General features: G+C 70.1%; 47 protein-coding genes and 11 pseudogenes (1 of these 58 only partly in view). 27 read left to right on the top strand and 31 right to left on the bottom strand.

The features are described 5' to 3' along the window. The 7 genes from ACP4J3_RS18960 to ACP4J3_RS18930 all read left to right on the top strand — a co-directional run. A protein-coding gene (locus tag ACP4J3_RS18960; RefSeq protein WP_426535825.1) for a GntR family transcriptional regulator crosses the window boundary here: on the top strand, positions 1 to 324 show its end. The gene continues 345 nt to the left of window position 1, outside the view; only the last 324 of its 669 coding nucleotides appear in the window; the start codon falls outside the window, past its left edge; the stop codon is at positions 322 to 324. 243 nt (positions 325 to 567) lie between these two features. Continuing rightward, a complete protein-coding gene (gene glnT, locus ACP4J3_RS18955; protein WP_426535823.1) occupies positions 568 to 1896 on the top strand; it encodes a type III glutamate--ammonia ligase in 1329 nt (442 codons plus the stop codon). Between the two features lie 11 nt (positions 1897 to 1907). Next, on the top strand, positions 1908 to 2783 hold the full coding sequence (locus tag ACP4J3_RS18950) for a class II glutamine amidotransferase (protein WP_426535821.1): 876 nt from the start codon (positions 1908 to 1910) through the stop codon (positions 2781 to 2783). Beyond that, positions 2771 to 3445: a glutamate synthase gene (locus ACP4J3_RS18945; protein ID WP_426535819.1), complete on the top strand. Its 675-nt coding sequence runs from the start codon at positions 2771 to 2773 to the stop codon at positions 3443 to 3445. The genes ACP4J3_RS18950 and ACP4J3_RS18945 overlap by 13 nt, the downstream gene beginning before the upstream one ends. Positions 3446 to 3468: 23 nt before the next feature. Next, positions 3469 to 4788 carry an FMN-binding glutamate synthase family protein gene (locus tag ACP4J3_RS18940; RefSeq protein ID WP_426535817.1) on the top strand — a complete coding sequence of 440 codons (1320 nt, stop codon included), beginning with the start codon at positions 3469 to 3471 and terminating at the stop codon, positions 4786 to 4788. Further along, entirely contained in the window at positions 4785 to 5873 is a 1089-nt protein-coding gene (gene solA, locus ACP4J3_RS18935) for an N-methyl-L-tryptophan oxidase (protein ID WP_426535815.1), read from the top strand. Before ACP4J3_RS18940 ends, solA begins: the two co-directional genes overlap by 4 nt. 9 nt (positions 5874 to 5882) lie before the next feature. Then, entirely contained in the window at positions 5883 to 6497 is a 615-nt protein-coding gene (locus tag ACP4J3_RS18930; RefSeq protein WP_426535813.1) for a helix-turn-helix domain-containing protein, read from the top strand. Between the two features lie 208 nt (positions 6498 to 6705). On the opposite strand, the pseudogene ACP4J3_RS18925 reads toward ACP4J3_RS18930, so the two are convergent. Then, a pseudogene (locus tag ACP4J3_RS18925) lies at positions 6706 to 6931 on the bottom strand (ISAzo13 family transposase); the annotation flags it as partial. Further along, positions 6907 to 7149 (bottom strand): annotated as a pseudogene (locus tag ACP4J3_RS18920) (transposase); the annotation flags it as partial. The pseudogenes ACP4J3_RS18920 and ACP4J3_RS18925, both read right to left, overlap by 25 nt. Before the next feature lie 146 nt (positions 7150 to 7295). Here ACP4J3_RS18920 and ACP4J3_RS18915 point away from each other — a divergent pair. Together ACP4J3_RS18915 and ACP4J3_RS18910 are read left to right on the top strand one after the other, a co-directional pair. After that, positions 7296 to 8102 (top strand): enoyl-CoA hydratase-related protein, encoded by an 807-nt coding sequence (locus tag ACP4J3_RS18915; protein ID WP_426535811.1) that lies wholly within the window; start codon positions 7296 to 7298, stop codon positions 8100 to 8102. Beyond that, positions 8099 to 9169: a CaiB/BaiF CoA transferase family protein gene (locus tag ACP4J3_RS18910; protein ID WP_426535809.1), complete on the top strand. Its 1071-nt coding sequence runs from the start codon at positions 8099 to 8101 to the stop codon at positions 9167 to 9169. Before ACP4J3_RS18915 ends, ACP4J3_RS18910 begins: the two co-directional genes overlap by 4 nt. 222 nt (positions 9170 to 9391) lie before the next feature. Here the strand turns inward: ACP4J3_RS18910 and ACP4J3_RS18905 are convergent, their stop codons facing one another. Then, positions 9392 to 10594 (bottom strand): IS110 family transposase, encoded by a 1203-nt coding sequence (locus ACP4J3_RS18905; protein ID WP_426535807.1) that lies wholly within the window; start codon positions 10592 to 10594, stop codon positions 9392 to 9394. Between the two features lie 344 nt (positions 10595 to 10938). Here ACP4J3_RS18905 and ACP4J3_RS18900 point away from each other — a divergent pair. Both ACP4J3_RS18900 and ACP4J3_RS18895 read left to right on the top strand, forming a co-directional pair. Continuing rightward, a pseudogene (locus ACP4J3_RS18900) lies at positions 10939 to 11393 on the top strand (SpoIIE family protein phosphatase); the annotation flags it as partial. A 125-nt stretch (positions 11394 to 11518) separates the two neighbouring features. Further along, a complete protein-coding gene (locus tag ACP4J3_RS18895) occupies positions 11519 to 12202 on the top strand; it encodes a TetR/AcrR family transcriptional regulator (RefSeq protein WP_426535805.1) in 684 nt (227 codons plus the stop codon). Positions 12203 to 12221: 19 nt separating this feature from the next. Here the strand turns inward: ACP4J3_RS18895 and ACP4J3_RS18890 are convergent, their stop codons facing one another. Next, positions 12222 to 12848 (bottom strand): TetR/AcrR family transcriptional regulator, encoded by a 627-nt coding sequence (locus tag ACP4J3_RS18890; protein WP_426535803.1) that lies wholly within the window; start codon positions 12846 to 12848, stop codon positions 12222 to 12224. A gap of 70 nt (positions 12849 to 12918) precedes the next feature. On the opposite strand from ACP4J3_RS18890, the gene ACP4J3_RS18885 reads away from it, so the two are divergent. Next, a complete protein-coding gene (locus ACP4J3_RS18885) occupies positions 12919 to 13314 on the top strand; it encodes a hypothetical protein (RefSeq protein WP_426535801.1) in 396 nt (131 codons plus the stop codon). Positions 13315 to 13582: 268 nt separating this feature from the next. Here ACP4J3_RS18885 and ACP4J3_RS18880 read toward each other — a convergent pair whose 3' ends face one another. From ACP4J3_RS18880 to ACP4J3_RS18855, 6 genes and pseudogenes are all read right to left on the bottom strand, one after another. Next, positions 13583 to 13774, bottom strand: coding sequence for a hypothetical protein (locus ACP4J3_RS18880; RefSeq protein ID WP_426535799.1), 192 nt, complete (start codon positions 13772 to 13774; stop codon positions 13583 to 13585). Between the two features lie 97 nt (positions 13775 to 13871). Then, positions 13872 to 14912: an NAD(P)-dependent alcohol dehydrogenase gene (locus ACP4J3_RS18875; protein WP_426535797.1), complete on the bottom strand. Its 1041-nt coding sequence runs from the start codon at positions 14910 to 14912 to the stop codon at positions 13872 to 13874. Positions 14913 to 14978: 66 nt separating this feature from the next. Then, positions 14979 to 15720: pseudogene (locus ACP4J3_RS18870) on the bottom strand (SDR family NAD(P)-dependent oxidoreductase). After that, positions 15717 to 16691: a phosphotransferase family protein gene (locus ACP4J3_RS18865; RefSeq protein ID WP_426535795.1), complete on the bottom strand. Its 975-nt coding sequence runs from the start codon at positions 16689 to 16691 to the stop codon at positions 15717 to 15719. Before ACP4J3_RS18865 ends, ACP4J3_RS18870 begins: the two are co-directional and overlap by 4 nt. Before the next feature lie 286 nt (positions 16692 to 16977). Continuing rightward, positions 16978 to 17148: pseudogene (locus ACP4J3_RS18860) on the bottom strand (acyl-CoA dehydrogenase family protein); the annotation flags it as partial. After that, positions 17096 to 17587 carry an acyl-CoA dehydrogenase family protein gene (locus tag ACP4J3_RS18855; RefSeq protein WP_426535793.1) on the bottom strand — a complete coding sequence of 164 codons (492 nt, stop codon included), beginning with the start codon at positions 17585 to 17587 and terminating at the stop codon, positions 17096 to 17098. The gene ACP4J3_RS18855 and the pseudogene ACP4J3_RS18860, both read right to left, overlap by 53 nt. A gap of 257 nt (positions 17588 to 17844) precedes the next feature. Here ACP4J3_RS18855 and ACP4J3_RS18850 point away from each other — a divergent pair, with 257 nt between their 5' ends. The 4 genes and pseudogenes from ACP4J3_RS18850 to ACP4J3_RS18835 all read left to right on the top strand — a co-directional run bounded on the left by ACP4J3_RS18850 (position 17845) and on the right by ACP4J3_RS18835 (position 22158). After that, complete coding sequence (locus tag ACP4J3_RS18850; RefSeq protein ID WP_426535791.1) at positions 17845 to 18606, top strand: enoyl-CoA hydratase-related protein; 762 nt, start codon at positions 17845 to 17847, stop codon at positions 18604 to 18606. 42 nt (positions 18607 to 18648) lie between these two features. Continuing rightward, the gene (locus ACP4J3_RS18845; protein ID WP_426535789.1) at positions 18649 to 19815 is read left to right on the top strand and encodes a thiolase family protein; all 1167 of its coding nucleotides are present in this window, start codon (positions 18649 to 18651) and stop codon (positions 19813 to 19815) included. Between the two features lie 32 nt (positions 19816 to 19847). After that, a pseudogene (locus ACP4J3_RS18840) lies at positions 19848 to 20618 on the top strand (3-hydroxyacyl-CoA dehydrogenase). Positions 20619 to 20682: 64 nt separating this feature from the next. After that, positions 20683 to 22158, top strand: coding sequence for an aldehyde dehydrogenase (locus ACP4J3_RS18835; protein WP_426535787.1), 1476 nt, complete (start codon positions 20683 to 20685; stop codon positions 22156 to 22158). 329 nt (positions 22159 to 22487) lie between these two features. Here ACP4J3_RS18835 and ACP4J3_RS18830 read toward each other — a convergent pair. After that, positions 22488 to 22647, bottom strand: a pseudogene (locus tag ACP4J3_RS18830) (succinyl-CoA--3-ketoacid-CoA transferase); the annotation flags it as partial. Between the two features lie 102 nt (positions 22648 to 22749). Between ACP4J3_RS18830 and ACP4J3_RS18825 the strand changes: the two are divergent. Beyond that, positions 22750 to 23181 (top strand): annotated as a pseudogene (locus ACP4J3_RS18825) (FAD-dependent oxidoreductase); the annotation flags it as partial. Positions 23182 to 23493: 312 nt separating this feature from the next. On the opposite strand, the gene ACP4J3_RS18820 reads toward ACP4J3_RS18825, so the two are convergent. The 10 genes and pseudogenes from ACP4J3_RS18820 to ACP4J3_RS18775 form a co-directional block, all read right to left on the bottom strand. Next, complete coding sequence (locus tag ACP4J3_RS18820; protein WP_426535785.1) at positions 23494 to 24867, bottom strand: DUF6114 domain-containing protein; 1374 nt, start codon at positions 24865 to 24867, stop codon at positions 23494 to 23496. Next, on the bottom strand, positions 24858 to 25547 hold the full coding sequence (locus ACP4J3_RS18815; protein ID WP_426535783.1) for a DUF6230 family protein: 690 nt from the start codon (positions 25545 to 25547) through the stop codon (positions 24858 to 24860). The genes ACP4J3_RS18820 and ACP4J3_RS18815 overlap by 10 nt, the downstream gene beginning before the upstream one ends. A 60-nt stretch (positions 25548 to 25607) precedes the next feature. Continuing rightward, positions 25608 to 26186 (bottom strand): alpha/beta hydrolase, encoded by a 579-nt coding sequence (locus ACP4J3_RS18810; protein ID WP_426535781.1) that lies wholly within the window; start codon positions 26184 to 26186, stop codon positions 25608 to 25610. Between the two features lie 68 nt (positions 26187 to 26254). Further along, a pseudogene (locus tag ACP4J3_RS18805) lies at positions 26255 to 26485 on the bottom strand (hypothetical protein); the annotation flags it as partial. A gap of 20 nt (positions 26486 to 26505) precedes the next feature. Continuing rightward, positions 26506 to 27375, bottom strand: a complete 870-nt coding sequence (locus ACP4J3_RS18800) for an oxygenase MpaB family protein (RefSeq protein ID WP_426535779.1) — start codon at positions 27373 to 27375, stop codon at positions 26506 to 26508. Positions 27376 to 27424: 49 nt separating this feature from the next. Next, the gene (locus tag ACP4J3_RS18795; RefSeq protein ID WP_426535777.1) at positions 27425 to 28261 is read right to left on the bottom strand and encodes an enoyl-CoA hydratase; all 837 of its coding nucleotides are present in this window, start codon (positions 28259 to 28261) and stop codon (positions 27425 to 27427) included. Then, positions 28258 to 29277: an NAD(P)H-dependent flavin oxidoreductase gene (locus tag ACP4J3_RS18790; protein WP_426535775.1), complete on the bottom strand. Its 1020-nt coding sequence runs from the start codon at positions 29275 to 29277 to the stop codon at positions 28258 to 28260. The genes ACP4J3_RS18795 and ACP4J3_RS18790 overlap by 4 nt, the downstream gene beginning before the upstream one ends. A 35-nt stretch (positions 29278 to 29312) precedes the next feature. Continuing rightward, positions 29313 to 30806, bottom strand: a complete 1494-nt coding sequence (locus ACP4J3_RS18785; RefSeq protein ID WP_426535877.1) for an aldehyde dehydrogenase family protein — start codon at positions 30804 to 30806, stop codon at positions 29313 to 29315. A 5-nt stretch (positions 30807 to 30811) separates the two neighbouring features. Continuing rightward, complete coding sequence (locus ACP4J3_RS18780) at positions 30812 to 31957, bottom strand: acyl-CoA dehydrogenase family protein (protein ID WP_426535773.1); 1146 nt, start codon at positions 31955 to 31957, stop codon at positions 30812 to 30814. A 118-nt stretch (positions 31958 to 32075) separates the two neighbouring features. Further along, the gene (locus tag ACP4J3_RS18775) at positions 32076 to 33920 is read right to left on the bottom strand and encodes an AMP-dependent synthetase/ligase (protein WP_426535771.1); all 1845 of its coding nucleotides are present in this window, start codon (positions 33918 to 33920) and stop codon (positions 32076 to 32078) included. Positions 33921 to 34086: 166 nt separating this feature from the next. On the opposite strand from ACP4J3_RS18775, the gene ACP4J3_RS18770 reads away from it, so the two are divergent. After that, positions 34087 to 35268: a TetR/AcrR family transcriptional regulator gene (locus tag ACP4J3_RS18770; RefSeq protein WP_426535769.1), complete on the top strand. Its 1182-nt coding sequence runs from the start codon at positions 34087 to 34089 to the stop codon at positions 35266 to 35268. 52 nt (positions 35269 to 35320) lie between these two features. On the opposite strand, the gene ACP4J3_RS18765 is transcribed toward ACP4J3_RS18770, so the two are convergent. Then, a complete protein-coding gene (locus tag ACP4J3_RS18765) occupies positions 35321 to 36553 on the bottom strand; it encodes an oxygenase MpaB family protein (RefSeq protein ID WP_426535767.1) in 1233 nt (410 codons plus the stop codon). A gap of 191 nt (positions 36554 to 36744) precedes the next feature. Between ACP4J3_RS18765 and ACP4J3_RS18760 the strand changes: the two genes are divergently transcribed. From ACP4J3_RS18760 to ACP4J3_RS18745, 4 genes are all read left to right on the top strand, one after another. Continuing rightward, a complete protein-coding gene (locus ACP4J3_RS18760) occupies positions 36745 to 37308 on the top strand; it encodes a TetR/AcrR family transcriptional regulator (protein WP_426535765.1) in 564 nt (187 codons plus the stop codon). A 99-nt stretch (positions 37309 to 37407) separates the two neighbouring features. Then, the gene (locus ACP4J3_RS18755; protein ID WP_426535763.1) at positions 37408 to 38061 is read left to right on the top strand and encodes a TetR/AcrR family transcriptional regulator; all 654 of its coding nucleotides are present in this window, start codon (positions 37408 to 37410) and stop codon (positions 38059 to 38061) included. A gap of 414 nt (positions 38062 to 38475) precedes the next feature. Beyond that, on the top strand, positions 38476 to 40317 hold the full coding sequence (locus tag ACP4J3_RS18750) for a hydroxysqualene dehydroxylase (RefSeq protein WP_426535761.1): 1842 nt from the start codon (positions 38476 to 38478) through the stop codon (positions 40315 to 40317). A 28-nt stretch (positions 40318 to 40345) separates the two neighbouring features. Continuing rightward, a complete protein-coding gene (locus ACP4J3_RS18745; RefSeq protein ID WP_426535760.1) occupies positions 40346 to 41794 on the top strand; it encodes a flavin-containing monooxygenase in 1449 nt (482 codons plus the stop codon). Positions 41795 to 41797: 3 nt separating this feature from the next. On the opposite strand, the pseudogene ACP4J3_RS18740 reads toward ACP4J3_RS18745, so the two are convergent. The 4 genes and pseudogenes from ACP4J3_RS18740 to ACP4J3_RS18725 all read right to left on the bottom strand — a co-directional run. Then, positions 41798 to 42031, bottom strand: a pseudogene (locus ACP4J3_RS18740) (transposase); the annotation flags it as partial. A 32-nt stretch (positions 42032 to 42063) separates the two neighbouring features. Continuing rightward, positions 42064 to 44403: an alpha-L-fucosidase gene (locus ACP4J3_RS18735; protein WP_426535758.1), complete on the bottom strand. Its 2340-nt coding sequence runs from the start codon at positions 44401 to 44403 to the stop codon at positions 42064 to 42066. Between the two features lie 725 nt (positions 44404 to 45128). Further along, the gene (locus ACP4J3_RS18730) at positions 45129 to 45800 is read right to left on the bottom strand and encodes an SCO6880 family protein (RefSeq protein ID WP_426535875.1); all 672 of its coding nucleotides are present in this window, start codon (positions 45798 to 45800) and stop codon (positions 45129 to 45131) included. A gap of 224 nt (positions 45801 to 46024) precedes the next feature. Beyond that, complete coding sequence (locus tag ACP4J3_RS18725) at positions 46025 to 46675, bottom strand: TetR/AcrR family transcriptional regulator (protein ID WP_426535756.1); 651 nt, start codon at positions 46673 to 46675, stop codon at positions 46025 to 46027. A gap of 138 nt (positions 46676 to 46813) precedes the next feature. On the opposite strand from ACP4J3_RS18725, the gene ACP4J3_RS18720 reads away from it, so the two are divergent. From ACP4J3_RS18720 to ACP4J3_RS18710, 3 genes are all read left to right on the top strand, one after another. After that, positions 46814 to 47752 (top strand): MBL fold metallo-hydrolase, encoded by a 939-nt coding sequence (locus tag ACP4J3_RS18720; protein WP_426535754.1) that lies wholly within the window; start codon positions 46814 to 46816, stop codon positions 47750 to 47752. 78 nt (positions 47753 to 47830) lie between these two features. Beyond that, entirely contained in the window at positions 47831 to 49429 is a 1599-nt protein-coding gene (locus ACP4J3_RS18715) for an MFS transporter (RefSeq protein WP_426535752.1), read from the top strand. Further along, positions 49426 to 50370 (top strand): fumarylacetoacetate hydrolase family protein, encoded by a 945-nt coding sequence (locus ACP4J3_RS18710; protein ID WP_426535750.1) that lies wholly within the window; start codon positions 49426 to 49428, stop codon positions 50368 to 50370. The genes ACP4J3_RS18715 and ACP4J3_RS18710 overlap by 4 nt, the downstream gene beginning before the upstream one ends. Positions 50371 to 51225: 855 nt before the next feature. On the opposite strand, the gene ACP4J3_RS18705 is transcribed toward ACP4J3_RS18710, so the two are convergent. From ACP4J3_RS18705 to ACP4J3_RS18690, 4 genes are all read right to left on the bottom strand, one after another. After that, on the bottom strand, positions 51226 to 51381 hold the full coding sequence (locus ACP4J3_RS18705; RefSeq protein WP_426535748.1) for a hypothetical protein: 156 nt from the start codon (positions 51379 to 51381) through the stop codon (positions 51226 to 51228). Next, positions 51378 to 51698, bottom strand: coding sequence for a carbonic anhydrase (locus tag ACP4J3_RS18700; protein ID WP_426535746.1), 321 nt, complete (start codon positions 51696 to 51698; stop codon positions 51378 to 51380). The genes ACP4J3_RS18705 and ACP4J3_RS18700 overlap by 4 nt, the downstream gene beginning before the upstream one ends. Before the next feature lie 420 nt (positions 51699 to 52118). Then, positions 52119 to 52271, bottom strand: a complete 153-nt coding sequence (locus ACP4J3_RS18695) for a hypothetical protein (protein ID WP_426535744.1) — start codon at positions 52269 to 52271, stop codon at positions 52119 to 52121. Between the two features lie 208 nt (positions 52272 to 52479). After that, the gene (locus ACP4J3_RS18690) at positions 52480 to 53004 is read right to left on the bottom strand and encodes a CGNR zinc finger domain-containing protein (protein ID WP_426535742.1); all 525 of its coding nucleotides are present in this window, start codon (positions 53002 to 53004) and stop codon (positions 52480 to 52482) included. Positions 53005 to 53029: 25 nt separating this feature from the next. Here ACP4J3_RS18690 and ACP4J3_RS18685 point away from each other — a divergent pair, with 25 nt between their 5' ends. Further along, positions 53030 to 53236: a hypothetical protein gene (locus tag ACP4J3_RS18685; RefSeq protein ID WP_426535740.1), complete on the top strand. Its 207-nt coding sequence runs from the start codon at positions 53030 to 53032 to the stop codon at positions 53234 to 53236. Then, positions 53230 to 53868, top strand: coding sequence for a LysE family translocator (locus tag ACP4J3_RS18680; protein ID WP_426535738.1), 639 nt, complete (start codon positions 53230 to 53232; stop codon positions 53866 to 53868). The genes ACP4J3_RS18685 and ACP4J3_RS18680 overlap by 7 nt, the downstream gene beginning before the upstream one ends. A gap of 483 nt (positions 53869 to 54351) precedes the next feature. On the opposite strand, the pseudogene ACP4J3_RS18675 reads toward ACP4J3_RS18680, so the two are convergent. After that, positions 54352 to 55807 (bottom strand): annotated as a pseudogene (locus ACP4J3_RS18675) (ABC transporter substrate-binding protein); the annotation flags it as partial. Positions 55808 to 56215 lie beyond the last annotated feature (408 nt).

The following is a 56215-nucleotide window of genomic DNA, read 5'->3' as shown; positions in this document are numbered from 1 at the left end:
GACCGGGAACGGTACGCGGAGTTGGTCCAGGAGTTCCACGACCTGCTCATCTCCGGTGCCGACAACAACAAGCTGGAGGCCCACTACCGGATGCTGATGAACCAGCTGGCCTACTCCCGGCTGGTGAACACCTCGCTGAGCCAGCCGGGTCGCGCCCTGCAGTCGGACCGCGAGCACCACAACGTCCTGGAGCTGATCCTGGAGAAGGACGGCGACAGCGCCGAGCACGTGATGCGTGAGCACGTCAGGGCCAGCCGGCGTGCGCTGCTGGCGGGGCTGCCCATCGGCAGTTCGCATGAGAGGTCCGGCACGGCGGGATCCTGATACCGCCGTCAACGCGCCGTCCGCCGCCCTCGCCTAACGGCAATTCAGGGCCGATCCCCGCCTCTTCGGAGGAGGTGTCCGGCCCTTCGGCCTGCGCTGCCCCGCCCGCCGGCCGACAGGTGCATTCGGGTCGGCTTACTGGGACCTTCCACCGCTGAAATCCCCCCGTAATCCCAAGGGTGTCTACTCCTATGCAACGAAGGTTCATCGCAGTGAACACTTCATCGTCCTCAGGGAGGCCCCATGAAGACCGACCCAGCAGCGGACGTCCCCGATCTCGCCGAGCTGGTCCGCGCCGACGGCATCGAGTTCGTGCTGGCCGTCTTCGTCGATCTCACCGGCAAGCCGTGCGCCAAACTCGTCCCGGTTCAGTCCGTCGAGGAACTGCGCGACGAGGGCGTCGGCTTCGCCGGATACGCGGTCGGCGCGCTCGGCCAGCAGCCCAGCGACCCCGACGTCATCGCCCGCCCCGACGCCCGCTCCTACACGCCGGTCCCCTTCGTCGAGCCGGGCCTCGCGCTCGTGCACTGCGACCCGTATGTCGAGGGCGCACCGTGGCCGTACGCACCGCGCGTCATCCTCCGTTCCGTCCTCGAGCGGGCCGCGGCCCAGGGCCTGTCGCTCTCCGTCGGCGCCGAGGTCGAGTACTTCCTCGTCAACCGGGACGAGCACGGCGCGCTGACCGTCGCCGACCCCAAGGACACCGCGCCGCAGCCCTGTTACGACGCCCGCGGCCTGACCCGGATGTACGACCACCTCACCGGCGTCTCCAGCGCGATGAACAGCCTCGGCTGGGGCAACTACGCCAACGACCACGAGGACGCCAACGGCCAGTTCGAGCAGAACTTCCACCACGCCGACGCCCTCACCACCGCCGACCGCGTCATCACCCTGCGCTACCTCGTGTCGGTCCTCGCCGAACGGCGCGGCATGACGGCGACCTTCATGCCCAAGCCGTTCACCGACCGCACCGGCACCGGCATGCATCTGCACCTGTCGCTGTGGCGCGGCGACGAACCCACCTTCCCGGCCGCCACCGACGTACGCGGCCTGGGCCTGTCCCCGCTCGCCTACTCCTTCGTCGCCGGGATCGTCGAACACGCCCGCGCACTCCAGGCGGTGATCGCGCCCACCGTCAACTCCTACAAGCGCACCGGCGCCGTCTCGACCCGCTCCGGCGCCACCTGGTCGCCGCGCGTCGCGGGCTACGGAGGCAACGACCGCACCCACTTCGTGCGCGTCCCCGACGGCAACCGCATCGAGCTGCGCGGCGGTGACGGCGCCGCCAACCCCTACCTCGCCGCGGCCGCCACCCTGGCCGCCGGCCTCGACGGCATCGAACGCGGCCTCGACCCGGGCGAGCCCGGCGCCACCGGCAAGGGCCCGGAACTGCCGCCCACCCTGCTGCACGCCGTCGAGGCCCTCCAGGCCGACGACGTGATCAGCGGCGCCCTGGACGCGGCCGGCACTGGCGTGAGCCGCTACTTCGCCGATCTCAAGCGCGAGGAGTTCTTCGACTGGCACTCCACGGTCGGCCCCTGGGAGCTGGACCGCTATCTGACCGCATTCTGAAGGGACTTGAGATGTGCGGAATCGTCGGGCTCCATCTGCGCGAGCCCACCCTCGAACCCAGGCTCGGCGAGCTGCTGACCGGCATGCTCGGCCAGGTCGTCGAGCGCGGACCCGACTCGGCGGGAGTCGCGGTCTACGGCGACCCCGTGCTGTCCCCGCCGGGACGCGCCGTCGTCTCCCTGCTCGGGGTGACACCGGCCGAGGCGGAGGCCGCGCTGCCGGGCGCCGTGGCCGTCGCCGCCGACGCCACGACCGTGCTGCACGCCGATCTGCCGGTCGCCGACCTGCCGGCCGCCGTGCGGGACGCGCTGCCCGCGGCCACCGTGATCGGCTCCGGCGCCGACATGGCCGTACTCAAAGGCGCCGGAAACCCCGTGGAGCTGGCCCAGTCCTTCGGTCTCGCCCAGGTGACCGGCTGGCAGGGTGTCGGCCACACCCGCATGGCCACCGAGTCCGCCGTCACCCCCGAAGGCGCCCACCCCTTCTCCGTCGGCCCAGGACAATGTCTCGTCCACAACGGGTCGTTCGCCAACCACGCCACCATCCGACGCGAACTGCGCGCCCAAGGCGTCAAGTTCGACAGCGAGAACGACTCCGAGGTCGGCGCCCGGTTCGTCGCCCACCAACTGGAGCAGGGCGCCGACCTGGAGAAGGCGCTGCGGCTGCTGTGCGAACGCTTCGACGGCTTCTACACGCTCCTCGTCTCCACTGGCGACTCCTTCGCGGTCGTCCGCGACGCCATCGCCTGCAAGCCCGCGCTGGTCGCGGAGACACCCGACTGGGTGGCGATGGCCTCCGAATACCGGGCGCTGGACGTCCTCCCGGGCATCGAACACGCCCGCATCTTCGAACCCGAGCCGGAAGAGGTGTACGTATGGCGGCGCTGATCGACCTGGCCGAGAGCCCGGTCCGCGACCTCAACCAGGCCCTGCACTCCACGGCCGCAACCTCGTGGCGGGTCCTCAACCCGCACGGCGCACACGCGGTGGCCTGCGGGATCCGCGCGGAGCACACCGTCGACATCGAGGGCCACGTCGGCTACTACTGCGCCGGCATGAACCAGCACGCCACGGTCACCGTGCACGGCAACGCGGGCACCGGGGTGGCCGAGAACATGATGTCCGGCACGGTCCGGGTGCACGGCAACGCCTCCCAGTCCGCCGGCGCCGCCGCCCACGGCGGCCTGCTCGTCATCGACGGCGACGCCTCCGCCCGCTGCGGCATCTCCATGAAGGGCGTGGACATCGTCGTCGGCGGCAGCGTCGGCCACATGAGCGCCTTCATGGGGCAGGCCGGCCGCATCGTGGTGTGTGGCGACGCGGGCGACGCGCTGGGGGACTCGCTGTACGAGGCCCGGATCTACGTCCGGGGCACTGTCAAGTCCCTCGGCGCCGACTGCGCGGAGAAGGAGATGCGCCCCGAACACCTCGCCGAACTCGCCGAGTTGCTCAAAACGGCTGAGCGGGACGAGGACCCCGCCGACTTCCGCCGCTACGGCTCCGCCCGGCAGCTGTACCACTTCAAGGTCGACAACACGACCTCGTACTAGACCTGTACCAGAGGAGTTCAGCCATGGATCCCGCATCCCACGGCCTGCGCGAGTCGGCGACCTTCGACCGCGCCACCATCCACGCCATCCAGCGCGCCGCCGAGACCGGCATCTACGACATCCGCGGCTGGGGCGCCAAGCGGAAACTCCCGCACTTCGACGACCTGGTGTTCCTCGGAGCCTCCATGTCCCGCTACCCGCTGGAGGGTTACCGCGAGCGCTGCGACACCGACGTCCTCCTCGGCACCCGGCACGCCAAACACCCGCTGCACCTGTCCACCCCGGTCACCATCGCCGGCATGAGCTTCGGCGCCCTGTCCGCCCAGGCCAAGGAGGCGCTCGGGCGGGGTGCCAGCGAGGTCGGCACCTCGACCACCACCGGCGACGGCGGCATGACCCCCGAAGAGCGCGGCCACTCCAAGCATCTGGTCTACCAGTACCTGCCATCCCGCTACGGCATGAACCCCGACGACCTGCGCGCCGCCGACGCCATCGAGGTCGTCCTCGGTCAGGGCGCCAAGCCCGGCGGCGGAGGCATGCTGCTCGGCCAGAAGATCACCGAACGGGTCGCCGGGATGCGCACCCTGCCCGTCGGTATCGACCAGCGCAGCGCATGCCGCCACCCCGACTGGACCGGCCCCGACGACCTCGCCATCAAGATCCTCGAACTGCGCGAGATCACCGACTGGGAGAAGCCCGTCTACGTCAAGGTCGGCGCCACACGGACGTACTACGACGTGAAGCTGGCCGTCCACGCCGGAGCCGACGTCGTCGTCCTCGACGGCATGCAGGGCGGCACGGCCGCCACCCAGGACGTGTTCATCGAGCACGTCGGCATCCCCACCCTGGCCGCCCTGCCCCAAGCGGTACGGGCCCTGCAGGAGTTGGGGGTGCACCGCGAGGTGCAGCTGATCGTCTCCGGCGGTATCCGGGGCGGCGCCGACCTCGCCAAGGCGATGGCGTTGGGCGCGGACGCGGTCGCCATCGGAACGGCCGCCCTCATCGCGCTCGGCGACAACCACCCCAGGTACGACGCCGAGTACCGCGAACTGGGCTCCGCCGCCGGCTATTTCGACGACTACCAGGACGGCCGCGACCCCGCCGGCATCACCACCCAGGACGAGCATCTCGCCTCCCGCCTCGACCCGGTCGAGGGCGGCCGGCGCCTCGCCAACTTCCTGCGCGTGATGACCATGGAGGCCCAGACCCTGGCCCGCGCTTGCGGCAAGGCCCACCTGCTGCACCTCGAGCCGGAGGACCTGGTCGCTCTTACGATCGAGTCCGCCGCCATGGCCCGCATCCCGCTCGCGGGCACCGGCTGGATCCCCGGGGAGGGTCTGTGATCGCCGTCGTGGGTGCAGGGCTGATGGGCGCGGCCACCGCCTGGCAGCTGGCCCGCCGGGGCCACGAGGTCACCCTGATCGAGGCGTACGACATCGGCCACAAGCACGGCAGTTCGCACGGCAGCTCACGGATCATCCGGCGGGCGTACACCGACCCCTTCTACATACGGCTGACCGGGCAGGCGTACGAGCAGTGGCGCGAACTGGAGGACGACAGCTCGACTCCCTTGCTGCGCACGACCGGTGGCCTCGACATGGGTGAGGAACGCGACCCGAAGGCGATCGCCGACCTCCTTGCCGCGGCCGGAGTACCCCACGAACTCCTCGGCCCGGAAGCCGCCTCGGAGCGCTGGCCGTACATCCACTTCACAGGTCCGGTGCTCCACCACCCGGACGCGGGCGTGGTCGACGCCGACCAGACCGTCGCGGCTTGCGTACGGCGGGCGATTGAACACGGCGCACAAGCGATCATCGGCACACGCGTCACGGGCATCGATGTCCAAGGCGGCGACAAGGTGCTCCTGCATACCGACGACGGCCGCGAGATCGTCGCCGACACGGTGGTGGTAGCCGCGGGCGCCTGGCTGCCCGAACTCGAACTCCCTGTCCCGCTCCCGCCGTTGCAGGTGACCCAGCAGCAGGTCTTCCACTTCCGGCAGCGCGAGCCGTCCGTCCGGTGGCCGACCCTGATCTGGGACGGGGCGGTGCACCTGTACGGCCTGCCCTCGGGCAGTGACGGCGGCACGCTCCCCACGATCAAGGTCGCCGAGCACGACCGCGGCACCCCCACCACCCCCCGCACCCGCGACAGGGTCGTCGATGCGTCGTCCCGGACACGGGTGAGCGGCTTCGTACGAGACCACCTCCCGGGTCTCGAACCCGACCCGGTGGCCGAATCGACCTGCCTCTACACCACCACCCCCGACGAGGACTTCGTCCTCGACCGCCACGGCCCCTTCGTCATCGCCTCCGCGTGCTCCGGCCACGGCGCCAAGTTCGCCCCGCTCATCGGCGCGATGGCCGCCGACCTCGCCACCGGCCACGCCGATCCCCACCCCCGCTTCAGGCTGGACCGCGCGGGCTAGGATTCGCCGGTGAGCGAGCACCCCACCCCCGCAGAGGACTCCGACGACAAGTCCCTGGAGCGCATCATCGCGGTCCGGGCCCGCGAGTACCGGCAGGCGGCCGGGCTCTCGGTCGGCGAGATGGCGCAGCGGGTCGGCATCTCCAAGGCCATGCTGTCGAAGATCGAGAACGCCCAGACCGCGTGCAGCCTCACCACCCTCTCCCGGCTCGCCCGCGGTCTGGACGTCCCGGTCACGGCCCTGTTCCGCGGCATGGACGACGAACGCGAGGCGGTCTTCGTCCCCGCCGGTCACGGCGCCCGGATCGTCCGGCGGGGCACCAAGGTCGGCCACGAGTACGCCCAACTCGGCTCGCTGCGAGGCGCCCACAAACGGATGGACGCCCTCCTGGTCACCCTGACCGAGCAGAGCGAGGTCTTCCCGCTCTTCCAGCACGCCGGCACCGAGCTCCTCTACATGCTCGAAGGCGTCATGGTCTACGGCCACGGCAAGTCCAGCTACACCCTGCGTCCAGGCGACGCCCTCCAGTTCGACGGCGAGGCCCCGCACGGCCCGGAAAGACTGGTCGAACTCCCCATCCGCTTCCTTACCGTGACGGCCTTCGGGGACAGCCCGCAGCACTGAAAACCGGCTTTGATCAGCCACGGAGCTGTCCTCTACTGCGGGAAACGCCGTTCCGGATGCTCGCGAGCACGGTCCCAGCAGGTTCTTGGTCTGCTTGTGGTACACGAACGCGATGCTTGCTGACCTGCGCAGATTGCGTACACCGCAGATTCTGCGCAGTGCCTTGGCCCGTGACTGGTCCGGATCTTGGATTGGGAAGAGGGGGCAGGAACTTGCGCTGTTCGGCCTGGGCTGCCTGCGCGTGGGGCCGGCTGGGCGCACAGTGCGTGCAGTTCGGGTGAGGTCATGCCGCTCAGAGGTGGGTCGGTGAGCATCGTCAGGACCTGCGACCTGGTGTGGTCGCGGTCTCTGGTGTTGATCGCGCAGTCGCCGGTGTCGCCAGCCGGGGCGATCGTGTAGTTCCAGGATCTGTGCTGGTCATGGGGCGTGACCGGTTGCCGCAGATCCGCGACACCTCCGACTTCGAGATCCCGCTGTCCGCTTCCAGCGCTTTGACGAGGTTGTCGACGGAGCGGGTCGGCACACCGTGCACGTATGCCTCCATCACGACGGCGAACAAGGCGCGGACGATGCGCTGGCGCCGCTCCAGCAGTGAGGGGAAGAGCGATCCGGTCCGCACCTTCGGGATCTTCAGGTCGACGTCGCCGACTGTCCGGTCCTCTCGTCAGATCCGCCTCGTACGCATGCTGTGGGCATGCGGCATATCGGCATGCGTCTGCGGGGTGTCTTACCTCACCGCCTCCCCTGTTGCACGTCGGAAAACGCGAGAGCAATAATGGCGCACATATTTTCAGACTGATGGAGTCTATTAATTGCTCCAGGTCTCCGCACGCCGATGGAGGCACACGATGGAGGCACAGGAATGAGCACCTGCTGGTCACCCTGAACCGGCCCCACGCCATGAACGCCGTCAACGCCGACCTCAGTGCCGCCGTCGGCGCGGCACTGGAGGCGGCGGAGCAGGACCGGGAGGTCCGGGCCGTGGTGCTCACCGGCGCCGGTGACCGGGCCTTCTGTGCGGGTGCGGATCTCAAGGCGCTGGCCCGAGATGAGTCCATCGCGGCGCCGGGCCACGAGGACTGGGGCTTCCTCGGCTACGTGCGCCACGCCATCAGCAAGCCGACCATCGCGGCCATCAACGGCTTCGCCTTGGGCGGCGGCACCGAGCTGGTGCTGGCCAGCGACTTGGCCGTGGCCGCCGACACCGCCGTCTTCGGGCTACCGGAAGTGTCCCGCGGCATCTTCGCCGCCGCCGGCGGCGTCTTCCGTCTCCCCGAACAGCTGCCGCGCAAGATCGCCATGGAGATGGTGCTGACAGGTGAGCCCTTCGACGCGGCCCGGGCTCTGCAGCTCGGTCTGGTCAACCGGGTCGTCCCGGCCGCTGAGGTGCTCGACACCGCGCTCGCGCTGGCCGAACGCATCGCGGCCAACGCGCCCCTCGCCGTCCAGGCGAGCAAACGGGTCGCGCTCGGCATCCGCGAGGGTGGCGTCCCGGGCGAGGCCTGCGTCTGGGAGCACAACGACCAGGAGATCCGCGGGCTGCTCGCCACGGACGACGCCAAGGAAGGCACCCGCGCCAGCTGGCCGACCTCGGCGCCGGAGTGATCAAGGTCGAGGCGCCCAGCGGTGAGGCCGCCCGCCGGATCACCTCCACCCAGCCCGGTCTGGAGCACCTGACGCCGTACTTCCTCCCCTTCAATCGCGGCAAGAAGTCCGTAGCGGTCGACCTGCGTACCGACGAGGGCAGGAAGCGAGTGCTCGCCCTCGCCGACACCGCCGACGTCATCCTGGAGGCCTTCCGGCCCGGCGTCATGGACCGCCTGGGACTGGGCGCGCAGGCAGTCCAGGAGCGCAACTCCCGCTGTGTGTACGCCTCCCTCTCCGCGTTCGGCGGTGAGGGCGACGGGGGCCGGCGCCCCGGCATCGACATGCTGGTTCAGGCCGAGTCCGGGCTGCTGACCGGACTGCGCAACGCCGAAGGCACCCCCCTGATGATCCGCTCGACCATCGTCGACGCCGCCAGCGGGCACGTGCTGGCCCAGGCGGTACTGGCCGCGCTGCTGGGCCGGGAGCGGCACGGCCGCGCGGATGTGGTCAAGGTCGCCCTGTACGACGTGGCGTGCAGTCTGCAGGCCAACAGCATCAGCCTGCAGCTCAACACGGACGGTGCACCGGACGCAGGCACTCCTGCCAGCGGCCGCACCCCGTTCGCCACCGCGCCCTCCGGCATCTACCGGGCCGGCGACGGCCGGTTCCTCGTGGTCGCCGCCTACGTGCCCAAGCACTGGACGCTGTTCACCGAACTGCTCGACCGGCCGGACCTCGCCGAGGACCCGCGGTTCGCCGACCAGGCGGCGCGCTCCCGGCGCAACGCCGAGCTCACCGTCGAACTGAACGCCGCGTTCGCCCAGCGCGGTGCGGATGAGTGGATCGAGCTGTTCCGCAAGGCCGGCCTGATGGCCACGCGGGTGCACTCCTGGAAGGACACCGTGGACTCCGCAGCCTTCGCGGAGAGCCGCCTGGGCGTCACGGTCACCGACGGCGAGCGCACCGAGACCGTCGTGCGCACGCCCGCTCGGTACGCCGGATTCACGCCCGCCGCCGACCGCCCGACGCCGCGCCTCGGCGAGCACAACGACGAACTCCTCGGACCGACCGCGGCGACGGCGTGACGGACCGACCCGTCAGCCTCCACCGCCCGTAACCACCGCAGGCACCACCGGGTTCCCGACGGTGGGCACTCGACAGCCATGACCGGGCTGTTCGCGCGTGGTCTTCTGCTGGGCGTGGTCCCGGTGTGGCGCACCAAGCAGCCGGACCCCTTCGACGAGGACGACGCAAACCCAGGGGAGGATTCTCAATGACCGTGTCAAGCAGTGTGCGTGATGATCGTGTCAAGCCGTCTGCGTGACCGGCGTGGCGGAGGTGAACAGCCTCTTGTCACGCAGCATGGCCCACAGGACATCGACCCGGCGGCGCGCGAGTGCGAGCAGGGCCTGGGTGTGGTGCAGCCCCTCGGCGCGTTTCTTGAGGTAGTAGTCCCGGGAGAGGCCGGGACGCATCATCGCGGTCTGCGCGGCCATGTAGAACACCCAGCGCAGGCGGCGGTGGTACCGCTTGGGCCGGTGGTTGTTGCCGGTGCGGCGGCCGGAGTCACGCGGTACCGGGGCCAGGCCCGTGTGGGAGGCCAGACGGCTGGCGCTGTCGTAGGCTGACAGATCGCCGACGATCGCGACGAACTCCGCACCCAGGACGGGTCCCATGCCGGGCAGCGATTCGATGATCTCGGCGCGTTCGTCCAGGCGGAAGGTGTCGCGGATCTCCCGGTCGGTGTCCTTGATCCGCTCGTCCAGGGCGAGGAGCTGGTGGGCGAGGTCGCACACGAGCTTGGCAGCCCGCTTCTCACCGGGAAGTGCGGTGAGCTGGGACTGGGCCGCCTCGACTGCGCGGGCGGCGACGCCGTCGGCGCCGCGGACCGTGCGGCGCTCCAGCCAGGTCGTCAGCCGCTTGACGCCGATCCGGCGCAGGGCAGCTGGGGTCTGGTACTCGGTGAGCATGACGACGGGGCCCTTGGCGGCGGAGTAGTCGAAGGTCCGCTCCAGGGCCGGGCAGATGCCCACCAGGGCGTCCCTCAGCCGGTTGATCAGCCGTACCCGGTCGGCGATCAGGTCGGCGCGGTGCGCGGTCAGCAGCCGCAGCGTGGCCACGGTCTCGTCCGGGATGCCCAGCGGGGCGAAGTCCCGTCGCATCCGGGCGGTATCGGCGATGACCAGGGCGTCCTTGGCGTCGGTCTTGCCCTCGCCGCGGTAGGCGCCGGACATCCGGTGCACGGTGCGGCCGGGCACGTAGACCACCGGCTGGCCGTGGGCAACCAGGAGCGCGAGGAGCAGGGTGGAGGCGCGGCCGGAGATGTCCACCGCCCACCGCACCTCGTCGGCCGTCTCGCAGGCATCCGCGATGAGCTGGAGGATCTCGGTCTCATCGTTGACGATCTTGCGGGAGAACACCGTCTGGCCTTCGATGTCGATGGCGACCGCCCAGTGGTGGCCCTTGCCGGCGTCGATGCCGACCCATATGCGTGCCTGACGCGTACTCAACCGCGTGCGCAGTCGGAGCGTCCCGGAGGACCGGGCGGCCAATCCTCCCGAGCCATCAACAGCAGAATCGCATCAGCCATACCCGGTCCTCCCGGACCGCCTCAATTCTTAAGGAGATCGCATCGCGGGCCGCGCTCGCCGTGGCCAACGCCCGCCGCTACACCCGCGAGCACCGCGCGGGCGTCGCCTTGCACCACAGTCCGTTTCCCCCGTCCCGCCCCATCACGCCGGCCGTGGAAACGGCCGGCATTCATCAGGCAGCGGGCGGAGCGGGAGAAGTCCGCGGTGGCTGGTTCGACGCCATCGCGCTGCCTTCGCTGCGCATCGCTCTGGTCGCCGAGCGCGGCTGGCCCGCCAGAGCTGCCACGAGCCGCCTGCGCGCCGCCGCGCAGACCCTCGCTGACCTCGAACTCTCCTGACGACCCTCAGCCACGTGGACGACCTGGTTCAGCTCCTGGCTCGTGATACACCTCCGGGCGTATTCGGCACCGTCGGGAAGACTCGCCTGTATGCCGTCCACGACCCGGTCGCCAGCCGTTGCACTCTGGCCAGTGCGTGCCATCCGCCACCCGTTCTGGTGCGGCCCGATAGCACAGCCGAGATGGTGACGGCCGTCGGCGACGACCTTGCCTTCACCATCGAACTGGTGGTCAGCGAACTGGTCACCAACGCCGTGCACCACGCGGGTGGCTGGGGCGGGCTGCGTCTCATCTGTGAGAACGTCCTGGTCTGTGAGGTCACCGACCCCAGCAACATCCAGCCGCGCCTGTGCCGAGCCCGGACCGCCGACGAGGGAGGCTGGCCCGTCGCCTCTCGGCGTGCCCTCCGTCCCGGTCGGTCGCGCCGCCACCCACACTTGATCTTTACTTAGCGCTCGCTAAAATCGAGGACGGGTATCGGCGTCTTGCCAGGAGGGTGGAACGCATGACAGCGAGAGTACTGGGCGAGTCCTCTGAACACGCGGTCCAGGAGACGGCGGCGCCGATCAGCGACTGGCGGGTGTTCGAGCCGCTTGAGCTGCCGCCGACGCTCGCCGGCGCGCTCGCCGCCTTTCGTGAGCACGGCTACCACGGAACGTCTGTGCGCGATATCGCCCGCCGGGTCGGGGTCACCGTACCGGCCCTCTACTACCACCACGAGAACAAGCAGGCCATGCTCGTCGCGCTGCTGGAGCGTGCGATGGACGAGGTGCTCACGCGGGCCCGGCTGGCCGATGCCGAGGCCGAGGGGCGCGTCCTGGAGAGGTTCGCCAACGTAGCGGAGTGCGTCGTGCTCCATATGACCCACCGCGTGGCGACGGCCGGACTCGACGCAGAGCTGCGCTATCTCGACCTCGACAACCGCAAACGGTATGCCGCTTTGCGCAAGGAGCTCGAAAGGCTGCTGCTCGGCATCCTGGAGGAGGGCGTCGACCAGGGACTCTTCGAGGTCGACCACGCGCCGGACACCGCACGGGCGCTGCTGGGCATGTGGCAGTCCGTGGCCACCTGGTACCGCGACGGAGGACCGCTGACGCCGCAGGAGATCGCCGACCACTACGTGTCGATCTCGCTGCGTGCCGTGGGTGCGCGCGTACGTCCTGCGCCCCGCGCGCATGCGGCGGGATGAGCCGCGACGACCGGGCGCTTCAGGTGTCGGCCGTCGTCGCCCCGCGCACACCGGCCAGAATCGTGTCGACGAGCTCGTCCAGGTAGGCGTCGGCCCGGGCACGCGCCTTCTCGCGCATGGCAATGGGGGTGACGGTGGCGTGCATCATCGTGGCGCCGAAGACCAGGTCCATGAGCACGGTCGGACTTGTGCCCGCAGGCAGATCGCCGCGCGCCACCGCGTTGTGCACCAGCCGCCGTGCGGCGAGCACGGTGGGGCTTCCCTTGCGATGACGGAAGCCGAAGACCTCTGGATGCACCGACGTGTCAACGATGCGGCGCATGAAGGCGTGCCCCGTGTCACTCCAGAACATCTGCAGCATCTGCTCGGCCAGGCGGCGCAGATCGGCTCGCAGATCGCCGGTGTCGATGTGGGTGTCCAGCACTATGCGCGCGTCCAGAGCCGCCACCAGCAGCGTCTCCTTGTCGGGCCAGCGCTGGTACAGCGACGCCTTGCCGACCCGCGCGTTGCGCGCGACCGCTCCCATCGTGAAGCCCTTCAGCCCGCCGCGTCCGTAGACCTCCACCACCGCGTCATAGACCCGGTTCTCGAACTCCGGATCGCGCGGGCGCCCACGTGGCGCTCCTGTGCCGGATGCGGCCGCCATCCCTCGTAGCTCCTCTCCACACACGCCCGGCCCTGCCGTTCCGCGAAGCCCGGCTGACACTGTGTAGGTCATGATTACACCCCGCAAGGACGCCATCATGACCTGCATCCGTGACGACCGATCGGGTGCGCGCCGCTGGACCAGCCGGTCCGCGTACCCGGGAACCGGGGGCTCGCTCGACACCCCGGGCGCGGTGACCGACGCCAAGCCGAAGCCGGTGACCGGCGGCCGTGAGCCACGGGCCCTTCGGGTCGAGGGTGTCGAGCACCAGCCGGTGGGCCACCGCGTCGGCCAGGAGACCGTAGTGGTCCACGACCCGCAGGGGGCAGATCCGCGGGACGTTGACGTCGGTCACCCCGTCCATCGGATGGCCGAGGGCTGCGGCTGCACGAGCTCGTCGGTGAGGGCGCCGATCGAGGGGTACGACGGGCCCGCGGGCAGGGTGCCCGGCGCATCGACGCGATGAAGGCGGAGCCGTGACGCAACTGCCAGGCGACTTCGGGGCACGAGACGGTCGCATACAGGAGGTTGCCCGTCCACGCGCTGTCCAGCGGCCCGGCCAACGCGATCGCGTCGTCCATGCGGGCGGCCGCCAGACCCGGCCACCAGCGCAGGACCCAGAACGGATGGACCGCGCCCTCACTGTGTCCGATCATCGAGATCTTGGGGCGGGCCGACCGGCCGGTGCATGGTGCGCACCGCGTACACGACGTACTCGGCGCAGACCGTGGCGTTCACCGAGGTACGGCCGGGCAGGGCCACCGTGCACACCGGGTGTCCCCGCTGGTCAGGGCGCGCCGGTATCCCCAGTCCCACGCCTGAGCCGGCGTCATCCGGGTGCCGTGGATCAGCGGCACGGGCGTCTTGCCGGTGGCGAGGTCCGGGGAGCACGACAGCGCGGCGGCGAGGCCGGCGGTCGGCGTCATGAGCAGGGCCGGTACCACCGCGCTCAGTGCCTCGATGGTTCGGATCGCGGTGTGCGTGCGGCTTCTCTCGGGGCCTGGGCAGATGTGCCGGAACGGGTCAGAACGTCAGGACCGGCTTGATCGCGTTCCCGGCGACGACGTCGTCGACGGCCACGGCGATGTCCTGGAACGCGTAGGCGGTGATGATGTCCTGCAAGGGCAGCAGCCCCTCGGCATGCAGCCGCAGCAGGTGCGGGATGAACTCGCGGGGCGTCGCGTCTCCTTCGATGCACCCCCGCACGGTCTTGCCGTTCCGCACGAGGTCCTGGACGTCCAGGTTGAGATTCGCGGCGCCGAGGCCCACCAGTGCCAGGGCGCCGGTGCGGCCGAGGGAGAGCGCCGCGTCCGTGATGGCGGACGGGATGCCGGAGGTGTCCAGGGCGTGGGTCGGGCCACCGCCCGTCAGGTCGCGCACCGCCTCGACCACGGCCACCGCGGCGGGGTCGAGCGCGACGTCGGCGCCGAGCCGCAGGGCCGTGTCGCGCCGGGCCGGAACCGGGTCGACCGCGACGACGGTCGCGACCCCGACGGCCCGCGCCGCCATCACCGCCGCGCACCCCACCGCGCCGACCCCGTACACGACGAAGGTGGACCCGGGCGCGGGGCGCAGCACGTTGAGGACCGCCCCCGCCCCGGTCTGCACCCCGCAGCCCAGGGGCGCGGCGGCGACGAGGTCGGTGTCCCGCTCCACCACGACCGCGCAGGCGGCCGGGGCCAGGACGTGGGTGGCGAAGCTGGACTGGCCGAAGAACGTGCCCGCGACCGGGGATCCGTCCGACGCCCGGTGCAGCGTGTACGTACCGTCGGTGCGCGGGCCGGGCAGGTTGAGCCGGGCGAACGCCAGACAGTAGGCGGGCCGGCCCGCTGCGCACTGGGCGCAGGTGCCGCAGTGCCCGTAGCTGAGCACCACCTTGTCTCCGGGCCGGATGCCGTTGACGCCCGGGCCTGTCTCCTCGACGACGCCCGCGCCCTCGTGGCCGAACACGTACGGTCCGCCCTCGGGCGGCAGGATGCCCCGGAAGTGCAGGTCGGTGTGGCAGATGCCGCTCGCCACCATGCGGACCAGCACCTCGCCCTCGCGGGGTGCGTCGAGCGCCACCCGCTCCAGTGCGAAGGACTCGTCCGGTCGGTACGACAGTGCGGGAGACGGCGGGCGCGGTTGCGGTCAGGCCCGCCAGAGTTCGGTGCCGGAGCGCACGACGGGCAGGTACGGCACGATCGCCCGGGGCGACAGCCGGGTCAGGGCGAGGACCAGCTCGGCGACGTCCTGACTGGTGATCATCGCGTGGGGTGGGACCCGGTCATGGTTCCAGGTGCTCATGTCGGTGTCGACGTAGCCGGGGCAGATGGCCGTGGCGGACGCTCCGGCCTGAGAGGTCTCGGTGTTGACCGCCTCGCACAGCGCGGTCAGGGCAGCCTTGCCGGCTCCGTACGCGGCGAGTCCGGGTTCGGGAGCACGCGCGGTGATGGAGGAGATCGCCACGATGCGCGCGCCCCGCTCGAGTTCGCGCGTGGCCGTGTGCCGCAGCACGTCCATGCAGGCGTCGATGAGCAGGAACGGTGCGCGTACGTTGACGGCGAACTGCTTGTCGAACCGGTGCGGCGGATACCCGCCGAGCGGTGCCGCGGAGCCCACACTGGCGCTCAGCACCAGCATGTCGAGGCGCTCGTACGCCGAGCGGTGGGCCTCGGCCAGGCGGTGTACGTCGTCCTCGGCGGCCATGTCCGCGGTGACCGTCGCGGCGCGTACGCCGCGCTGTGCGCAGTCCTCAGCCGTTTTCCGCAGGGCGTCCGCACCGCGGGCTCAGGGTGAGGTCGAATCCCGCCGCCGCGAGCCGGACCGCGACGGCGTGCCCGATACCGCGGGAGGCCCCGGTGACCAGGGCAGTCCTCCTCGACCCGCTCACCGGGCCCGCCCCAGCACCGACAGACCCGCCAGCACCAGTTCGGGAACCGAGTCAGCCGCTCCCGCGAAGCCCTCGCCGACGGTGACGCCTTGCCGGTGGCGGGCGTGGACCCCTTCAGCGATCACGGCGATCTTGAAGTGGGCCAGGGCTCGGTAGAAGGGGAGCTGCGTCAGGTCCCGCCCGCTGACCAGGGCGTACTGCTCGGCGAGTTCCAGGGGCTCGGGGAACCTGGGATCTGTCGCGGCGGGCCCGTCGAGCAGCGCGTCGACGGCAGGTTTGCGGTAGGCGAGGAAGGTGCCGATGTCGGCCAGCGGGTCGCCGACCGTGGAGAGCTCCCAGTCCACGATCGCCCGCACCCGGCCCAGGTCGGCGGGGTCCAGGGCCTGGTACAGCCGGAGGAGATCGGGCAGGGGGCGGGTGGCCACCAGGTCCCACTGGACGCGCCAGCGGTCGACCTGGCGTCGCAGATAGCCTTGGGGGCGGCCCCAGCGCCCCAGCCCGATCAGGTCGTAGTCCACGAAGTGCAACCGGGCGAGCTGCTCGACCAGCCCATCCGCCCACCGCCGCAGGTCGTATGGGGTGAATTCGGCGATGTCCGTGCGGTACCGCAGCACACGGCCCTCGACGTAGGAGACGACGGTGAAGGGGGCTCCGATCACGTCCTCCTCCACGCAGAGGGCGAGCGGGTGGGGCACGGCCACGCCGCTGCCGCGCAGAGCGGTCATCACTCGGTACTCCCGTGCGACGTCGTGCGCGGACGGCGTGAGGCCGCCCAGCGGGGGTCGGCGTACCACCCAGGAGGCGCGGCCGTCGGTGACGTGGTACGTCAGGTTGGACCGGCCGCCGTGCAGCATGGTGGCGGTCAGCTCGCCCTGGCAGGTGCCGACGTGCTGTGCGAACCATCGGCCCAGGGCGCCCAGGTCGAGGCCGGGCGGGTCGGCGATGGCGCTCGGGGTGGTCGGAGAGGTCATGGCGTGGCCTCCTGGGTGCCTGCAGCGCCCGTAGCCCCGGTGGTGTGACGGACCGGGCAGCCGCCCGCGGGGGCGGCCGGGAAGGTATCGAGCTCCGCGATGCGGTAGCCGTTCGGATAGCCGCGGACCGTAGGCGGGCCGGTGCCAGCCGGACCTGCGCGTAGGCGAAGCCGTTGCCGACCTCGCCGAGCACCGCGTCACCGCCGACCGCGCAGCCTTCGAGCGCGATCTCGCAGTGGCCGCCGAGGAACCCTCGGTCGAGGCTGGGCACGTGCCGGACGAGGCGGAAGCCCGGGGTGGCGGCCGGGACGAGGAAGATCGTCGCCTCGGGAGAGGCGTCGGTGCCTCCAGTGCGGGCCATGACGATCGCGAAACCGGCTCCTTCGGCACCGGTGATGAACCACTTACGGCCGTCGATGACCCAGCGGGCGCCGGAACGACGGGCGGTCGTGGCCAGCTGGGCGGGGTCGGAGCCTGCCCCCCGGGGCCGGTTCGGTCATCGCGAAACAGGAGCGCACCTCTCCCGCCGCCAGCGGCTTGAGGAAGCGGTCGCGCTGCTCCGCGTCGGCGGCCCTTTCCAGCAGCAGCATGTTGCCCTCGTCGGGCGCCGCGCAGTGCAGGGCCAGCGGGCCCAGCAGGCTGTACCCGGCCTCCTCCGGGATCACGGACTGCCCGCTCATGTCGAGCCCCAGACCTCCGTACTCCTTCGGCACGGTCGGGGCCAACAGCCCGGCGTCGCGGGCGGCCTGCTGCAGGCGACGGCGCAACGCGTCGTCCGGCTCGCCGGAGCCGTGCAGCATCTCGGCTTCGGCCGGCAACACCGTCTCGCGGACGAACGCCGCAGTGCGGTCGCGGAGCTCCGCGAGCTGCGGATCAAGGGTGAAATCGATCGCCATGCGGTCCTCGCGGCTCTGAGAGAAGGCGATTACTTATCGATCGCTCAGAACGTAGAAGGCTGGCTGCGGGAAGGTCAATACTTGCGCACTGCATCTTTCGTTGCGGTAGGTGGGTACGCGCAGCCAGTGGCGCGGGGCCACTCCTCGCGGAGTCCCTAGGCGCTTCCTCTTGACCGTCTCATTGTCACCCGCCTAGCCTTACTTATCGATCGTTAAGTAAGTTGGAGTGGACGGGTATCTGCGAGGAGGCAGCCGACATGGCTGACGATGATTCGCCCGAGCCCGCACCGGTGGTCATCCTGGAGCGGCGGGGCAGTACTTCCCTGATCACCCTCAACCGCCCCGAGGCCCTCAACGCGGTGAATGCCGAGGTTTCCGCCGCTGTCGGCGCCGCACTGGAGGATTTCGCCGCCGATCCCACTCTGCGGGTGGCCGTGCTCACCGGGGCCGGGCGCGCGTTCTGTGCCGGAATGGACCTCAAGGAGGCCGCGGCGGGCCGGGACGTGCTGGATCCGGCGTACCCGGAACGGGGCTTCGCCGGGCTGGTGCGCCACTGGATAGACAAGCCGCTCATCGCCGCGGTCAACGGCCCGGCGCTGGGCGGCGGAGCGGAGATCGTGCTCGCCTGTGATCTCGTGGTGGCCGACGAGAACGCCGTCATCGGCCTGCCCGAGGTCCGGCACGGCCTGTTCCCGGCGGCGGGCGGGGTGCTCCGCCTGCACCAGCGCATCCCGCGCAACATCGCGACCGCGGCAGGCTGGGGCCTCGTCAACCGGGTGGCACCGGCAGGCAAGCCGGTCGAAACGGCCCTGGAACTGGCGGAGAGCATCGCCGCGGGTGCCCCGCTCGCCGTCGAGGCGATCAAGCACCTGATGCTCAGCGCCGCCGAGGGCGACGACGAGGCCGCCGCCTGGGCCGAGAACGACCGCGCATGGCAGCGGATCAAGGCGACCCGCGACGCCCAGGAAGGCCCGCGTGCGTTCGCCGAGAAGCGTGCGCCCCACTGGACCGGCACCTGACCGCCTGCCCCACCCCTCCCTGCACGCAAAAAGGAGTAAGACATGAATGACGCCGTCATCGTCGACGTCGTACGCACCGGGTCCGGCAAGGGCAAGCCCGGCGGCGCCCTCTTCGGGCATCACCCCGTGGACCTGCTCGCCACCGTCCTCAAGGCACTCGTGGAGCGCAACGGCCTCGATCCGGCCCTCGTCGAGGACGTGATCGGCGGCTGCGTCTCGCAGTCCGGCGAACAGTCCCTGAACATCACCCGCACCGCAGTGCTCGCCGCCGGTTTCCCCGAAACGGTGCCCGCGACGACCATCGACCGTCAGTGCGGCTCCAGCCAGCAGGCGGCGCACTTCGCCGCGCAGGGCGTCCTGGCAGGGGTCTACGACGTCGTGATCGCCTGCGGCGTGGAGTCGATGAGCCGCGTGCCGATGGGCTCCTCCGCGCGCGGCGCCGACCCCTCGGGCGAACTGCTGCGCCTGCGCTACCCGGAGGGACTGATCCAGCAGGGCATCTCGGCCGAACTCCTCGCCGTGCGCTGGAAGCTGGAGCGAGGAGAACTCGACGCGTTCTCCGCCCGCTCCCACCAGCGGGCGGCCGCCACGGCCGCCGCGGGCGGCTTCGCGAACGAGATCGTCCCCATCGGTGAGCACGTCACGGACGAGACCGTGCGGCCGGGCACCACCGCCGAGGGGCTGGCCGGGCTCAAGCCCGCGTTCCCCGGCGCACCCGGCGCCGAACGCTTCCCCGAGATCGACTGGCGTATCACCGCGGGCAACTCCTCGCCGCTGACCGACGGCGCCTCCGCCGCCCTCATCATGAGCGCCGCGACCGCCCAGCGGCTGGGGCTGCGCCCGCGCGCCCGCTTCCACTCCTTCGCCGTCACCGGCTCCGACCCGCTGCTGATGCTCGACGGGGTGGTCGCCGCTACGCACAAGGTGCTGGACCGCTGCGGACTGTCGATCGGCGACGTCGACGCCTACGAGGTCAACGAGGCGTTCGCGCCCGTACCGCTGCTGTGGCAGCACGCACTGGACGCCGACCCCGAGCGGCTCAACCCGCGCGGCGGCGCCATCGCGCTGGGCCATCCGCTCGGCGCCTCCGGCACCAGGCTGCTGACCACGCTGGTCAACCACCTGGAGACCACCAACGGCCGCTACGGCCTGCAGACCATGTGCGAGGGCGGCGGCATGGCCAACGCCACGCTCATCGAACGTATCTGACACCCCATCGACCCAGCAGGGAGACGAACGCAGTGAACATCGAAGGAAGCGTCGCACTCATCACCGGCGGAGCGTCGGGCCTGGGTCTAGCCACCGCCCGGCGGCTGCTGGACGCCGGGGCGACGGTGGTCCTGGCCGACCTGCCCTCCTCCGACGGCTAGACGATCGCCGCCGGCCTCCCCGGCCAGGCCGTCTTCGCCCCCACCGACGTCACCAGCGAGGCGGACGTCGCCGCCGCCGTGGACACGGCTGCCGGACTCGGTGAGCTGCGCATCGCCGTGAACTGCGCGGGCATCGGCACCGCGGGCCGCGTCCTGGGCAAGAACGGGCCGCTGCCACTGGCCGGCTTCGACCGGATCATCCAGGTCAATCTGATCGGCACGTTCAACGTGATCCGCCTGGCCGCCGAGCAGATGGCCGCCCAGGACCCCCAGGGCCCGGACGGCGAGGAGCGCGGCGTGATCGTCAACACCGCGTCGGTGGCCGCGTACGACGGGCAGATCGGGCAGGCTGCGTACTCGGCCTCCAAGGGCGGGGTGGTTGGCCTCACCCTGCCGATCGCCCGTGATCTCGCCTCCTTCAAGATCCGCGTCATGACCATCGCTCCCGGCCTCTTCGAAACACCGATGCTGGCGTCGCTGCCCGAGGAGGCCAAGGCCTCGCTCGGCGCGCAGGTCCCCCACCCGTCGCGTCTGGGCCGGCCTGCCGAGTACGCCGCCCTCGTCCAGCACATTGCCGAAAACCTCATGCTCAACGGCGAGGTCATCCGCCTCGACGGCGCGATCCGGATGGCCCCCCGGTAACGCCCGGCGCCGCCACCCGTACGACACCTGCCCCGCCCGTACGACACCCCAGACCGGAGCCGCAGTGACCACGCACACGGACACAGACCCGTACATCGAGCGCACCGCCCTGTTCATCGACGGCGACTGGCAGTCGACGCTGAGCGAGGAGACGTACACCGTCGTCTCACCCGCGACCGAGGAGCCCATGGGCCGCGTCCCCGTCGCCGGCGCCAAAGACGTCGACCGCGCGGTGGCCGCCGCCCGGCGCGCTTTCGAAGGGCCGGGATCCCCGTGGGCCGCTGCCACTCCCGTCGAACGCGCCCACACGATGGAGCGGTTCGCCGCCGCGATCCAAGCGCGCGCCGAGGAGCTGGCCCGCCTGGTCACCCGCCAGAACGGCATGCCCATCGCCATGTCACCGATATTCAACGCCCACAGCCCCGCGGCGATCCTGCGCTACTACGCCGGGCTCGCGCGGACCTTGGAGTGGGAGGAACGGCGCCCCGCCTTCACCGGAGGTACCACCCTGGTGCGGCGGGAGCCGGTGGGCGTCGTAGGGGCGATCGTGCCGTGGAACTATCCGCAGGCGCTGGCCATGATGAAGATCGCACCCGCGCTTGCGGCCGGCTGCACCGTCGTCCTCAAGCCCGCCCTGGAAACCTCGCTGGACGCCTACGTCCTCGCGGAGGCCGCCACCGAGGCGGGCCTGCCGCCCGGGGTGCTGAACATCCTGCCCGGCGGCCTCGAAGCGGGCGAGGCCCTGGTCGCACACCCCGGAATCGACAAGATCGCCTTCACCGGCTCCACCCCCGCGGGCCGCCGGATCGCCGAGGTCTGCGGCCGGCTGCTGCGCCCGGTCACCCTGGAGCTCGGTGGCAAGTCCGCGGCCATCGTGCTGGACGACGCCGACCTGGACGCCACCCTCTCCGGCCTAGCCGGCGCGTCCTTCGCCAACAACGGTCAGACCTGCTACCTGAGCACCCGTATCCTGGCCCCCGCCACGCGCTACGAAGAGGTCCTGGAAGCCGTCTCCGCGCTGGCCGACGGCTTCACGGTCGGCGACCCGCTCGATCCGCATACGGCCGTCGGCCCCATGGTCTCCCAGCGCCAACGGGAGCGGGTCGAGGCATACATCGCCTCCGCGGACGCCGAGGGCGCCCGGCGGGCCACGGGCCCCGGGCGCACCGGCCGCCGTCCGGAGCGGGGCTGGTATGTCGAGCCCACGGTCTTCGGTGACGTGACGCCGGACATGACCATCGCCCGCGAGGAGATCTTCGGCCCTGTCCTGGCCGTCACTGCCTACGGCTCGGACGAGGAGGCGATCGCCCTGGCCAACGACACCGAATTCGGTCTCGGCGGCACAGTGTGGACCACCGACGAGGAGCGCGGCCTGGCCGTCGCCCGCCAGGCGCGCACTGGCACCATCGGCGTCAACGCCTACGGCCTCGACTTCCACTCTCCCTTCGGCGGCCGCGGAGCCAGCGGACTCGGCCGCGAACTCGGCCCCGAGGGCCTGAGCGCGTACCTCGAATGGAAGTCGGTCTACCTTCGGTCCTGAGCCTGGGCAGATGTTCGGCTCGGGCAAGATTTTCGTGGCCGAGATCAACGTCTGGGATCGGGCCAGGGCTTGGCGGGCGTGCGTCGTGAGTGCGCGACCAGGGTCTCGATGCCGCCGCGGATCGCCACGAGCCGCCGTGGAAGGCTTTGGGGATGCCGCGGCACGTGGGGAGTTCGCACTCCTGGACATCGTGCAGTCAGGCCTCCAGCCGGGCGGCGTCGCGGCCGGCGAGCATGGCCCCGAAGCCGCGCACGAGGCGGTGGGCCTGCTCCGATTCGAGCCGGCCAGCCGCCGGCCGTCGCGTTGTCGGCGTCGCAGGGGCGCTGGTTGAGGCCGTCCGGAGTGATGTCCAGGACGTTGAGGTCAGTGATGACCCCGTTGACGCATGCCTGCCCGGTCAGCGGGAGCGTGCATTCGCCGACGCTCTCGGTGAGCCGTCCTTGGCCGTGTACTCCATGGAGCGATGACCTCGCGGGAGCCGTGCACCATGCCGCCCCGCACGACGACATCGACACACCCGTTCAAATCTGAAAATCAGATTGCCCGCAACGGAAACATCTGTTGGACAGAACTGAGGGCAGGTCCGAGGAAATGCCGAGTGAAGAGACTGAGGTAGTCGTCGTCGGGGCGGGCCAGGCAGGCGTGGCGATGAGCGAGCACCGGGGAGCCGCCGGGATACCGCACGTGGTCCTGGAGCGGCACCGCATAGCCGAGCGGTGGCGCTCGGAGCGGTGGGATTCCCTGGTCGCGAACGGGCCCGCGTGGCACGACCGTTTCCCGGGGCTGGAGTTCTCCGACGTCGCCCCCGACACCTTCGCCTCGAAGGAGCAGGTCGCGGACTACTTCGCCGCGTACGCCGAGAAGATCGGCGCCCCGATCCGATGCGGGGTCGAGGTGACTTCGGTGCGCAGGCACGCCGGTCGGCCCGGCTTCCGGGTCGAGACGTCGGAGGGCGCCATCGACGCGCGCTTCGTCGTCGCCGCGACCGGACCGTTCCAGCGGCCCGTGATCCCGCCCATCGTCCCGGACGGCGCCGTCCCCGTGCAGATCCACTCCAGCGGGTACCGCAACCCGGATCAGATGACCGCCCACCTGTGGATCTGGCTGATCACCGCCGCCCACACCCGACTCCGCCTCGTTCGACCGCTTGCCGAGGACCTCCAGGACCTCCGGCACCTCTGGGAAAGACCTGCTGAGCAGCCCGCCGGCTCACCCCCGCACGGGGCCGCCGAGGGGTGCGGCAGCTCCGCGCGAAAACCACCCGTCCCGCAGGTGTGCCCAAACCCTCTCGGCCAGTCGAACAACAAGCTCAGGGAAGTGGGGTCGCCTTCGCTGTCAGCCTCCGGACCGAGTCGTGATCCGCAATCCCGAGTACTCGGCCCGGGGACTGACGATGAGTGTCTGCTGCGCCTTGACCGACTCGAGTGTGAGTTGCGGCAGAGGCACGTTGAGGGGCAGGAAGTCCGGCAGGAGATCGGCTGAGAGCGCGAGCCGGATCGGCACACCGGCCACCCGCAGCGTGCCGCTGAGGGAGGACAGGTACAGGTCCACGTCGTGGATGGTGATGTCGAAGCCGACCCCGAGCCCGGGGCCCGGCTGCGCCGTGTCGAGTCGGTAGTCCCGGAGAGACACGGATGCCGCGTGCATGACGAGAACCTTGACCGCGCCGTCAGTGGTGGGCAGAGTCCGGCTGCCCTTGATCTCGAGCGCGTGGGCGTCGAGCTTCGCGGCGCTGATGTCCGGGGGGATCCGGGCGGGGAGAGGCAGGTCCGTGTCCTCTTCCGGTGCCGGTGGCACCGCCGTCTGGTGGACGCCGGCGGGCTTGCTGGGGAGAGGTTCCACACCGGAGGGGGAGGACGGGGCGGGGGCCGCTCCTGAGGGGCCGCTTCCTGGGGTGGTCGAGGGTGCCGGGGCCGGCTCGTCGGAGGGACTCGGCTCCGGGGACGGGTCGGAGCATGGGGGCGGGGCGGGTGGCCATGGCAGGAGCCAGGGCACCCCGTCCGGGAGGCAGGACTGCGCGTGGGCCGGGCCGGCGGTCATGAGGCTCAACTGGAGGGCGGCGCAGGCGAGTACGCCTCCACGAAGGAGTCGGCGGGGAGTGCGCCGGGACCCGACTCGGCGTCGCAACCCCGGCTTCCGGAGGATCGGGGCCGCAACGCGGTTGGCGGTGGCGTCGCTTCGTGCGGTGTCGTCCGCGCGGGGGGCGGCCGGGACCGGATGCGAGTCGCCGTCCGCGTCCGTCCGTTGCCCGTCTTCCGACACGTCAGCTGTGGGGTCTTCGGCTGCCGGCTGGCCGGGGTGTTCGGTGCCCCGCCCGCCCTCCCGCGGATGGCCGGAGCCGGGGCCTTCGGCCGCCGGTGTGGCGCGCCAGCCGAAGGCCATACTCGATCCCAGGACACCGAGGAGCATGCCGATGCCGAGGCCGCCGAAGTTCGTAGTGGCGAAGGAGACGACGGAGAAGGCGGCGGACACCACCGCGGTGAACACCCGTTGCTGCGGGCGGGTCCAGAAGACCACCCCTGCGGCGAACAGGACCACCCCCACCCCGAGGGCCGTCGTCCCCGCCGGGCCGGCGGTGAGCATGATTTCCACGGGGGCGATCGGCGGGGCGACGATGAAGCAGCCGCCCGCCATTACCCAAAGCCCCGCCCAGAAGGGCCGGGTGCGCCGCCAGTGACGGAAGTCCGCCCGCACCTGTGTCAGCCGCATGCCGCTGACCCTCGCTTGATATGCAGATCGAGACCGGAGAGCTTGAAGCTGCCGCTGGTGAGGTTGTGCGCGGTGGTGCTGAAGTCCTGGAGGGACATCCCTGACGCCTGCAGTCCGAAGCGTCCCTTCGGCCCTCGTCCGCCCTCTCCGGCTCGGTTCAGCTGTGAGGCGTCCACACCGACTTCAACCTGGGACAGACTCCCCTTGGCCCCGAGCACGTCGGTGGCGTCGGCAGTGAAGTTCTCGACGGTTGCGGGGCTGTTGCCGCCCGACTTGAGGCTCAGTGTCACGTCGCCGATGAGCGGGAGGCGTAGCCCTTGCGTCAGGCACAGACTGCGCAGAGAGGCCGAGCCGAAGCCGAGCCGGATGGTCTCCAGCTCCTTGCCGTCGGCCGATCTGACGGAGGAGGGGAAGCCGGTCATCTGATGGCCTTCGACCTGGTCGGCGGTGACCGTGAACTGCTTTCCCGAGACGCCGACGCTCGCGGCCAGGGCTCCTTGCGCCATGGCGACCGTCATCGTCGCGATCGCGAGCATGGACGGCACCATCAGCAGGCTTGCCCGCCTCCACCGCGTTCCCCCTTCGCCGGGCAGCAGCGGAGCTCTCTTTCCGCGGGTGGTGTCGGCGGCTGCGCCGGTGTCGGTGGCGTGTGGGTCGCGGTATTGCTTCGAGCGGAACATGGTGCCTCCTGTCAGTGAGTGGGGCTGAACGTTCTGGCGCGGAGGGGGCGAGGGAAGCCGTCACCGGGAACCTCCGGCCGCGGTAGTGGGCGGCAGTGCGGCCCGCGTGGTGTCGAGTACGACGGCCAGGCGGGCCGCCGGATCGTCCGGGAAGGGCACATGGCCGCAGCCCGGCAGAGTGACGTGGCGTGCCCAGGGGGCGAGTCGGCGGGCCCGACGGGACTGGGTGGCGTGGGTGAGCAGCACGTCGCGCCGGCCCCAGGCGATCGTCACGGGGATGGTGGGGAGCTGCCCCGGTGTTCCCGGGTACCGGCGATCCAAGCCGGCGAGTGCCGGGTCCACGCCCTCGGCACGCAACAGAGCCTCGGCGTCGGCGAGCGCGCGGCTCGGGTCGAGGCCACGTGGCTTCCCGTAGACGGCGCCGCACAGCAGTCCGCGGGCGGTGCGGGACCGTACAAGGGCCGGAAGGACGGGGCGCAGCGGACGCGCCAGGGCCCGCATGGTGCGTATGACGGTACGCGTCCAGAGGAGTCCGGGGCGACGCCAGAACCCGATGGGTGCGAAGGCGACCACGGACCGGGCGACGCCCCGGCGTCCGAGTTCGGGTGCCACCGCGCCGCCCATCGAATTGCCCGCCACGTGCCGTCGGCGTGAGCGCCCGCGGGTGACTCGCCGAAGCCGGGCAGGTCGACGGCGACGACGTCGTGGTGGGTGGCGAGCAGGGTCGAGACCGGGGACCAGACGCCCCGCGTGCAGCCGATACCGTGCAGGAGCAGGAGGGGCTCCCCTGTGCCGAGCCGGTCGTGGGCCGGCGTCGGTGGTGCCTTCCCGGGCGTGGACCCGGGTTCCGGTCCGGGACCGGCGGTCTGGATCGGACGGTCACTGGACACCGGTGGTCTCCTTCGAAGCAGTCGGTGACGGCTCGGCCTCAGGGCCATGGCGTTGCCGGATGCGCGCCTCACCGGCCGATGTCTGCCTTTGACTGGTCGGCGCCGAGATCGGCGGGGCAGAAGCCCGCGGGGTATCCGGGATAGCAGCGGGCGCCGACGGAGCTGGTGAGGGAGGCACGGCGGCGCGGCGGCAGCAGGCGCACCACCGCTGCCCGGCCGCGCAGGGCGGCCCGCACCGTCCGCCCGGCCCAGGCCGGTGCCGGGGGGAGACCCAGGGCGCCCAGCATGGGCGGATCGAGCTGGCTGCGCGCCGCCGTCTCGACCAGGGGCCGCAGCGGCCGCGGATACCAGGAACGGAAGAGGTCCATGGTGTACCGGCCGATCGCCTGGTTGGCGGGGCTGTGGGCGAACCGCTCACGCTCGAAACGCTGTTTGAAGTCGCGGAACGAGGCGTAGCCGGCCGGGATGTCACGGATGCCCATACGGTGGCCGACTTCGGAGTAGTGGTGGAACGCGGCGTGCCGCTCATGGGGGTGGAGGGGGCGCCAGCCGAACTCGGTGATCCAGTCGATGGGTTCGTAGACGAACGTGGACAGGGTGTACAGCATGTCGTCGTTGCTGATCGTGTACTTGCGGTGCTGCCGGTTGATTACGCGGAGTGCTTCCTTACCGCGTGTGGAGTCGTAACCGTGCTCGGCGATCTCGGCCATCAGCAGGGCGGTGTCGTCGTACCGCTTCTGCGGCCGATGCTCGAATTCCCCTGTCCTGGCGAGCAGTTCGGAGATGCTGGGCACGCAGAAGGTGCGCAACAACGCGAATTCGAGGGCTCGCAGGTAGTCCCACGGGAACTCGTGGCCCGAGGATATGCGGTAGATCTCCGTCGCGTCGGCGACCGGGTCCAGGTCGGCGATGCGGTCCAGCCAGTGGTATCGGCGCATGGTGCCCTTCCTGCAGGGGTGACTCTTCGACGTTCGGTCTTCGGGCGCCTCACGCGCCGGTGAAGCGTGGTGCGCGGTGCTCGTGGAAGGCGCGGACGCCTTCGGCGAAGTCGGCGCCTTGGAACAGGCGTAGTTGTCCAGCTCGTTCCTGTGACAGGGCGTGGTCGAGACCGGCGAGGGTGCTCGCGCGCAGCGCACGCTTGGTCTCGGCGTAGGCCGCGGTCGGGCCGGTCGCGAGGGCCGCTACGACCTTGTCTGCCTCAGCGGCCAGTTGGTCGTCGGGGACCACGGCGGAGATCAGGCCCCAATCGAACGCCCGCTGCGCGGGGACGCGTTCGGCGAGCAGGGCCATGCGTGCCGCACGGGCCCGGCCGATGGCGGCCGGGATGGTGGTGGTGGCCCCGCCGTCGGGCATGAGTCCGACGTTCGCGAACGCCAGCAGGAAGTAGGCGGACTCCGCGGCCCAGATCAGGTCGCAGGCGGTGGCGATCGAGCAACCGACCCCGGCCGCCGGTCCGTTGACCACCGCGACCACGGGTTTCGGCGCGTCGGTGATGGCGCGGATGAGGCGGTTCGCGGCGTCGATGCCGTTCTCGGCGGCATCGCGTGCTCCAGGGCGGCGGGCTTCGGGCTCGCCCGCTTGAGGTCCGTCCGCTGGGGCGATGTCACCGCCCGCGTCGGCCAGGTCCGCGCCCGTGCAGAAGGCCCGGCCGGTGCCGGTGAGCGTGATGACACGTACTGCCGTGTCCGCGGCGGCCTTCTCGACGGTGTCAGCCGCGGCCCGTAGTACGGCGGCGTTCAGGGCGTTGAGCCGCTGCGGACGGTTGAAGACGATCCGCAGCACCCCTTCGGCGTCGTCGACGAGGAGGTACGGCCCGCCGCTCACCGCGCGGTCCCCTCGGCCATGGTGGTGCGGCCCGGTGTGCGTCCAGCGGTGACGAGGGCCCCGAGGCGGCCCTCGATCAGTGCCGCCGCCTCGGTGACGATGCGGGTGACCAGGTCGGCCACGGTGGGGATGTCGTGGATGAGGCCCTGCACCGTCCCCGAGCTCCAGATCCCGGCTTCGAGGTCACCCTCCTCGAACACCTTGCGGCCACGGGCCCCGGCCACCAGGTCACGTACGTCGCCGAACTGCCCACCGGCGTCGAGGATCTCCACCACGCGCCGGCTGACTGAGTTGCTCGCCACCCGGGCGGTGTTGCGCAGGGGCCGGAAGACCAGCTCGGTGTCACGTTCGGTGTTGGCGACGATCTGCCGCTTCACCCGCTCGTGGACCGGCGCCTCGGCGGTGCACAGGAACCGGGTGCCCATGTTGATGCCGTCGGCACCGAGTGCCAGGGCCGCCACCAGACCTCGGGCGTCGGCGATGCCACCGGAGGCGAGGATAGGCACGGTGAGCCGGTCGGCGGCCGCCGGGATGAGCACCAGGCCGGGAACGTCGTCCTCGCCCGGGTGCCCGGCGCACTCGAAGCCGTCGATGCTGACCGCGTCCACGCCGAGGTCCTGCGCCTTGACGGCATGCCGGACGCTGGTGCACTTGTGCACCACTTTGATCCCGGCGGCGTGGAAGGCGGGCAGGTGATCGGCAGGGTTGGACCCTGCCGTTTCGACGACCGTGATGCCGGCCTCGATGATCGCCTGCCGGTACTCCTCGTACGGTGGCGGGGTGATGGCGGGCAGGATCGTCAGGTTCACGCCGAACGGTTTGTCGGTCAGGTCGCGGCAGCGCCCGATCTCCTTGACCAGGGCTTCCGGCGTGGGTTGGGTCAGCGCGGTGAGGAATCCCAGGGCGCCCGCGTTGGCGACGGCGGCGACGAGCTCCGCGCGCCCCACCCACTGCATGCCGCCTTGGACAAGGGGGTGCTCCACCCCGAAGGTCTCGGTGAAACGGGTCGTCAGCATGGACGCGGAACTTCCCTTCTGGGCACGGTAAGTGGTCACCGCGCGCGGCCGTGGATGCGGGTGAGGGCGGCGCGGAGCAGCCGCATGGTCCGAGGGCCGCGCCGGAAGGTCGGCAGCGACATCCCCGGAATCGGGAACCGCTGGCGTGCCAGGGACTGGGTGCGAGTGAACGCGAGCAGTCCCTCAAGCCCGTGAATGCGGCCGAAGCCCGAGTCGCCGACGCCGCCCATGGGCAGGGCGGGGATCGCCGCGTACGCCAGCATCGCGTTGACGGAGACGGTTCCGCAGCGCAGCCGCCGGGCGATCGCCCGGCCGTGGCGGCGGGAGAACACCGTGGCTCCCAGGCCGAAGCGGGTGCCGTTGGCCAGCCGTACGGCCTCCTCGACGTCGTCCACGGTGCGCAGGACGACCAGCGGGCCGAACGTCTCCTCCTGCGCCGCCGGATGCGACTCCGGTACGTCGACGAGGACGACCGGATCAATGTACGGCGGGCGCAAGGCGTCCACGCCCCCGACCAGGGCGGTGGCGCCGGCCTCGATGGCGCTGGTGAGGTGGCGGCGTACCACGTCGATCTGGTCCGCTACCGTCATCGGGCCGTAGGCGTCGCCCGCGCGGATGTCCCGCAGCCCAGCACGGAGCGCGGTGCAAAACCGCTCCGCCACGGGCCGTTCCACATAGACCCGTTCCACCCCGATGCAGGTCTGGCCGGCGTTGCTCATCGCGCCCCAGGCGACCGCTTCGGCGGCGGCGTCCACGTCGGCGTCGGCCGCGACGATGACCGGGTCCTTGCCGCCGAGCTCCATCAGCACCGGCGTGAGCCGCTCGGCCGCGGCCGCCATGACCTTCCTTCCGGTCGCGGCCGAGCCGGTGAAGGCGATCAGGTCGACCCCGGAGCCGACCAGGGCGGCGCCCGTATCGCCCTCGCCGAAGACCGCGGTGAACACCCCTTCGGGCAGGTCCGGGTTGGCCGCCGCGAAGGCGTCGACACAGAACTTCCCGATGGCCGGGGTGTGTTCGCTCGGCTTGAACACCACCGCGTTTCCGGCGGCCAGCGCGTAGGCGATCGAGCCGATCGGGGTGTTGACCGGGTAGTTCCACGGGCCGATCACTGCGACGACGCCGAGCGGATGGCGTTCGATGCGGGCCTGGAAGTTGGCCATCAGCGCCCCGGGCGACACCCGGCGCGCGGCGAGGGCCTGCCCCGCGTGCCGGGCGGACCAGCGGATGTGTCCGAGCGCGAGCGCCAGTTCCAAGTAGGCGTCCTCGGCCGGTTTGCCGTTCTCGGCGTGTACCAGTTCGCACAGCGCGTCGGCGTCGCGGACCAGGTACGCGGCCCAGCGCAGCAGGGCCCGGCGCCGCTCACGCCAGGGCAGCGTGCTCCAGTGGGCCCCCGCCCGGCGGGCCTGGTCCACCGCGTCGTGCACCTGGGCGGGGGTGTGCAGAGGCAGTTCGGCGATGAGGTCTCCGGTGGCGGGGTTGACCGAGCGGAGTCGGCGCTCTTCGGTGACAGTGGTCCTGGCTTGGTTCATCGTGGTCACAGCCCGAAGGTCTTGCCGATGATGTCGCGCTGGATCTCGCTGGTGCCGCCGTAGACGGTGGACACCACTGTCGAGCGGAGCATGCGTTCCATGCCGTACTCCAGCGCGTAGCCGTAGCCGCCCATCATCTGCATGCCGTCCAGGGCCACGGCCTTGGCGAGTTCGGTGGCCTTGAGCTTGGCCATCGATGCCTCGCGCGGCAGCATCCGCTCGGGCTCGGCATCGATCCGGCGCGCCACGTCGTGGACGAGGAGGCGGGTGCACTCCAACTCCGTGGCGTGATCGGCGAGCCGGTGCCTCAGCGCCTGGAAGGTGCCGACGGGGCGTCCGAACTGGTGGCGCTCCTTGACGTATGCCAAGGTGTCGTCGAAGGCGCGCCGGGCGATGCCGAGCATGGTCGCGGCCAGGATCATCCGCTCCAGGTTCAGACCGGCCATCAGCTGGCGCCAGCCCTGGCCGACCTCGCCGACCACGGCGTCCTCGGGCAGGAAGCAGTCGGTGAAGTAGAGGTCGTTGACGTCGGGGCCGCCGAGGGTCTCGATGGCATGGATGTCCAGGCCCTCGGCCTCCGGCGGCACCGAGAACATGGTCAGGCCCTCGTGCTTGGTGCCGGCGGCGGAGGTACGGGCGACCAGCAGGATGTGCTCGGCCAGATGCGCGTTGGAGCACCAGGTCTTCTGGCCGTTGATCACCCAGCCGCCGTCGCGCCGCTCGGCCTTGCAGGTCAGCGCGGCCACGTCCGACCCCGCGCCTGGCTCGGACATCGAGATCGCGAGGACCTTGCCCTTGAGGAAGTCGCCGAGCACCCGATGCTTCTGCTCTTCGGAGCCGAACTTCTGGTACGAGGCGGCCGCGATCGCCGATGTGGAGAAACCGCCGATCGGGGCCTGCCAGTAGGCGGTGGTCTCCAGGAACAGCGCCAGCTCGGCCATGCCCTGGCCCCCGCCGCCGTATTCCTCGGGCACCGCGATGCCCGGCCAGCCGAGCTCGGCCATCTTCCGGTACAGCTCGGGGCTGTGCTGGTGGCTGCCGCCGGCGGTGAGTTTGTCCCACTGTTCGCGGGTGCCGAACTCGCGGCGGCAGAAATCGGTGAGCGCGGCGGTGAAGCCCCGCTGCTCAAGAGTCAGTACGTCGGTCACCACGACACCTCTTGTCGGGTCGGTCCGGGCATGGCGCGGTCAGGGCAGCGGCGGGCGTCCGCGTTCGGGAACGGGTCCGGCGGCGCGCGGCCGGTGTGCACGGGGCGTCAGCGGGGCGTGTTCACAGAGGGTTGTCAGCAGGTGCGTACAGCGCGTCGATCTCGGCCGCGTACCGCTGCTCGATCACGCGGCGCTTGAGTGAGAGCTTGGGCGTGAGCTCCCCGGTCTGGGGTCCCCAGGGCCGGTCGAGCACATGGAAGGCCTTGATCTGCTCGGGCCGGGACAGCGCGGCGTTGGCCCGCTCGACCGCGGTGGCCACTTCCTTCAGCAGGTGCGGCTCCGCGGCCAGCTCCTTGATGCCGGTGACGCTCAGGCCGTGCGCCTTCGCCCAGGCGGGAGCGGCCTCCTCGTCGAGCACCAGCAGAGCGGTGAGGTAGGGGTGGCGGTCACCGATCACCGCGGCGTAGCCGATCAACGGGTGCGCCCGCAGCAGGGACTCCACGCGGCTGGGCGCGATGTTCTTGCCGCTCGCGGTGATGATGAGTTCCTTCTTGCGGTCGGTGATCCGCAGCATGCCGTCGGAGTCGAAGGTGCCGACATCGCCGGTGGCCAGCCAGCCCTCCGCGTCCACGGCCGATTCGATCCGGCCGTCCGGCTGCAGGTAGCCGAGGAACACCAGGGGGCCGCGCACCTCGATCTCGCCGTCGGCGGCGAGGCGCACCTCCATGCCGGGAACCGGCAGGCCGACCGTGCCGGCCCGGTAGCGGTCCGGGTAGGTGCTGGTGGCCGCGCCGGTGGTCTCCGACAGGCCCCACACCTCCATGATGGTCAGGCCCAACGAGCCGAAGAACTCCAGGACTTCAGCCGGGATCGGAGCGGCACCGCTGCCCAGCCTGACCGCGTCGGCGAGCCCGAGCTGCTCCCTGAGCGGACGCAGTACCTTGGCGTCGGCCTCGGCGAGGACCGCAGCCAGATCAGGAGGCAGAGCACCGCCGCCCGAGCGGATCCGGTACGCCTGAGCTGCCGTCTCCCGGGCGGCGTCCACCGCCGCCCGGCGCGGCTCGTCGAGGGCGGCAAGCACCCCCTGGAGGGCGGCGGCGAACTTCTCCCAAACCCTGGGCACACCGAAGAAACCCTCCGGGCGTACCGCGATCAGTGTGGGCAGCAACTGCGCCGGGTCGGGGCAGATCGTCACGTGGGCCGCGGTGTAGACCGGCAGATACATGCCGAGCGCCCGTTCGGCGACATGCGCCAGCGGCAGGTAGGCGATCAGCCGGGGATGGTCCGGCCCGGCGTTGATCAACTCCTGGGCCGCGCACTGATAGAGGGCGCCTCGGTGCGAGAGCACCACGCCCTTCGGGTCGCCGGTGGTGCCCGAGGTGTAGATCATTGCGAGGGGGTCGTCCTGCCCGATGGCGTCGGCCCACTCCTGGGCACGTTCGGGAAAGCGGCGGTGCAATTCCCCGCCCTGGGCCACCAGTTCGGCGTACGCGACACACGGGAGGTCCGCGAACTCGGCAGCCGGGTCGAGCAGCACCACGGCACGCAAAGACTCCATCGAGGCCAGCGCCGGACGCCAGCGCTCGATCTCCGTGGCCCCCTCCAGGACCACCACGGTCGCGCCGCTGTGCACGGCGACCTGGCGGATCTGGTCCGGGCTGAGCGTCGCGTACGTGGTGCACGGGATCGCGCCGAGTTGCACCGCGGCGAAGTCGATCGCCCAGTGCTCGGGGCGGCTCGACATGGCGATGAGCATGCGGTCGCCGCGCCCGAGACCGACCGTGTGCAACCCGTGTGCGGCGGCAAGTACCTCGTCGCCCAACTCCTGCCACGTCCAGGTCAGGTGGTCCGTCCCGGCCCGGCCGGTGAGGGCCGGCAGGTCGGCGAACTCGGTGGCGTTGCGGCGCAGCAGGCGTGGCAGGGTCCACGCTCCCACCGCGCGGGTGATGTCTGATTCGGTAACCATGGGCCGCTCCCTTCGGCGAGCGCCGGGCACGCCCCATATGACAGACCCGGCCTGCACTGCCTGTCAATAGATGCGAATGGTGACTTACTTATCGCGGCATCTCGCCAGGTCGACGGGAGGGTGGGTCCGATGTGCCCTCACCTTGGAGGATGGCTACACTCGCCGCATGCCCAGCCCTCCGCGCCGACGACCCAAGAACCGCAAGGCGACGATCGCGCTCGCCGCGGCCGAGCTGTTCTGCGCCCGCGGCTACCACAACGTCGGCATCGAGGACATCGCGAAGGAGGTGGGCATCACCGGCCCCGCGATCTACCGGCACTTCGCCACCAAGCAGGCTGTGCTCGCGGCCTCGGTCGACGAGCTGGGCACGAGCTTCGCCGAGTGCGTCCACTCGGCCGACGCGGTCGAGGACCCCGCCGAGCGGCTGCGCGCCGTGCTGCCCTCACTGGTGCGCTTCGCCTTCGACCGCCGCGCGGTGGCCCGGCTCTACCAGTGGCAGGGGCGCCATCTCCCGCCGGAGCAGCGCGAGTTGCTCGCCGAGCGGTTCGACGACTCGGTACGCACCCTGCGCGACCTGCTGATCGCGTCCCGGCCCGAGCTGCCCAAACGCGACGCCGCCACGCTGGTGACGGCCGCACTGAGCGTGATCGCCAGCCCGTCCACCCATCGCGCGGCCCTGGCCAGGGCGCAGGCCGAGCGGACCATCCTGGACTGCGCCACGGCCGTGCTCCGCGCCGACCTCCCCGCACCCCGACCTGCCGCTCCGCGCGGCTACCGGCCCGAGCAGGGCGCGCTGCTGCCGCGTCGCGAGCGGCTGCTCACCGAGGCCGTACGACTGTTTCGCGAGCACGGCTACCACGAGGTGTCCATCTCCGACATCGGCGAGGCGGCCGGCATCAACGCCTCCAGTGTCTACCGTCATTTCGCGAGCAAGGCAGATCTCCTTGCCGCCGCCTACTACCGGGCCAGCAGCCGCCTGGAACTGGCCGTTTCCGAGACACTGCTCGACGCCGCCACTCCCGCGGAGGCGATGCGCCGGCTCATCGGCACCTATGTGCGGCTCACCTTCACGCACGCCGAACTGCCCGAGGTGTACGCCGCCGAGAGCGAAAATCTGCCCCCTGCCGACCGCCACAGGCTGCGTGTCGAGCAGCGTCGGCATGTGGACACCTGGGTGGGCCTGCTGGCCGAACTGGACCCCGACCAGCCGTCGGCGGCGTTGCGCTTCCGAGTGCACGCGGCGTTCAACGTGGTGAACGACTTGGCCCGCGCGGGCGGGGCGTCGGTCACCGTGGAGCGCGCCGCGACACTGGTCCTATGCGTCTTCGGTATGGCGAATGACGACTAACTTCTTGGAGTGGCTGACATCTGTGACAGGCGCCCGGCCACTGCACGATGCCCTACGGGTGAAGTTCTCCCACGCCCGCTGCCTGGTCCCCGAAGTACTGACGCAGGTGCCGTCGGTTGAACCGGTCGCCGCGGCGCAGCAGATGGCCGCGGCCCGCCGCGGTGCGGCCGAGGACGTGGTAGCGCAGGACGTTGGCAGCGATCAGGGGCGGTACCGCCCAGGGCTGGGCCATGGGCAGGCGCAGGTCGCGCATGCCTTGGCGGCCGAGGAAGTAGCGCAGCATGCTCAGCAGCCGCGCCCGGGCATAGGCGCGGCGCAGCCGGGCGAAGCGGGCGAAGTGCAGGGCACCCTGGGCTTCCACGATGGCGTTGGCCAAGGGAGGACCTGCGGGGCTCCCGTAACTCTGGGTGAGCAACTGGTGGTAGTTGAGGCGGTGCTGGTGGCGCTCGCTGTCGCACAGCCAGTCCTCGTTCACCCCCATCAGCCAGCCCACGTACTTCCACAGGTGCATCAGCGCCCGCGACTCGGCGCGGGTGACGCGTACGCCGAGCAGCCGGACCCCGAGCAGGTTGACGGCGTTGAACAGGCCGAGGGTGGCGGCCAGATCGGACTGGTTGACCGGGAGCCCCCATTGGCCGGTGTCCCAGCGCCCGCTGCTTTCCACCTGATGGTTGACCAGGGCGTGCATGAGGCGGACATGCACCGTGAGGCGAAAGCCCACACCGTCGCGCCGCATCGCGTCGTGGCCGGCGATCGCGATGGCCCACTGCTGGGTCTCGGCGAGCCTGCGCAGCGCGGAGCCGCCGGTCAGGCCGCCGGTTTCGACCAGCAGATCCGGTGGTCCACCGAACCGGTAGGAGCTGATCAGCGCCAGCTGCATCAGCACATCGGCGGAGTTGCGGCCGAGCCGCCGTGCCACCCGGCCGCCCTCGTTGACCAGGTCGAAGTCCACCCAGTCCGGCACCGGGTCGACCGCGGCGAAGAAGTCCCGCAGCGGCCGCGGAGGGGTGTGTACCGCGTCGATCCCCTCGGCGAGCGCGACCCGGAACTGCTTCATCGTCACCCGGTCCGGATGCGAGATGTCGGTGATCCGCATGGCTCTCGCCAGCGCCGCCCCCACCTCGTCGCGTGCCGTCAGCCGCTCGCCGATGGTGCCCAGCAACACCGGATCCGGGGCGCCTTGGCGCAGCAGCAGCCGCAGTGGCCGGCCCAGGCGGCGGTTGATCTTCTCGGTCTCGCGGAAGCGCCTCGGATACGTAACCGGGAGCACCGGGGGCGTCGTCACGTCATTCTCACCGACGGGGGCATCATGTGGCGGTTGCTTGTGTGCGACCATGAGCCGATGCTGACAGCCGCTCGTACTCGCGTTCAATTCGCGTTCTGAACGCCATGCCGCCCTCACGTCGCAGCTCGCCGCGCACCGCGACCGCTCGCATTTCGCCGCGCAAGACGCCGCGCCAGGAACGCTCCCGGGCGATGGTGGAACGCATCCTCCACGCCGGCCGGCAGACGCTCACCGAGTATGGATACGAGGGCGCGTCGACCAACCGGATCGCGGCGGCGGCCGGGATCAGCCCCGGCTCGCTTTACCAGTACTTCCCCAACAAGGACGCCATCGTCTCGGCCGTCCTCGAGGGCTACAGCGACGCGCTCGTCTCCCGTGTCACCGCGCAGTTGTCCGGCCAGTTCGACAAACCCGCCCCCGTGGTCGTGCGGACCACCTTCGCCGCCCTGCTCGACGGGCTCGACGTCGAACCGGCGTTTCTGCGTGCCGTGGTAGAGCACGGCCCTCGGCTCGATGACGGCCGCACCCTGCGCGCCTTCGAGCACCGCATCGGGGAACTGGTCCTCGCCTATCTGACGACACACCGGGCGGGCCTGCGCCCGGACGTGCCGCTCGATGCGGCGGTGTGGATGCTGGTGCGCATGGTCGAGCACCTCACCGTGCGCTACCTGCTTGACCGGCCGCCCATCCCGCGCGAGCAGTTCCTGGATGAACTGAGCCGCCTCGCCCTCAACTACTTGAGGCCGGCCTCGTAATGCGAGCTGTACACGAGCGATTCCGGTTTTCCGACAACGCTGTCGGTTGAGTCGGGTAGTTTCTCCAGTTGGCACCCACAGCGAGGACAGGGGAGCACGGTGACGGAGATCGCGGCCACTGGACCCAAAAAGGCGGCCAGCCCGAAGAAGCGGATGCGGGGCCCCGCCCGCCGCGACCAGATCCTGGCCGCGGCGGTGGAGGTGTTCGCCGCCAAGGGCTACAGCGCCGCCTCCATGGGGGACATCAGCGAGGCGGCCGAGGTGGCCCGACCTGTGCTCTACGACCACTTCGCCTCCAAGCAGGTGCTGTATCTGAACGTGCTCGGGGAGCAGAACGCGGCCCTGATCGCCCAGGTGGGCGCCGGCATCTCGGGCAGCGGCGGGCCGCGCCACCGGATGCGGGCCACGATCGAGGCGTTCTTCGCCTTCGCCGAGCAGTACCCGGCGGCGCGCGCCGTGCTCTACGACCACACCGACGAGGGCGACGCGGAGATCGAGGTGGTCCGGCGTGGCTACTGGGACACCCGCGTCAAGGCCGTGACCGCGATGCTGGGCGAGGACCTGGAGCGTGTCGGCGTGGATCCCGCTTCGGTGGAGGCCGAGCTGACGGTGGAGCTGCTGATCAACGGGCTCAACGGACTCGCCCGCTGGTGGCTGCGGCATCCGCAGACCCGTCGTACCACCCTGGTGGCCACCGCTGAACGCCTGCTGTGGAACGGCATGGCGCGTTTCGGCGCGCCGCCTGGCCACTAGGCCCTGTCGTTTGGATCAGCTCGGCTGTGAGGATCGGTTCCTCTCAGCCGAGCCGAGCGGGGTCTGGTGCGTGCAGCTGCAAGGCGGAGGAGGGCGTCGACGCGGAGCGTCGGCAACCGACGACAACGCCGCAGATGCGCGTGCCAGACCCCGCGACGCCGAGATGATCCAAACGAGAGGGCCTAGGTGCCGCGCAGTCCTCTCCCCGCCCCCGCATGTCCGGCAGGACGGAACGGCAGCCCGCCGAGGGCTGCCGTTTTTCGTAGTGCCCCGACGGCGTGTTCCACCAGCGTGTTCCCCCGTCCCGGCAGTGCCGACGATTCGTCAACTGTGCATGAAGGCTTGACCGTTGGCATGTCCGTGCTCATAGTGAGCCCCCATAACCGACACTGCTGTCGGAAGTTGGGAGCCGTGATGAACACTCACTCGAGAGCGGACGACGAAGACAGGGACAGGGACGACAGGCGGGGCACCATCAACCGCCGGACGGTGGTCACCGGCATCGCGGCCACGGCCGCGGGCGTGGCGGCCACGGGCGTGGCCGGCGCCGTGCCCGCCCCGGAACCGAGCCGGGCCAAGAGCGCAACGAGGGCGGCCGACGGTCGGAGAGTGGCCGTGCTCGGCGGCGGCATCGGAGGTCTCACCGCCGCCCATGAGCTGGCCGAACGGGGCTTCGAGGTCACCGTCTACGAACGCAAGGAACTGGGCGGCAAGGCACGCAGCATCCCGGTCAGCGGAACCGGTGGCGGGGGGCGGTCGGATCTGCCCGGCGAGCACGGTTTCCGGTTCTTCCCGGGCTTCTACCAGAACATCCCGGAGACGATGAGCCGGATTCCCTTCCCGGGCAACAGCCGGGGCACGGCCGACAACCTGGTGGCCGGTGAACGGATCCTGGCCTGCTGGAACGGCAAGCCCTACTACCTGCCGACTTCGGCGACCGCACCGGAGAACTTCACGCCACATGCCCTGCGGGACTACTTCAGAACGATCCTCCAAGGCCTGCAGAACGTCCCGGCGCAGGACATCGCACTGTTCGCCAGCAAGGTGGTCGCCTTCCTGGCGAGCGGACCGAAGCGGCGCATGGGCCAGTGGGAGAACACCGGGTACGCCGACTTCGTCGGCATGGACAAGATGTCGCCCGCCGGGCGGGAGATCCTTGTGGACCTGTTCACGTCCACCCTGGTGGCTGCCAAGCCCGAGAAGGCCAACGCCCGCACCATGGGCCTGATGGCGGAGGGCTGGCTCAACGCCACCTTCCAGCGCGGCGGCTACGCCAACCCGGACCAGTTGCTCAACGGGCCCACCAATGAGGTGTTCATCGATCCCTGGGTGAGGTACCTCAAGGGTCTCGGCGTGACCTTCAACGTCGGCTGGACCGTCACCGGCCTCACCTTGAACGGCGGCACGATCACCGAGGCCAGTGCGACTGGCCCGACCGGGTCGCCGGCCACCATCCAGGCGGACTGGTATGTGCTCGCCGTCCCGGTCGAGCGGGCCGTCCCGCTGCTGGGCACCCAGATCCTGATCGCCGATCCGCAGCTGCGGAAGCTGCGATCACTCGAGACGGACTGGATGAACGGCGTCATGATCTACACCACCAAGCCGGTGCCGATCGCCAAGGGCCATGTCGCCTATGTCGGCCAGCCATGGGCGGTGACCTCGATCAGCCAGGCGCAGTTCTGGAAAGCCGACTTCGCCGCCCGCTACGGCGACGGTACCGCCGTGGACTGCCTGTCCGTGGACGTGTCCAACTGGGACGCCCCCGGCATCCTCTACGGCAAGACCGCACGAGAGTGCAGCCGTCAGCAGATCGTCAATGAGGTCCTCGCCCAGATCCGCGCTGCCCTGCCCGACGCCGACCGCGTACTGCCGGATTCGATCATCCACTCCTGGTTCGTCGACCCCGCGATCACCGGCGAAGGCACCCCCGACGTCGCCAACGACGAACCTCTGCTCGTCAACACACCCAAGTCCTGGAGCTACCGGCCCGAGGCGAAAACGGCGATCCCCAACCTCTTCCTCGCCGCGGACTATGTCCGCTCCCACATCAACCTGGCCACCATGGAAGGCGCCAACGAGGCCGGACGGTCCGCGGCCAACGGCATCCTGACCGCCTCAGGCTCCTCGGCGGAGAAGGCCACCATCAAGAAGCTCTACGAACCGCCCGAGATGCGGCCGTTCTGGGCCAAGGACGACATCGACTACGTCCTCGGCCTGCCCAACCAGTTCGACATCATCGATCCCATCCGGCCCTGATGCGCGTCGGCCGGAAGAAGGAAGCGGGATGACTGATCGCGTCGCCATCATCGGCGCGGGGTTCGCCGGCCTGTGCATGGCCATCCGGCTCGCACAGGCCGGCGTCACCTCGTTCACGGTGTACGAGAAGGCCGACGACCTCGGCGGGGTGTGGCGGGACAACACCTACCCTGGCGCGGGCTGCGATGTGCCCTCGCACCTGTACTCGTACTCCTTCGCGCCCCGCGCGGACTGGAGCCGCGCCTACCCCCTGCAGCCCGAACTGCTGCGCTACCTGCACGACTGCGCAGACACCCACGGGATCCGCCCCCGAATCAGGTTCCACACCGAGATCACCTCCGCCGCGTACGACGAGACCGCCCAGCGGTGGGAACTGCGCACCGCCGACGGCGGCACGTGCCACGCCCAGGTCCTGGTGACCGCCGTCGGGCAGCTCAACCGGCCCAAGTTCCCCGACTATCCGGGCCTTGGCGACTTCACCGGCACCACCTTCCACTCGGCGCGCTGGAACCACCACCACGACCTGACCGACGAGGTGGTCGGAGTGATCGGCACCGGCTCGAGCGCCGTCCAGTTCATCCCGCAGATCGCGCCCAGGGTGCGCACCCTGCGGGTGTTCCAGCGGTCCCCGAACTGGGTCATGCCCAAATGGGACTATCGCTACGGGCCGGTCCACCGGGCCCTGTTCACCACCCCCGTCGGCCGACTGGCCTTCCGCGGCGGCTGGTTCGCCTTCGGCGACACCGTCCTGTATTCGGCCGTACGCGGCGGACGCCTCGGCAAATTCATCGAGTACCTGTGCCGTCGCCAGCTCCGCACCCAGATACCCGATCCGGCCCTCCGCGCGAAGCTCACCCCCGACTTCCCGCTCGGGTGCAAGCGCATCCTCATCTCCGACGACTACTACCCGGCGCTCGCCCGCGACAACGTCGAGGTCATCACCGAGAAGATCACCCGGATCACACCGCACGGCATCCAGACCGCCGACGGCACCGAGCACGCACTGGACACCCTGATCCACGGCACCGGATTCACCGCGACCGAGTTCCTCGCCCCCATGACCATCACCGGCCGCGACGGACGCCAGTTGCGCGAACACGCCTGGGCCCAGGGAGCCGAGGCCTTCCTGGGCATGGCCGTGCCCGACTTCCCCAACCTGTTCCTGCTGTACGGACCGAACACCAACCTCGGCAACAACTCGGTGATCCTCATGATCGAAGCTCAGGTCCGCTACGTCCTCTCCTGCCTCGCCACGATGGACCACGACGGCCGCCGCGAGCTGGAGGTGGCCCCGCACGCCTTCGAGTCCTTCCAGCGCCACCTCGAAGACGCCCTGCACACCACCGTCTGGGAGGCGGGCTGCGCCAGCTGGTACAAGACAGACACCGGCAAGGTCACCAACAACTGGCCCCACCGCGCCGCCCGTTACCGCACACTCACACGCAGACCGGACCCCGCCCACTTCCGCGCCACGTAACTCTCCGGCCACGTCGGTCCGGCGGCGGATCTCCTTATTGAGCCGTCCCCGCGGGTGGTTCGACCGGGTCTGCCGCCGGATCTCACGTGGGAAGGCAGTGAACGCCAGGACGTGCTTCTCACCGCGGCGAGACGTCCGGGGGACGGGTGGGCGGGCCCCGAGCCGTCGGCACGAACCACAGTGCCGACGGACTGCGGAAGGGCCTTGTGCGTCGGCCCCGGAGGTCACCGATGACATATTGTTGGCGTCCACAGGCGTCTGTGGGGCGTCTACAGCTCCACGATCCGCCATTCCTGGTTGGTCCCCCCGGTGGCGGGCCACTGGACGATCGGGGCTCCGTCTGCGGTGGAGGCGTCCTTGACGTCGGCGCACAGGCCGCCCGCGACGTTGACGAGCCGGTAGTGGCCGCTGGTCTCCGAGGGGACCAGCGTCCACCACTGGTTGCTGGTACTGGTGTTGGCCCACTGGTTGAGGGCCGAGCCCTGGCTGGAGCCGCTCGGGCTGTTGAGGACCTTGCCGCTGCGGACGTTCACCAGCAGGTAGGAACCGTCGCTGTTCAGCAGCAGTTTCCACTGCTGGTTGGTGCCGCCCGTCCACGGCCACTGGATGACCGGCGCTCCGTCGGCGGACGAGGCGCCGCTGACGTCCATCACCTTGCCGCTCTTGCGGTTCACCAGCCGTACGGCGTCGGCATCGGCGGCGAAGGGCCGATCGTAGACCTCCAGGCTGCGCATGGACGCCGGCATGCCGTCGGGAAGCCCGGTCACCGTCACCCGGACGTACCGGGCCTCGGCACTGAACACGGACACCTGCACCTGGTTCGTACTGGTGGTGTTCGTGCGGTCGGCGAGGATGGTCCAGGTGCTGTTGTCGGTCGAACCCTCGATCCGGTACCGGTAGTTCGTGCCGTCCCGCTCCCAGGCGATACGGGTGCCGGTGAGGGACGTCACGCGCCTCAGATCCACCTTCAGCCACTGTCCCGTGCTGTCGTCGCTCGCGGCCCAGCGGGTCGCGGTGGAGCCGTCCACGGCATTCGCCGCGCGATACCCCTCGGCCTCGCTGCTGGCCGTGGCGCCCCCGCGTACGGCGATGTCGGCGGGCTGCACCGCGCGGTCCAGCCGGACGCCGACGACGCTGTCTTCAGGGATACGGGTGCGGTTGATGCCGGTGATGGTCACCCTGCTGTCCTCGGCGACGGTGTAGGGCAGGTCGTCACCCGTGGCCACGTCGAAGACGCGGGTCACCTGCGCGTCCCCGATCGGCGGGGTGCTGAACCCGGTGCCGCTGTAGCCCGGCAGCAGGTGGACGTAGAAGGTCCGGCCCTTGTACGTGTAGCCGTACCGGCCGTCGACGGGGTTCCACGGCCCGCCACGGGTGCCGTAGACGGCCTCCCCGCACGTGGACATGAACGAGCCGATCCTGCGCACCACGTCGGCCTGGGCGGTGGGCACCGCACCGGTGCGGTCCGGGCCGACGTTGACCAGGCAGGTGATGTTGCGCACCCAGGCGTTGACCAGGATGTCCATCGCCCTGCCGAAGCTCATCACACTCGCGTCGGCCTTGTAGCCCCAGGCGCCGCCGATGGTGAAGCACTTCTCCGACACCTTGCCGGTGCGGATCGCGCCGGTCGGGACGGAGGGGCCCTCCTCGCTGGTGAAGTCGCCGATCCAGCCGGAACGCAGGGTGGTGACGATGTCCGGCTGGTACTTGCGCACCAGACCCGTCAGCCCGAGCGGCCGGCCGGTCTCGTCGTCGGTCTCGCTGTAGGCGTCCTCCACCGGCCACTCGTTCGCCGGGTCGCGGAATCTGCCCGGCTCCCAGAAGAACGCCGCGTCCGCGTCCGAACCGCGCTGGCCGAGCCAGCCGCCGTCCCACCACAGGTCGTCGATCCTGCCGTACTGGGTGACCAGCTCCTTGACCTGCTGGTACACCTCGTTCTTCATGATCCGCGCGTTCTCCTTGTGCGCGGGATCGGTGACGTAACCCCAGTTGTTCGGCAGGCAGTTGGTGCCTGTCACGTCGTAGTAGCCCGGATAGCGCCAGCTCATCGGCGAGTAGTAGAGGCCGACCTTCAGCCCCGCCTCCCGCACGGCCGTCACGTACTGGCTGATGAAGTCCCGCTGGAGCGGAGCCTGTCCGGAGTGCCAGGCGTTCGGGTGGGTGGACGGCCACAGCGCGAAGCCGTCGTGGTGGCGGGTCGTGAGAACCGTGTACCGCGCGCCCATGTCCCTGGCCAACCCGGCCCAGTCGGCCGGGTCATAGGCGCTGGCGGTGAACTGCTCGTCGGTGGCGTCGGTGACGTACTTCCTGTAGTTCTCCGGGGCCACGGCGGCGTTCTCCATGTACCACTCGCCCTTGGCCGGGCCGGAGTACACGCCCCAGTGGATGAACAAGCCGAGCTTGGCATCCTGCAGCCACCTGATCTTCTTGTCCGGCTGTTGCTCGACGCCCATGTCGACCTTGGGGATCCGCAGCGGGGGGAGCGGCAAGGGGTCGGGCGGGACGGCAACAGCGTGGGCGGGGGTTGCCAGGGTGGGGGTGATCGCGGCGGCGACCGTCATGGCGGCCATGCCGGCGAGAACTCTTCGGCGCGTGATCGGTTCTGACAACTTCGTCTCTCCTCACTGTCCGTGCGACAGCACGGACGGTGCTGCGGCTCAGCATGGACCGAGCAGACGGGATGGATCGCCTAGGGCCGAAGGGACGTGGGGGAGCCGCATGGCGCACATCCCGCCGGAGAGGCATCGGATGTATTAATGAACCGCAGGGCCGGGTGTGTCCATAGGAGAGACCAAACTTCTGAAAAAGGTGGGCCAGTTCGCTCCATTTCCGATCCGTTCGTTCAGGAAACATCGGAGGTTACGTTTCCTTTGTGTTTGGCTTCCGAGAAGCCGTGAGACCGGAGCCGCACGCGCACCGACCCGGTCCGAACCGTTGACGAAGACCTGCGGCACGCTTACCGTCCTTCAACGAGGTCGCACATAATCCAACAACCCAGAAACCGCCGCAGGTGCGCGGCGGCTGGCTGTCGTCCTGCTGCGGGACGGGTGGGCGTGCCGGATGGCAGGGTTCTGCGGGGAAGTGGCCGCTGGTCAGAGGCCGGGCGTGACGCTCGTGCGGGTGGGGCGAGAGGCACGACGGCTGCGGGGTTTAGTGCGATGCAGGTTCGGGCCGTGCAGCGATGGGGCGCGTGGTCATAGGGCAGTCCGGGCCGGCGGCAGCGCGCCGAGTGCGAAAGCGTCCGGCTGCTGGTAGTTGAGGCGGCGCAGGTCGACCCCGGCGGTGACGGTGGCGGTCTCGATCTGTGTAGGCCGCGTCGAGGAGGGCGTCGGTGTCAGCGGTGGCGGTGACCAGGCTGGTCAGGGCTACATCGGCGTGCCCGGCGATGAGCGCGCTCGCGCTGCTTGACATCGGCGTACTCGACGGAGTCATCCTCGCTGGAGACCTGACCGCGGTGGGCGCGATCGTTGGCGTCGGCGATGATCGCGGCCTTCGTGCGCTGGACGTCCCGCAGCGCGGAATCGAGTGCTTGCGGCACGGATATCAGGGCGAGGCTGTGGCGGACGCCGGCGGTGAACATGATCTGGTGCAGGAACCCGGCCCCCATCTCGGTCCGCGGCCAGTTCTCGACCCAGTGCGTGGTGTGGCGGGCGGTGTCGGTGCAGAGGCGGTCATATGCCTCGACCTGGACGACGGGCCCAGTAGCCGCCACATCGGCTCGGCGCGGCCGGTGTCGGACCACTGCTGGAGCGCGGCAAGGGCTCTCGGGTGGTAGGCGGTGTGGATCACGGCGGCGATGTCCCGGGCGGTCAGCCATCCGGTGACCATAAGTCCGGCGTTGCCGGCGGCCTGGGCGATGGAGGCGGTGGTCTGCTCCATGACGGTGAACGCGGCCGGCGGCGACTCGGCCGGCCTGGCTGATGAGACGTTTGTCGGCCTTGAGGTCGAGGGAGACGGCGAGGTAGGTCACGTGCGGGGTGGCGGCGCGGCCGGCGGAGGCGACCAGTTCGGAGTAGTTCTGCCCGGCGACCGGGGTGTGAGGGTAGGAGGAGGGCGTCAGCGTCGGTGCCCGGGCAGGGCCGCCGGACCGGCGTCCTCCTCGTCGGCCTTAACGAGCGAAGTGATGGCTGGGTCGTCCTGGCCCCCCTGAACTCACGTTCACGGAAGGCGCAAAACTGCACGGCGCACGGTTCTGGCATGGCGAGCAGCGCCACCATGGCTTCCCCCGCTTCAGGCTTCCTCGTCGTTGGCCTGGTTGACCAGGAGACCCGGCAGGATGATGTCGAGTGCGCCGGCGAGGTGTTGGTGGAGATCGAAGGGGGCCGGTTCCTCGCGGATCCAGCGCAGGATCGTCGAGAAGTAGCAGGCGGCCAGCAGCGTCCCGGCCTGGTCGGGGTCCACGCCGGTGCGGATCTCTCCGCGCTGTCGCCCCTCTTCCACGATCTTGGCGAGTTCGGTTTCCAGAGACGGGTCCTGCAGGACTCGGCCGAACCGAGCGGAGGCATCCATCAGGACGGCGGTCTCCGCGCGGGAGGCGGCGTTGAGGTCGGCCATCTCCTTCAGGTAGCGGCGCAGGCGGTCGCCGACCGGCAGGTCCTCCGCGTGCTCCGCGCCGAGAATCTCAGCGACGCGGGCGCGGCGGCGGACTCCCCATTCCTCGAGGAAGCCGACCTTCTGTGAGAAGTGGTTGAAGACGGTGGCCCGGGCGACATCGGCGGTCTCGGCGATCTGGTCCATGGTCGTCGCCTCGTATCCCCGGGTCACGAACAGGTGCAGCGCGGCGGCGTAGAGCTGGTCGCGCACCTGCTGTCGCTTGCGCTCTCGGCGTCCGGTGGGCGGCGCGGCGGGCACGGCTTCGGCTTCTGCCTCCGAGATCTTCATGGCCTCCAGTACAGCACAGGGCTGCACGGGTGTTGACGCCATCACATCACTATTTTAGATTGACGCCCATTGGTGGACTCAAGTCCATTAATGTACTCGAATCTCGTAAACCTGACGCGGAGCGAGACAGGAGACAATGTGGCTTCCGTGACATCCCGGACGGGCTGTGTCGAGCTCGGACACGGCTGTTACGCCTGGATCGCGGGCGATGCCGGGTGGGGCATGAGCAACGCCGGGCTGATCACCGGCCGGGGCGAGTCGCTGCTCGTCGACACCCTGTACGACCTGCGGCTGACGAAGACCATGCTCGACGCGCTGGCGCCGCTGACCGCCACCGCACCGATCTCCACCGTGGTCAACACCCACGGCAACGGCGACCACTGGTTCGGCAACCAGCTGGTGGCCCACGCCGAGATCGTCGCGGCCCGCGGGTCCGTGGCGGACATGCGGCAGGTGGGCCCCGCCGAGATGCGGGCGCTGACCGGCATGGACAGCACGGCCGGACACTTCGCCCGCCGGATCTTCGGCCGCTTCGACCACACCGGCATCGAACCCGTCCTCCCGAACCGGGTCTTCGACGGCGAGACCGTCCTCGGCGTGGGCGGGGTGGAGGTCCGCCTCATCGACGTGGGGCCCGCGCACAGCGCCGGGGACACGATCGTCCACGTGCCGCAGGCCCGGATCGTCTACACCGGCGACATCGTCTTCGCCGGGGCGGCGCCGGTCGTCTGGCACGGTCCCTTCGCCCGCTGGCTCGCCGCCTGCGACCTGCTGCTGGGCCTCGACGCCGACATCGTCGTACCCGGCCACGGCCCCGTCACCACCAAGCAGGCCGTCCGGGAGATCCGCGACTACCTCGAATACGTCCACGAGCAGGCCACCGCTCGGTTCACCGCCGGCATGCCCGCCATGGACGCGGCACGCGACATCCGCCTGGGCCGCTTCGCCGACCTGGACGAGAGCGAACGCCTCGCCGTCAACGTGCACACCGTCTACCGGGAGCTCGACCCCTCACTGCCCCCGCTCGACGGCCCCGGGCTGTTCGGCTGCATGGCCGAGCTCTGCCCCAGCCTCTGACGCCGCTCCCCGCACCAACGGCTCTCCCCTCCGTCCCCCTCGGGCCGTACGACCCGCCAAGCCCTCCAAGGAGGAGACATGGTCTCCACCCCTGCCTACGACCCACCCGCTGCCTCGTCCGAGGCCGCACCGGTCGCCCCGGCCCGGCACACCGGCACGATCGTCGCCGGCTGTCTGGCCGTCTGCCTGGCCCAGATCGGTCTGGTGCTGCCCGCCGCGATCAACGGCGAGATGCAGCGCACGCTTCAGACGTCCGGCGCGGAACTGACCTGGATCAGTGACGCCTTTCTGGTGCCCGCCGCCGTCCTGGCGCTGACCTTCGGCGTCGTGGGCGACCGTTACGGCCGTAAGAAGCTCGTCGTCTGCGCGGCGCTGCTGGCCGCCGTCGGCTACCTGGTGTCCGCCACCTCCGACACCCCGGCCCAGCTGATCACCGGCCAGGCGATCTCCGGCATCGGGGCCGCCGCGCTCTTCCCCGCCTCCCTGACGATGATCACCGCGATCACGACCACCCCGGCCGCACGAGCCAGGGGCCTGGCCTCCTGGACCACGGCCCTGTCGCTCGGCGCCTTCATCGCCCCGCTCATGTCCGGCGGCATCGTCGAACACGCGGCCTTCCAGTGGGCGTTCGGCGTGACCGGCGTGCTGGCCGTGATCACCGCCGTGGCGGCCTGGCTGCTGGCCACCGAGTCCAGCGCCCCCGAGGGCCGCTCGCTGGACTGGCCGGGGCAGATCACCATCGCCGTGGCCATGCTCGCCCTGCTGTACGGCATCATCCAGGGTCCCTCGGACGGCTGGGGCTCAGCCCCCATCGTCGCGTCCTTCGTCGCCTTCGCCGTCTTCATCACCGCGTTCATCGTGGTGGAGAACCGCAGCGCGGCCCCGATGCTGCGGCTGCCCCTCTTCCGTATCCCGGCGTTCGCCGCGTCGGCCGCGATGGCGGTGATCGGCATGCTGGGCTTCCTCGGCGGCGCGTACGACCTGAGCATCCGCCTCGGTGTCATTCAGCACCAGGGCCCTTTCGAGGCCGCGATACCGGTCATGATCATCCAGGCGTGCACGCCGTTCATCTGGCCCCTGCTGGTCCGTCTGCTGCACCGCATCGGACCCGGCCCCATGCTCGTCACCGGCTTCCTGGCGATGGCCGCGGGCCAGCTGTGGCTGCGGGCGCTGCCGATCCACGAGACCGCTCTGCTGCCGATGCTGGGCCCGCTGATTCTGAACGGCGTCGGTTTCGGCCTGGTCGTCGCCGCGATCACCGCCGCCGCCGTCAACGTCGTACCGCAGAACCTGACCGGCATGGCAGCAGCCACCACCAGCCTGGTCCGCGACCTCGGTCAGACCCTCGGCCCGGCCGTCGTCGGCGCCGTCGCCCTCGGCATGGCCGCCGGCCAGCTGACCGGGAGCCTCGCGGAAGCTGGACTGACCCCGAAGGAGCACGGCATCGCCTCTGCCGTCCTGCACGAGGGTGGCCCGCTGGCCCTGCACACCGCCGACCTCGGGCCACTCAGCGCCAAGCTCGCCCCCTACACCACGGACGCTCTGGCCCACGGCTACAACAACGGACTGATCCTCACCGCCGCCGCGTGCGTGACCGCCGCCGTGATCGCCGCCGTCTTCGTCGACTTCCGACGCGGCGGCAACGCGCCGGCCGAGGCGGAGGGGAGCGCGGCGTGAAGTTCGCAAGCTTCGCCCACGGCGTGAAGCGGCAGGCGGGGGTTGTCAACGACGACCAGGTCCATCCCTTCGAACATCCCGTCGAACTGTTGGACCTGATCGTGGAGGGCGAGGAGTCCCTGCGCGGGGAGGGAGAACGCGCCCTGACCGGCACCCTGCCCGTGCCCCTGGCCGACGTCAGACTGCTGCCTCCGCTGCAGCCGCCCACCGTTCGCGACTACATGACCTTCGAGAGCCACGTCGAGGGCGTCGCCCGGGGCTACGCCGACACCGTGCCCGAGGAGTGGTACGCGGCGCCCGCGTTCTACTTCACCAACCCGTACGCGATGATCGGCGCTCACGACGACGTGCCGGTACCGCCGGGCTGCGGGCGCTTCGACTTCGAACTCGAAGTCGCAGCCGTCATCGGCAAGGCGGGCCGGGACCTGACGCCCGAGCAGGCACGCGACCACATCATCGGCTACACGATCCTCAACGACTGGTCCGCCCGCGACCTCCAAGGCCGCGAGATGCGCGTCAAACTCGGCCCGGCCAAGGGCAAGGACACCTCCACCACCCTCGGCCCCTGGCTCGTCACCGCCGACGAACTCGAACCGCACCGCACCGCAGAGGGCTTCCTCGACCTCGCCCTCACCGTCGCCGTCAACGGCGAGACGGTCGGGCAGGACCGAGTGGCGAACATGGCCTGGACGTTCGAGGAGATGGCCGCCTACGCCTCCCGCGGCACCTGGATCCAGCCCGGCGACGTCCTGGGCTCCGGAACCTGCGGCAACGGCGGCTGCCTGGCCGAACTCTGGGGCCGCCACGGCGTCCTCGAACCCCCGCCCCTCGTGCCTGGTGACACCGTCACCATGACGGTCGAGGGCATCGGCACCATCAGCAACACTGTCGTCGAGGGCGTCGAACCGGTGCCTCTGCCCCCTGCCCGCCGCAGGCTATGACTGCCGTGGCGCCGGTGCGATGAGCGCCGACGACTCCCCGGCGCCAGACCCCCCGTCCGGCGCCGGGAGAACGGCAGCGACCCCGTCGCCGACCGGCCCGCGATGCACGAGACCGGCCCACCAACATCGTGTTCCGTACGCTGACTCCGTCAAAGATATTCGAGACCCGGCGACCGGGGAGCTGCCCAGCGTGTTCCCCGAGGGCCGTCCAGCGCCGCCGGTCCACAAGCCGCAGCGGCCCACCCCCGGCCTCTCCGCCACGACGGGCTACCTGCGCCAGGTGTTCGCCGTCGACTTCAACGACAGGGCGCGCGGGGGCGCCTTCACCGGCCCCGGCACCCCGTTCCCGGTTCACGACAGCCACACCACCGCCGAAACAGGCGGGCCGCGACGTCGCCGAATCCGTCGGCGCCAAGCACCTGGTCCTCAACCACGTGGTACCTGCGACCAACCCGACCGACCGCTGGAAGTCGGCCCAGCGCGGCTACTCCGGGAAACGGGAGACAGTCCTCTGCGTGAGATCGTGAAGACCCTCGCGGCGCCTTCACGATCTCACGCAGAGGAAAAGTGGGCTCCCACTCACATCTGTAAGGACGCCGCCCGTCTCCCTGCATATCGCCTGTGCTGCTTTCCAGCCCAAGGCAGCTGGCGTTTTGCCGAGAACAATACAGTGACGGAATCTTCACGACGGCGGCAGTCCCTGAACGAGACTTTCATCGAGGTCAGCCATGATGCTTTCGATCCCAATACTTAAGTGCCGTCCACGTCACCAACGTCCGAATCGACAGGCTCCGTGAAGACCTCGCCACTCAGTGAAATCGCGTCGATCGAGTCGACCGGGGAAAATCCATTCCGTCAGGCAGAAGGTGCGCCTGTGAGGACTTCCACCCGGCCTGTGTCGAGTGAGTAGTAGGCGCTGACGACGGCCAGGTTGCCCTTCTTCACGAGCGGGGCGAGGTCGGCGTTGGTCCGCAGGTCGGCGGAGGTCTGCTTGGTGTGGATGCGGATCACGGCGTCAACCGGGTCGGCGTGCTTGGCCTTCGCCGTCTCCTCGTACGCGGGCCGCAGCGCCTCGGAGATGGCTGCAGGTTGCCGGGCAGCGGCTTGTTGTCCTTCAGCGCCTTGTACGCGGCCTTGATGGCGCCGCAGCGCTGGTGCCCGAGTACGACGATCAGCGGCGTCCCCGACGTCATGGGCCCGTACTCGACGGAGCCGGTGACCACCGGCTGCACCACCTGCCCGCCGGTGCGCATCACGAACAGGTCGCCGAGTCCGGTGTTGAACAGCAGCTCCGGCGGCACCCGGGAGTCGATGCAGGACAGGATCACACCGTAGGGATCCTGCTCCTCGGCGACGAACTGGCGCTGGCTGGGATCCCCGGTCGGGGTGCTGCAACTTCCCGTCCACCCAACGCTTGTTGCCCTCCATCAGTCGGGCGAAGGCTGCCCACGGCGAGTCCGGCCGATCATCTGAAGAGGAGCCCTGGGTACTTGTGAACGGTGAGGAGGTCTTCGCTGCATCAGCGTTCGCCGCGTTCTCCGTCTTTGTGTCGTTCGTCTGCAACGAGCAGCTGGAAAGCGCGGCCACGGTGGCCACCAACCCTCCGGTAAGTATGGTTCTGCGCATCGGCTGTCCAACCCTACTCATTCGACTCTGTGTGTAACCGATGGGTAACTGACGGAAATTGTGACCGTCAGGTCTGTCCTGGGACGCCACTGTGCACTCCATGCCGGCGCCCTGCTGCCGCTTCAGCTCCCCGGCTCAACTGACCGCTTCGGCTTGTGCTGTGTCAGCGGCAGGGCGTGGTTCTCGCGGACATGCTTCTCGACTTCCGCGCGGAGTACGGTCGTTGCCGCGGAGCCGACGGCGGTCGCGGCCACGGATGAGACGATGTGTTTCATGCTCTCTCCTCGGGCTGTGTGGGCCTCTTGGAAGCTGTCCTGAGGAGGGTGGCACGGCGAGCAGGCGTACGACGTCCAGTACGGCCTCGATCAGCAGGCTGGAGGCGGCGTCCTGGAGGAGGAAGCCGCAGGCGCCGTTGCGCAGGGCGGTGTAGGCGTAGTCGTCCTGCGCGGCTCCCGCCACGTCGGCAGTTGGTACTCGAGCGCACTACCGGCGCTGCTTCCGATCGCGGTGGGCGGAGACGTGGACGCGTGTGGCGCACAAGCGTGAGCAGTATGCGCGGCGGCCGTTGCGGGAGACGTCGACGAAGACCGTGCGGCAGTCTGGTGCCGAGCACCGCCCGAGACGGCAGGGATCGGTCTCCGTGAGGACCAGGGCGAGGCCGGCTGCGGTGGCGGCCCTTACGCGCGTGACGACGTCGGCGTTCTCGTCGGCGTAGTGCAGGTGCGGCGGCTGACCGTCGTGGGTGGAGACGTATGGGCGGGCCGCCGCATCGGCCAGCAACCGGTTGACGACGGCGACCTGCTCCAGCGCTGTGGTGGCAGCGAACGCCTTCCACAGGCGCAGGCACCAGGCCCGCAGCTGCTGGAGCTGTTCGTCGGTCAGCCAGGGGCGCGCCACCCGGTGCTCGGCCAGCAGCGTCTCGACGGTGCGGGCATCGCATTGGTCGTCGAGGTTGGCCAGGGCCGCCGCCAGCAGGGCCGCGTTTCCGCCGTAAGCGTTGAAATGCATTTACTCATTGCATCACGCTCAGGGCATGACTGCATGCCTCTTCCGCACCTTGTCGAAGCACTCGACATCCCTGGGCTGGGTGCGCTACCAGCGCTGCGCCTGCGGCCGCCTCCGTGTGCTGCTGGCCGGGGATGTCCTCAAGGGCGGGCCCGCACCGCCCCGCGGGCCCTACACTGAGGAACCGGTGACGTCGCTCGTACAGGCAGCCGGTGGCGGTGATCCGGTGTGCTAGGACTCACCTGGGCCCAACTGGGTTCTTTCGTCGCGCTGTGCCTCGTCCTCGCGGCAACTCCGGGCGCCAATCTCACGGTCGTCCTGGGCTGCGCGCGACAGGGCGGTCAGCGTGCCGCGGTCGCCGCCACGGTCGGCTTGACACTCGGCAAAGTCTTCTGGGCGGCGGGCTCCGTGCTCGGGCTCGCGACGCTGCTGGCGACCTCGCGCGTGGCATACGACACACTCCGACTGGCGGGCGCCGCATACCTGATCTGGCTGGGCGTGCAGGCCCTGCGCTCGGCCCGGCGCCGGTCGGCTGGCCAGCGGCCCGACGGTGTCGCGCCGAAGCTGTCCGCGTTCGGCGGGTTCCGCCGCGGTCTGATCGGCGACCTGCTCAATCCCAAGGTGGGGATCTTCTACACCACCGTGTTCCCGCAGTTCATCGGGCCGGACGATGCGGTCGTCCCGGCGGCCGCCGCGCTGCTCGCCGCTCACACCGTGGTGCTCATGACGTGGTACCCGGGGATGAGTTACCTGCTGACCCGGGTGGGCCGCCGGCTCGCAAGGCCCGCACTCTCGACAGTGCTCGACCGGCTCATGGGATCCGTACTCATTGGGCTCGGCATCAGACTGGCCGTCGTTCCGGTCTAGGACGCCCGCCGCCCATGCCGGCCCCGTCGAGACCAACGATCACAGTTCAGATCAGGCGCGACGTTCAACCGGACAGTGGAATGAACAAGTGCAGTACTCCGCGGCACGCTTCGATGGCGATCCAGGGACGCTGGCGGCGACACAGGCCCCGCCTCGCCATCGGACAGGTCGCCGCCTACGCGCCGTGTTCGTCAGCCGACTGTTCGAGACTCGCTCGACGGTGCGTCGTGCTTGCGCGGGGCATCAGATCACCCAGAGCATTGGTCGATCAACGACTCGCAGGGGGCCAGGCGGGTCCCGCGAGGCCCTCTTGCGGGTTCCATGTCCTGTGCCACCGCACTCAAGAGCCCCCGGTCACAGACTCCTGCCGCTTGAGGTTTCCAACGGTCGGCCGCCCCAGTGCCCCACGGCGACTCGGCTGCCGACCAGGAATGTGCGAATGATCGCTACCGCATCGACAGCGAGGTGCCGCGCAGCAGCGAACTCGCGTGGGTCCTTGGCCGAGCCGATGACCGAGGTCGCGTCGCCCTGGATGACACGCTCGTGCAGCATCGGGATCGCGGCGTCGGTCTTGAGGATCGCGGCCTCGGCCTCCAGGATCGCGGCGCGCCGAGCATCGCCGACGTCGGTACGGGCGGCCTTCTTCACGGCTGCATCCACGGTCTTGTCGCAGAGCTGGGCGATATTGAAGGAGCCGTCGCAGGTGAAGTCGGATTGCAGATATGCCACCGGGTCACCGGAGTCCAGCACGGTTGCCCGGGACAGGATGAAGGCGTCGAACTTCCCGGCGAGTACGTCCTGCTCGAGGTGCGTGAACTCCCGCACGATCTGCTGGACCCTGAATCCGGCGTCCTGGAGTTGCTGCTGCAGTAGGGAGGCGACCTCTGGCAGTTCAGCCCGTTCCGAGTAGGTGCCCAGTGTGATGGTGGCGCCGTTGGGGTCCTCGGCCCTCGTCCGCTCCCTGCGTTCCTCGCGGCCTTCGGCGGCCCAGGGCAGGGCGGGGCCGAGCAGCCCCTGGGCGATGTCGGCCCGTCCCTCGTAGATCCCCTTGACAAGCTCGTTCGCGTCGACCGCCTCACCGTACGGCGGCCCGCAGGCCCGGGGCCTTGAGCGGCCCCTTCTCAGTGTTGAGGTACAGGGTGTTGGTGCGCGGCATCGGCACCTCGGTGATGGCCTTTTCATCGAGGAGAGAGGCCTGGGAGACGGGTATGGCCTCGGCGATATGCGCCTCGCCGCCGCGGATGGACGCCGCGCGAGCGGTTCCGTCCGGGACGAAGGAGACATCGATGCCGGGAGCCTTGGCCTTGACGCCCCAGTAGCCGTCATGGCGGTCGAGGGTGGCGGTGGTGGTTCCGACCACCTTCACCAGCTTGAACGGGCCGCTGCCTGTGCCGACCGGGTCGACCTTGCCGTTCTTTTTGTACGCGCTGGTGGCGAGAATCGACAGCTGCGGCGAAGAGAGACGCTGCGGGACGAGCGGGTCCCGCTCAGCTGTGGTGACGACCACCTTGTCGTCCCGTGTTGTGGCAGTCAGGGCAACGCCGTCGAGGATGCGCGGTTTCGGGGAAGCCTTGGCGGCTCGGGTCAGGGTGTTGACGACGACCTCGGGGGTGAGCTTGCTTCCGTCGTGGAACGTCACGCCGTCGCGGAGGCTGAACTCCCAGGTCGTGTCTGCGGTCCGTCTCCACCTGGTGGCGAGCGCCGGCTGGGCGTCGCCTTCCTCGTCCAGCACCACCAGGGTCTCGGCGGTGGCCCAGCGGGAGAGTTTGAAAGCGTCGTCGCTGAACGGGGAGAGTCCGGAGCGCGGCGGCTGCATCATGGTGAGCTTGATCCGATCCCCTGACGCGGCGGCGTTCGTTGTCTCGTCGCCGGCGGATGTGAAGCAGCCGCTGACGAAGAGTGTGGAGGCCGCGACGAAGGCGGCTGTAGGCATGGGCATGCGCAGGTGCACGGGGGCTCCGGGTTCAGGTCAAAGGATCGGATGCCAGGTCCCTCCCGACGAACAGACCACGGGACTGTGAGGTCCCCCGCTTGGGCGGGGCGCGGCCGTTGGGACACGAGTGGCACGTCCGCAGCGGGTGGAGGGACACAACGTGACTGAAAATGGCAGATGACATTCATTGCCAATAAGGTTCGGTGAAGTCTTTGCCGGAGGCCCCTGATCGTGATCATGGAGGTGGCGATCAGCGCGAAGTCGGCCGTGCCAACTCCTCGGCGGGCAGGCCGGCGATGTGCCCGTCCCCTTAGGTGGTGTCATGTGTGGCGGTGCTGCACATACTTGATGACGCCGGCCTCATCGACGCTCGCGCGTGGTACTCGACTCCGCTCACGTGCGGGCTAAAAGGGG

The sequence above is a fragment of the Streptomyces sp. UG1 genome (assembly GCF_049974585.1).
Lineage (GTDB): Bacteria > Actinomycetota > Actinomycetes > Streptomycetales > Streptomycetaceae > Streptomyces.
The sequence above is the reverse complement of the archived record's forward strand: the minus strand, read 5'-3'. Positions and strand labels throughout refer to the sequence as shown.

Excerpts from the sequence above, each read along its gene's own strand:
- ACP4J3_RS18685 (WP_426535740.1), top strand. The coding sequence starts at position 53,030 with ATGACTGCATGCCTCTTCCGCACCTTGTCGAAGCACTCGACATCCCTG.
- ACP4J3_RS18950 (WP_426535821.1), top strand. The coding sequence starts at position 1,908 with ATGTGCGGAATCGTCGGGCTCCATCTGCGCGAGCCCACCCTCGAACCC.
- ACP4J3_RS18890 (WP_426535803.1), bottom strand. The coding sequence starts at position 12,848 with ATGGCGGCCGCATCCGGCACAGGAGCGCCACGTGGGCGCCCGCGCGAT.
- ACP4J3_RS18775 (WP_426535771.1), bottom strand. The coding sequence starts at position 33,920 with ATGGTTACCGAATCAGACATCACCCGCGCGGTGGGAGCGTGGACCCTG.
- ACP4J3_RS18790 (WP_426535775.1), bottom strand. The coding sequence starts at position 29,277 with ATGCTGACGACCCGTTTCACCGAGACCTTCGGGGTGGAGCACCCCCTT.
- ACP4J3_RS18785 (WP_426535877.1), bottom strand. The coding sequence starts at position 30,806 with ATGAACCAAGCCAGGACCACTGTCACCGAAGAGCGCCGACTCCGCTCG.
- ACP4J3_RS18845 (WP_426535789.1), top strand. The coding sequence starts at position 18,649 with ATGAATGACGCCGTCATCGTCGACGTCGTACGCACCGGGTCCGGCAAG.
- ACP4J3_RS18725 (WP_426535756.1), bottom strand. The coding sequence starts at position 46,675 with ATGAAGATCTCGGAGGCAGAAGCCGAAGCCGTGCCCGCCGCGCCGCCC.
- ACP4J3_RS18690 (WP_426535742.1), bottom strand. The coding sequence starts at position 53,004 with ATGCATTTCAACGCTTACGGCGGAAACGCGGCCCTGCTGGCGGCGGCC.
- ACP4J3_RS18865 (WP_426535795.1), bottom strand. The coding sequence starts at position 16,691 with ATGACCTCTCCGACCACCCCGAGCGCCATCGCCGACCCGCCCGGCCTC.
- ACP4J3_RS18820 (WP_426535785.1), bottom strand. The coding sequence starts at position 24,867 with ATGCGGCTGACACAGGTGCGGGCGGACTTCCGTCACTGGCGGCGCACC.
- ACP4J3_RS18850 (WP_426535791.1), top strand. The coding sequence starts at position 17,845 with ATGGCTGACGATGATTCGCCCGAGCCCGCACCGGTGGTCATCCTGGAG.
- ACP4J3_RS18815 (WP_426535783.1), bottom strand. The coding sequence starts at position 25,547 with ATGTTCCGCTCGAAGCAATACCGCGACCCACACGCCACCGACACCGGC.
- ACP4J3_RS18760 (WP_426535765.1), top strand. The coding sequence starts at position 36,745 with ATGGTGGAACGCATCCTCCACGCCGGCCGGCAGACGCTCACCGAGTAT.
- ACP4J3_RS18770 (WP_426535769.1), top strand. The coding sequence starts at position 34,087 with ATGCCCAGCCCTCCGCGCCGACGACCCAAGAACCGCAAGGCGACGATC.
- ACP4J3_RS18715 (WP_426535752.1), top strand. The coding sequence starts at position 47,831 with ATGGTCTCCACCCCTGCCTACGACCCACCCGCTGCCTCGTCCGAGGCC.
- ACP4J3_RS18800 (WP_426535779.1), bottom strand. The coding sequence starts at position 27,375 with ATGCGCCGATACCACTGGCTGGACCGCATCGCCGACCTGGACCCGGTC.
- glnT (WP_426535823.1), top strand. The coding sequence starts at position 568 with ATGAAGACCGACCCAGCAGCGGACGTCCCCGATCTCGCCGAGCTGGTC.
- ACP4J3_RS18750 (WP_426535761.1), top strand. The coding sequence starts at position 38,476 with ATGAACACTCACTCGAGAGCGGACGACGAAGACAGGGACAGGGACGAC.
- ACP4J3_RS18915 (WP_426535811.1), top strand. The coding sequence starts at position 7,296 with ATGGAGTCTATTAATTGCTCCAGGTCTCCGCACGCCGATGGAGGCACA.
- ACP4J3_RS18855 (WP_426535793.1), bottom strand. The coding sequence starts at position 17,587 with ATGGCGATCGATTTCACCCTTGATCCGCAGCTCGCGGAGCTCCGCGAC.
- ACP4J3_RS18940 (WP_426535817.1), top strand. The coding sequence starts at position 3,469 with ATGGATCCCGCATCCCACGGCCTGCGCGAGTCGGCGACCTTCGACCGC.
- ACP4J3_RS18885 (WP_426535801.1), top strand. The coding sequence starts at position 12,919 with ATGATTACACCCCGCAAGGACGCCATCATGACCTGCATCCGTGACGAC.
- ACP4J3_RS18745 (WP_426535760.1), top strand. The coding sequence starts at position 40,346 with ATGACTGATCGCGTCGCCATCATCGGCGCGGGGTTCGCCGGCCTGTGC.
- ACP4J3_RS18695 (WP_426535744.1), bottom strand. The coding sequence starts at position 52,271 with ATGAAACACATCGTCTCATCCGTGGCCGCGACCGCCGTCGGCTCCGCG.
- ACP4J3_RS18880 (WP_426535799.1), bottom strand. The coding sequence starts at position 13,774 with ATGACGCCGACCGCCGGCCTCGCCGCCGCGCTGTCGTGCTCCCCGGAC.
- ACP4J3_RS18895 (WP_426535805.1), top strand. The coding sequence starts at position 11,519 with ATGACAGCGAGAGTACTGGGCGAGTCCTCTGAACACGCGGTCCAGGAG.
- ACP4J3_RS18945 (WP_426535819.1), top strand. The coding sequence starts at position 2,771 with ATGGCGGCGCTGATCGACCTGGCCGAGAGCCCGGTCCGCGACCTCAAC.